Source organism: Imperialibacter sp., assembly GCF_048007035.1.
Lineage (GTDB): Bacteria > Bacteroidota > Bacteroidia > Cytophagales > Cyclobacteriaceae > Imperialibacter.
This window is the reverse complement of the sequence record NZ_CP180355.1, coordinates 2,623,430-2,681,100: the sequence shown is the minus strand read 5'-3', so window position 1 is coordinate 2,681,100 and position 57,671 is coordinate 2,623,430. Positions and strand designations below refer to the sequence as shown.

Below are 57,671 nucleotides of genomic sequence, written 5' to 3'. Positions count from 1 at the left end.
GTGGTGTTTATGGGTTCAACGCTGAAAGAGAAGGGTATATTCCTGAAAGTGCCAACCTGAACGCCAGCGACATCAACATGTACGCAGAGCTGCAGCAAAATCTGCTGCTGGCGCCCATCAATGTGGGCGCTTCGGTAAGACTCAACAATATTTTCTTCAATACCAATGAGGCTGTTTTGCAGAAAGAGTCCTTTGCAGAGCTCGACAGAATCATCAAGCTGCTCCAGGCCCACCCCAAAATGGAAATTGAAATAGCGGGGCATACCGACAACACGGGCACTGCCGACTACAACCTCAAGTTGTCGCAGGAAAGGTCGCAGGCGGTGATTGACTATTTGCAAACAAAGGGCTTGTCGGGCCGGGCGACGGCGAAAGGCTACGGCGATACCAAGCCAAAAACTGACAATGAAACCGACGAAGGCCGAAGCCTGAACAGGCGGGTGGAAATTGTGATTCGGAAAATGTAGGTTCGTTAAGGTTCTCCGTTTCCCAATTGGAGCTCACAGGAAAATGTTTCCAACCAGGTTGCCCAAAGTCCCGGCGATCATTCTTCGACAAGCTGCTCCCGCTCATCAGCAAGACTTAGGCTTGTGTGTTCTGTAAAAAGGAGGTGCAAACACAAAAGAGCCCGTACGTCAGCCGGAAAATACTGCCGACTTTCCCTATCTTGCCTTTACCCCCAAACCACATTTTCTATGAAATACTTCGGCCTTTTCCTTCTGCTGACTTGCTTTTTAAATGGCCAGGCCCAGGAGCAGGTGTATTTTAACGCCAAAATATTCACTGCCAATCCGCAGCAGCCTTACGCTAACGCCCTGGCCGTGAAAGGAAAAACCATTGTAGCGGTGGGCAACTACGAACAGGTGAAAGCAAAAGTGGGCGACCAAGCCGAGTGGATTGATCTCCAAGGCGGCTTTGTGATGCCCGGGCTGGTCGACAGCCACAACCACGGCATTGACGGGGGTATGGGGCTGACCAAGGCAAATGTGAACGACCTGTTTCTGGACGTTGACCAAATCCACCAGTTTGCCCTTGAAACGCTAAAGAAAAAAGAAGGCATGACCGGGGATGTGCTGGTGATTTATGGCCTGAACATCAGCACCTGGAAAGCGCTGGACAGGGTGATCAAGCTTTTCAATAGCGGTGAGTTCAAAACCCAGCCGGTGTTTCTGCGGGGCTCCGACTGGCATACCGCCTGGGCCAACAAAGCGATGCTGAAACGGGCGGGCGTGACCAAAGCCTTCCTGGCATCGCTAACGGGCGACGAGAAAAAATATTTCGGTGTGGCTGCCGACGGGGAAAGCAATGGGTTTGTTTCTGAAGATGGTCAGCACAAAATTGAGGCCGTGCTGGAGCCCGACACCGACTTCAGCCTGGGGGCTATCAAAGCCATGGAGTACAACAATGGGTTTGGCATTACTGCCTTTCTCGACCCCTCCGCTGCCAGGCTGCCCGGCCCTCACGACAATATGCTGGCCTGGTACCAGCGTCTGGAGCAACAGGGCCAGCTCACCGCCCATATAGCCGCTACGGTGGTGGCGGAGGTGAATGCCGACCCGATACCTCAGATGGCTGCTGTAAAGGCCCTGCAACAACAGTATAATGGCAACAACCTGCAGGTTCTGGGCTTCAAGGTTTTTGCCGATGGGGTGGTGGAGCACCCCACCCACACAGCGGCCCTGTCGCTGCCGTATACCAGCACACAATCAAAGGGGGTGATGATGATGGATCCGCAGAAATTTGCCCGGTTTGCTACCCTGGCCGACAAGGAAAACCTGCTGGTGCATGTGCATGCCATTGGCGACCTGGCGGTGACGGAAACCCTCAATGGCTTTGAGGCCATGAGGAAGGCCAACAAAAGCATGGCCTTGCCCCACACCATTACCCACCTGCAGTTTGTGCAGCCTGCTGACTTCGACCGTTTTGCTGACTTGAATGTGCTGGCCTCCTTTCAGCTACTTTGGGCCCTGGGCGACGAAACCACCATTGACATTGTGAAGCCATATGTGGATCCATCGATTTACCTATGGATGTATCCGGTGCGGTCGATGCTGCAGGCGGGGGCCACTATATGCGGTGCCAGCGATTGGCCCGTGTCTACCGCTAACCCTTTTGAAGCCATGTATTACGCAGAAACGAGAAAAGGTGCCCTTGGCGTGCTCGACGCCAGCCAACGCATGCCGAGGATGGCCATGCTTTATGCTTACACCTCCGAAGCGGCCAAAGCCCTGATGATGGAGCACCGCATTGGCTCGTTGGCAATTGGCAAATCGGCCGATTTTATCCTGCTCGACCGGGACGTGCTCACGGTGAGCCCTGACTCGCTGAAGGCCACGCAGGTGCTGTGGACGATGTTTGAGGGGAAGAAGGTGTATGAGGTGGAAAAATAAGTCGCTATTAGCAAAGGCATGAGACTCCGGCTGGGCCAGGGCATTAGCGGTGGCTTAGGGCTGTATGTATGCGCTACAAGCGCAAGTCTCACTACACCCCCGTTTCCGCATCGCTCAAACGAGGGCGATGGGGGTGGGTGGTGCATGATGGTGAAAACCTTTCTGACTATCTGCTGGAGATTGGCGCCGCTTCCAGCCGGGCTAAGCCGTGGAAATGAAAAGCCCTCACATTGCTGGAAGGGCTCTTTGTGTTTATTCCTATTGGTACGAGACTCCGTCCCCTGAGTTTGACACGATTTTGAGTTAAGTATCTGATATATAAGTAATTAAAAAATTGCTTTCGATATACAAGATTTTATAAGTATTTGATTATCTGATCCTTATGAAAAAGGTCTGGGAGGTTCTTTTCAGCCACTGCTTGTAGTAATTGCTGTGAGATTTCAGAGGTCTTGGAGCGCAGGTAGAAGTATTGATCGGCTTGTTTGACAAGGCTGACTTGCATTTTGGACAAGTGGGTTCGGATGGTTTGCTCTGTAAGTGGGGTGCCTTGTTTGGTTAGCCGAAGTTGTAAATGGTTTAGCATGCTATAGGCGATATAGCACAGACAAATGTGACCCTGGATACGCTTATTGGTCCAGTGGAACATCGGGCGGGTTTCCAGATAGCCTTTGAAGGTACGGAAGCTATGCTCTATCTGGTATAGATGGTGGTAGTGATCCAGCACCTGTTCATGGGAGAGTCCTTTGGCGTGGTAGGCGATGGCAAGGAAGCCGTCATACTTTTCGCTTCGTTTGATTTTTTCAGTATCAACCACATACTTTTCCCCTTCGGTATTTTTGAGGTAGTAGTGATGGGCCTTCTTTTTGAGTTGCGTTGGGTTTTTGAGCAACAATTCAGCCTTACGAAGCTTTTCTTCTCTTTCTTGTCGATCTTTTTCCTGAGTTTGACACGCTGAAATTGAAAAAGTGCCATTGCGCTGTGTATGGGCACTTTTTCAATTTCAGCGTGTCAAACTCAGGAGCAGCCTGGAAATCAGGACTGTTAGGCTAGAATGATAGGGAAGGACAGCAAGCTAAACTAAATACATATCTAGTTTAACGGTGTGTCTTCACACCGGCCAAAGCCATGGCAATTGATCCCTTTATTTGAATAGCTATTTTTCTTTGATGCAAAGACACAACTCCCAACCGCCACCCGCTGCAAATTCCTTCATATCAATCTATTCCTATTTTTCTTATATCCCCAAGTCGGGTGTTTCCAACTTTCCCAAATAAATCTTTTTCCCTCCTGTAACCTTCCGTACCTTTTTTGGTAACCAAACCAAATCGATCGGAAAAGCTTGCAAAATCGCCTGACCAAAACTGTGGAGATGATAACGGACGAGTGGCTGATGATTCAGGTGCAAAACGATGACCTGGACTATCTGAAGGACCTGTTTGAACGGTATCAGGTGAGGCTGTACAATTTCTTTCTCCGCATGACATTCGATCAGGATGTAAGTGACGATTTGGTGCAGAACGTGTTCATGCGGCTGATGAAGTACCGCAAGTCATTCAACCCTGAGTATAAATTCAAAACCTGGGTGTATCAAATGGCCCGCAATGTGCACCACGATCACTACCGGAAGAACAAGCAGCTCACCGACGACTTTAAGAAAGTGGAGAATGTCGCCGACCTGCATCATAGCGATGAGGAGGACGAAATAACCAGGGAGCGGGAGTCGGTACTTTTCCAGGCGCTCGACAAAATGCCGGAGGAAAAGAGGGAGCTGATTGTGCTTGGTAAACTGGAAGGAATGAAGTACGAAGAGATAGCAGAAATAAGGAATACGACGGTTGGCAACATCAAAGTGCAAATGCACAGGGCCATCCAGCAACTGAGAGAAATATATTTTGATCATGCAGAAAACTAACAAACACATCGAGGAGCTTTTGCCGGAGTACATCGGCGGAATGCTTTCAAAAAATCAGGAGGAGTCAGTGAAGCTTCACCTTGATGAGTGTGCAAGTTGTAGACAGGCCTATGAGCAGGAATTGCAGCTGGAACAAGAGTTTTCTCTGGTGAAGCCAGTTCAACCAGGCCAAAAACTCAAAAAGGATGTGTTTGCCATGATTGAGGAGGAGAAGAAAGGCTTGCATTCAAGTCCGAAAGTAAGGCAGGTCTTTTTCTTCTCCTGGCAAGCCATGTCGAGGGTGGCGGCGGCGGTAATGCTGCTGGCATTGGGCTACTGGTGGGGAAACAAAGACGATGCTCCGGTCGCCGACAACAATCAGGTCGCCGAAATGAAGGAAGAGATTAGCGAAATAAAGGAAATGCTCATGCTGGCGAACCTGAAGGCGCAATATCCAAGCGAGCGGATACAAGCCGTAAGCCAGGTGGAAAGCTACAACAAGGTTGACCCGAAACTCATCGAAGCACTGGTGACCACACTGAATACCGATGCCAGCCCCAATGTGCGGCTGGCGGCAGCCAATGCTTTGCAGAAGTTTGCGACTGTCAACAGCACCGTGAGAGCCGAGCTGGTTCGCTCCCTGGAATTTCAGACGGAGCCGATTGTTCAAATTTCACTCATCAACATGATGGTGGAACTCGAAGAAAAGAGTGCGGTGAACAAGTTGAAATCGCTGATTGACAACACAGAGACACTACCTGAAGTGAGAAAACAAGCCCAGTTGGGGATAGAAGTTTTGATATAAAGCATTCAATAATTGATAAGCATAAAACATAAAAGACAATGAAAACAATCAAATTATTTACAGCTGTGCTGGCTCTGACGATGGTTAGCCAGCTTCCGGCAAAATCTCAGGAAGTGGCGTCGAAGGCACTGGCTAGGGTTGATAGAAGAGACCTGCGCCCCTTCGGTGAAAGAGAAGGCCAAACCAAGGAATTCAAATTTAAGGTTCCAGGCTCTCCGGAGCAGTACACCCTAAAAGTGTCAAACCTTCAAACCGATATTACTTTTGAGGCTTATTCCGGTACGGAACTGGTCATTACCGCCCTTGACTACGAGGGGATTCCTGAAAAAGCGAAAGGACTGAAGCCGCTTTCAGCTACCGGGCCCGACAACACGGAGATAGGATTAAATATCAAGACAGAAGGAAATGTCATCTCGCTTTCAGGGGCGGGCAAGGCGGCCAGCGACTCTGACTACATCATCAAAATGCCAACGGCGATGGGGCTCTCCTATGAGCAAGAATCATGGCACGGAGGAGGTGACTTTGTAGTCAAAGGCCTTAGTGGCGAAATCAACGTACAGTCGAAAAACTCTGACATTATCCTGACTGATGTGTCAGGCCCTATTGTAGCAAATACGGTAAGTGGTGACATAAACGTTGTTTTCGGCAAGCTGAATGCCACCAAACCCACTTCACTGGCAGCCACGAGCGGCGATATTGATATTACCATGCCCTCCGATGCCAAAGTTAACTTTAAGCTGAGCGTGGTTTCCGGTGAAATCTATACTGACCTGGATTTGAAGTTTGCTGAAAAGGAAGGTCTCAAGTCGTGGGGAGGCATGAATGCCAACCCAACCTTCAACGGTGGCGGCGTGGAGATATCGCTCCGGGCAGTAAGTGGTGATATTTTTCTAAGGAAAAAATAATTCAGCCATGAAAGCCATAGCAATGGGTTTGGTCATGCTTCTGGGAAGCGTGACCTCCCTCCTGGCCCAATACACCACCGAGGCGAGTAGCCCAGTGAAAGCAGGCCAGAAGATATACCTGGAGTTTGATTTCTCGTCGGTGATTAAAATTAATCACTGGGATCAGCAGGAAGCAAAGGCAGTTTTAAGTGTGGAGGAAAAAGAAGACTGGCCCACTCCTGAGTTTACGATCAGCGTAGACAATACTACCTCGGCGGTGAGCATCTACATGAAGAAACAACAGTTTGAAGACTACTGGAAAAAGCAAAGAGGCGGTCGTGAAAACTGCTACTGCTCCACCCCCACTATGACAGTGGAGGTGTGGTTACCAAAAGGGGTCGATATTGGTGTGAAAAGCATCAGCGCCGACATTCAAACCACTTTTGACGGTGGTGAGCTGTCTCTTGAGACCATTTCCGGAGATGTGGACATTAAGCTGCCAGCCTCTCAAAACATTTCGTTGAAGGCGTCAACTATTTCTGGCGACATCTATAGCGACTTGACGTTCGAATACCTTGATGGTGGGAAAGGGTTGAATGAGATGGTTGGCGTAAAGCTGGACGCCAAACTGAACAACGGAGGGAAGAACCTTCAGCTCAAGTCGATCAGTGGAGACATACTCCTTCGAAGATTGTAACGCATTTACATTGATAAGCATTGATAGAGGGCCTTCACTGCCCTTTATTGGTTTATGGGGGTTTTCATCTTGTTTTCGGGAAACCTTCAATTATCTTTGTGCCTCAATTCTATACTAACCCAATAGAGAATATAGTTAATTCATTTTTCCGGCTTCAAATATGTCTGCTGATTCGGTTTCAGAAAATATAATTCCGCACAAGCACAGTATCACTCATGTTGACAGAGTAGAGCGAAATGGCTACCGACCCGTGCTGGTTTGGTTAACTGGCTTGTCGGGTTCTGGCAAGTCAACGCTGGCCAGCGAGGTAGAGAAAGCCTTATTTACCCAGGGGCTCAATACTTATATTCTCGACGGTGACAATATTCGGTCGGGTCTCAACAAAGACCTGGATTTTGGTAATGAGGCACGCAAAGAGAATATCCGCCGCATTGGTGAAGTGTCGAAGCTTTTCATCGATTCGGGCACTATTGTACTCACGGCATTTATCTCGCCGTTTATTGATGACCGGAAGCAAGCCAAAGACCTGGCTGGGGCGGATAACTTTATAGAAGTGTTTGTCGACTGCCCTCTGGAAGTGTGCGAGCAAAGAGATGTGAAAGGACTTTATAAAAAGGCCAGAGAAGGGAAAATCAAAAATTTTACCGGGATCGACTCACCTTTCGAGCAACCCAAAAATGCAGATGTAGTAGTAAAAACCAACGAAGAGTCGCTGGAAGTGTGCACAAAAAAGATTTTGGAAGTAGTTTTGAAAAAAATTAAAAGTTAATGGCGAGGTACAATCTTACTCACCTGAAGGAACTGGAAGCAGAATCCATCTTTATCATCAGAGAGGTTTTTGCTCAATTTGAAAACCCCGGGATACTTTTCTCCGGAGGGAAAGACTCCATAGTGGTTACCCATTTGGCCCGGAAGGCTTTCTGGCCGGCCAAAATCCCATTTCCCCTCGTTCACATCGACACGGGTCACAATTTCCCTGAAACGATTGACTTTAGGGACAATCTGGTAAAAGAACTGGGAGTGAATTTAGTTGTTGCATCTGTGCAGAAGTCTATAGATGCCGGTCGGGTTCGTGAAGAAACCGGAAAAAATGCGAGCCGCAACTGGCTGCAGATTACAACCCTGCTGGACTCCATCGAGGAAAATAAATTTGATGCCCTGATGGGAGGTGCCAGAAGAGACGAAGAAAAGGCACGTGCCAAGGAGCGTTTTTTCTCACATAGAGATGAATTTGGCCAGTGGGATCCAAAAAATCAGCGGCCGGAGCTTTGGAACCTCTTCAACGGCAAGAAAAACCAGGGAGAACACTTCAGGGTGTTCCCGATAAGCAACTGGACTGAGATGGACGTTTGGCAATATATTTTGTCAGAAAACATCGATATACCGTCGCTCTATATTGCCCATGAAAGAGAGGTAATCAGGCGTGACGGCACATGGCTGCCCAAGTCAGAATTCACGCAGCTTCGTGAAGGGGAAAAAATTGAAAAGAAGAAGATCAGGTTCAGAACGCTGGGCGATATCACTATCACCGGCGGCATAGAATCTGATGCTGACACGCTGGAGAAGATCGTATTTGAGGTGTCGGCGCTAAGGCAAACTGAAAGAGGCAACAGATCGGATGACAAACGATCTGAAACCGCTATGGAAGACAGAAAGAAAGAAGGCTATTTTTAATTAGAAGATAATGTCAGACGGATATTTGGACATGGAACTGCTCCGGTTTACTACAGCCGGAAGTGTGGACGACGGGAAAAGCACCTTGATAGGAAGGTTGCTTTTTGACTCAAAATCGATTTTTGAAGACCAGCTGCTTTCAGTGGAGAACTCCAGTAAGAAAAAGGGTCTTGGTCACGTGGATCTTTCGCTCTTGACCGACGGCTTGAAGGATGAACGAGAGCAGGGAATCACCATAGATGTAGCCTACAGGTACTTTGCTACACCAAAAAGGAAATTTATTATTGCCGATACGCCCGGGCATATTCAGTACACCCGTAACATGGTGACTGGCGCATCGACCGCCAACCTGGCACTTATTCTGGTAGATGCCCGAAAAGGGGTGATTGAGCAGACTTGCCGCCACAGCTTCATTGCTTCCCTCCTGCAAATCCCCCACATTATTGTGTGTGTGAACAAAATGGATCTGGTAGATTACTCTGAGGAAGCCTACGACAGGGTAGTGAAGCAGTATGAAGACTTTGCAGCCAAACTTGACGTGAAAGACATCAGGTTTATTCCCATTAGTGCGCTTCATGGCGACAACGTGGTGAACAAGTCGGAGAAAACCCCGTGGTTCCACGGTGGTACGTTACTTCATGAGCTTGAAACAATTCACATCGCCAGTGATGAAAATCACATCGACTGCCGTTTCCCGGTGCAAACGGTTATCCGACCACATTCTGACGAGTATCATGACTACAGAGGCTATGCAGGTAGGGTATCTGGTGGCATTTTCAAGCCTGGAGATTCAGTTACAGTCTTGCCTTCGGGCCTCACCTCAAAAATCAAATCTATCGATACGGCAGATGGCCCGATCGCAGAAGCGTTTCCTCCTATGTCGGTGACATTGACGCTGGAAGACGATATTGACATCAGCCGAGGGGATATGATCGTTCGGGACAACAATCAACCCAAGGCAGTGCAGGATATAGATGTAATGCTTTGCTGGATGAATAATAAAGGCCCCCTACCCAGGGCTAAGTATACTTTATTTCATACCAGTAATGAGGTGAAAGCGATCATTAAAGAGGTACAATACAAAGTGGACATCAACACACTGCACCGAATGGAGGAGGACAAAGACATCAAGTCCAATGAAATAGCCAGGGTTCAACTCAGGACGACCAAACCGCTTTTGGTGGATTCTTACAGAAGAAACAGGAATACTGGCAGTATCATTTTGGTTGACGAGGCTACCAACGAAACTGTCGCAGCGGGGATGATCATCTGATGGAGCAAACTAAAATTAACAGCCTGATAGGTAAAGCCAAACAAGCTGCCATCGAAGGGGGAAAGGCTATTCTCAAAATTTACGACACAGAAGATTTTGGCGTAGAAACCAAAGGAGATAATTCACCGCTTACGAAGGCCGACAAGGCAGCTCATGACGTGATCATGAAACACCTTGAGAACACCGGTATCCCGGTGTTGAGTGAAGAAGGCAAAGGGATAGGTTTCAGCGAAAGATCAGGCTGGGGTTATTTCTGGCTGGTTGATCCTCTCGATGGCACAAAGGAGTTCATAAAGAGAAACGGTGAATTTACAGTCAACATAGCCCTTGTTAACAAAACGGAGCTAGTGGCTGGCGTGGTGTACACACCTGTGCAGGAAAAGTTGCATTGGGGTATTATTGGCCAGGGAGCTTTTCTGGAAGAAAAAGGTGAGACGATCCAGCTTGATGGCGGAAAATCATCTGGATACTCCGGCCCCGTACGAGTGGTGGCCAGCCGTTCTCACATGAGCGACGAAACGCTTGAGTTTATCAGCCAATACGATAAGCCTGAGATAGTATCGATGGGCAGCTCGCTGAAGTTTATGGTGCTTGCGGAAGGCGGCGCCGACGTTTATCCACGTTTTGGCCCTACCATGGAATGGGACACAGCCGCAGCGCAGGCAGTGCTGGAGGCAGCAGGTGGATCGGTGATAGACAACAAAACAAATGAGCCGCTTAGGTACAATAAAGAGATATTGCTCAATAACTTTTTCATAGCAAAAGCAAAAAAAGAGGACTAACAGGTTCTCTTTTTTATTTTCACAGCACACCAACTATCCTGTCGCCTTCGTTGTCAGGGCTGTATTCCTATTTAGTAAGCTAATTAATTATCCTATCTTGCGCTTTATTTCTCGAAACCAGACTAAGCAAAAGGGTATCATGACCTTTTCGAACGCAAAATACCGTCTCTTAACCGTTTTGTTTCTGGCCATTTTTATTGGCCTATCTCCAAAGGCAAGTAGTCAGGCAATTCCTGATCTTTCGACTATCAATGTTGACAACCTCTCTGATGCTCAGATAGTCGAGCTAATGAGCAAGGGTACGTCAATGGGGTACTCGCCTGACCAGATGCTACAGTTGGCACAGAGTCAGGGACTTTCTGCTGCTGAGGTAAACAAACTCTCAGGCAGGGTCAATAAAATCAGCTCGGCTCGGGTGAGTGATGGGAAATCGTATCCAAGCAGCCAGATAAGAGGGCAGCATGATTGGGATAAAATTATGGGGCCAAAGAAGCAGGCGGAAAATGAAGAAGAGGCCCCGCTAGAAGAGCGTATTTTTGGCTATTCACTTTTTAACAATGAAAGCCTCAAGCTGACCTTCGAGCCCAGCCTGAACATGCCTACGCCACAAAATTATGTGCTAGGCCCCGGCGATGTTCTCTTCATAGATATTTACGGTGCTTCAGAGCAATACTTTGAAGCAAGGGTTAATGCAGAAGGCAAGCTCGTCATCGCCAACTTTGGACCGATCTCAGTGAGTGGCCAGACGATAGATCAGGCTAAAAAGCAGATTACCGACAAACTAGCCGTAGCCTATACAGGCCTTAAGGGAGCGATACCCAATACTTTCATCAATGTTTCTTTAGGCTTGGTGCGTACTATTAAGGTGAACATGGTGGGTGAGTTGAGGTTGCCGGGTACCTACACATTGAGCTCACTTTCCACAGTTTTCAACGCCTTATATGCGGCAGGAGGAATTACAACTAATGGAACTTTCAGGAACATAAAGGTCTTCCGCAAAAACAAGCTTATTGCCAGCGTTGATGCCTACGATTTTTTGATAGGAGGAAAAGCTGAAAATAATATCCTGCTTCAGGAGCAAGACGTGATCATTGTTGATCCATATACCTCCAGAGTGGAAGTTAAAGGGGAGGTGAAACGACCTGGCGTATTTGAGTTAAGCGGCGATGAGTCGTTTAAAGACGTGCTACACTACGCTGGAGGCTTCACCGATCAAAGCTACAAGGATCGGGTAAACGTGACCCGAAACAATGACACCGAAAAAATGGTGGCAGATGTTTTCAAAGACCAGTTTGAAATATTCACTCCGAAAAGTGGGGACGTGTACAGGGTTGGAAAAATCCTTGACCGCTATGCTAACAGGGTGCAGATAAAGGGTGCAGTTTTCAGAGCCGGCTCTTATTCTCTTTCTGACGGGCTAACCTTGACTGAGCTTATCAAAAGGGCAGACGGGCCCACCGGAGAGGCGTACACAGCCAGGGCTACAATTACCAGAACGCTGGATGATTTGTCGACGGAAACGATATCGTTCGATCTTGCGAAGGTTTTGACTGGAGAAAATGAAGACATTGTCATCCAAAGGGAGGATGTTGTCACTATTTATTCTAAGTATGACCTCAAGGAGGAATACTATGTCACAATTACTGGAGAAGTAAATCAGGCTGGTGAGTTCCCCTATTCTGAAAAAATGACTGTGGAGGATCTTATAGCCCAGGCGAACGGATTGAGGGAAGCTGCGGCTGAATCGAACATTGAGATTACCAGAAGAGTAAAAGACCTCAACTCTAAAGACATCTCTGATATCATTGTGATTCAGGTCGATAAAAGCCTTGGCATGACTTCCACAGGTACGGTGCTCGAACCATTTGACCACGTGGTTGTGAGGAGAAACCCCAACTATCGTATTGAAAGGTTTATCCAAATTGATGGTGAAGTGCTGTATCCTGGCAAGTATGCCATCAGGAATGTGAATGAGAAGATCTCCGACGTTGTCAAACGAGCAGGTGGACTTTCAGAATTTGCCTACCCTAAAGGGGCAACACTTATTCGCCGGACAGAGTTTTTCAACGAAGAACCTGAGCTTTCACGAAAAATGAAAAGCCTGGAGGGGGTGCAGGAGAATATCGAAGGGAGCCGGAAAGACCGTACAGAGTCTGAGAACCTTTTGTCCAACAAGATTGACGAAGAGCTCTACGAGAAAGCAATCGACCTTTCCTCTAATGAAGACCTTTCCAGCTTCGCTAAACGGGAGAGACTCGCCGAAATGGGACTTACCAATCCTTTTTTGGCTGGTGGTGGGCTGAAGGAAACCGAAATTATAGGGATCAACCTGGAGGAGATTCTGTCGAATCCGGGATCAAAGTATGATTTGATTTTGGAAGAGGGTGATGTGATCAGTATTCCAAAGCAACTGCAGACAGTAAGATTGCGAGGCAGAGTGCTTTACCCAACTACGGTACGATATGAACGCAGCAAGTCTGTTAAATATTTTATTGACCGGGCCGGTGGATTCGACAGCCGGGCAAGAAAAGGACGGACATATGTAGTATATGCAAACGGGGAGGTGGCAAGGACCAAAGGGTTTTTGTTTATAAGAAACTATCCAAATGTCGAGCCGGGAGCTGAGATTATAATACCGGTTAAACCGCTGAAGATACCTCTGAAGCCTGGAGATCTTATTGGTGTTGCCACCGGGTTGGCAACTATTGCCTTGGTGGTTAGTCAAATTACTTTCAAATAGATTTTATGGAACTCGAGCACAGAGCTACACATGAAGATAAAATCTCATTGAGAGAGTTAATTGATCGGACAATGGGATTGATCAATTACATCCTTCACAACTGGAAAATTGTTGGGTTGTGCGTTGTACTGGGTGGAATTATGGGTCTGCTTTACACGCTAAGGAGGCCGACATATATAGCCGAAACAACTTTCGCTTTGGAGGAGTCTAGTAAACTTGATCAACTCTCGGGTTTAGCCAGTTCGGTTGGCATTGATGTTGGGGCCTTGGGCGGTGATGAAGAGAATCTTTTCAAGGGCGAGAACATCCTAGAGCTGTATAAGTCAAAAAGAATGCTAATTGATGCAGTATTGACTGACGCTGAACATGAAGGTAAGATGGAGAAGTTAATATATCCATTTGCCAGGGAGCTCGAATGGGATGAGAAGTGGGCATCCAAACCCTACTTAGACGGGATTAGTTTTGACCTACCCCGAGAGCAGTTCACGCATAGACACGACAGTATTTTGTTGGAAGTTGTCGAAGAGTTAAAAAAGCGCTATGTGGTAGTTGAAAAACCTTCAAGAAGGCTCAATATTATTAGCGTAAAGACGATGTTCAAAGACCCCGTCTTCGCCAAAAATTTTAACAGGGAACTGGTGAGGGTAGTAAATGATTTTTATTATTTGAGCAGGACTAGAAAGGCTGCAGAAACGGTTGAAACTTTTCAACATCAAGCGGACAGCATAAAAGAGGCAATTAATGCTTCGATGGTAGGCATTGCGGCTTCACAGGAAGTTGCCCTCAATTTAAACTCTTTATATAAGACCAGAAATGTGCCTCTTCAGGAAAGGCAGATAGAGCTGCAAATCTCGCTTGCAGCATACGGTGAAATGGTCAAAAGTCTAGAGATGGCTAAGTTAAGTCTTCAGGACAGGCAGCCTCTCATCCAGATTATTGATAAACCACTCAACTATTTGGAAAACAACAAATGGAAATGGTACAAAGGCTTAATAATAGGGGCCTTTTTGGGAGGAGTACTGTGTTGTTTGTTCTTTCTGTCCAAATTTTTGTTAAGGTCAGCATTGACCGATGAGCAGAACGCCGCTTATTAAGCCCACAGCCAATGACTTATTTGCGACTGCTGAAGCGACTATCGGGTAACAAGCAGGTTCATAACTTTGGCTTTCTTTTCTCTATACAGGCATCCAACATCCTTATATCTGTCGTCACAATTCCACTTGTGGTGGGTGCCATTGGTGTAGAGCAGCTAGGCTTAGTTGATTTGTCGCTCTCTATTGTGTACACGCTAAATATTATTGTCAGCTACGGCTACAACCTAAGTGCTCCACGAGAAGTCGCTATAAATTTTGCTGACAAAGAAGAACTCTCCAAAATTTTTTCAAGAGTATTATTGAGTAAGCTGGTTCTTGCAGGTGGCGTTGGCCTTTTACTTGTTCTTGCCACACAAAACCTGGGAGAATTCAATAGAAATAGCACCATCCTTCTTTTTTCGGCTGCAGTACTTTTGGCCGAAGCACTGTTTCCCCACTGGCTTGCTCAGGGCCTGGAAAAGATGCACATATTGTCTATTGGCAACCTGGTTAGCAAGGTTACTTATCTTGGCCTTATTTTCTGGTTGGTGAAGAGCCCGGAGGAGAGTTTCCTTGTAAATTTCTTGCTGGGCATCTCAGGCGTTGGGGCCAATTCTCTATTGCTCATTTATATAGTTAAATATTGGGGCATTTCTTTTAAAAGGGTTTCTTTTCATGAGATTTGGGTGTCCTTAACGGACAACTTCTACCTCTTTTTGTCGTCGATAGTTGGATACATTTCAATTAACAGCGGCATTATTATTCTTAGCTTTTTTGTAACTGACTATATGCTTGGGGCATACAGTCTTGCGGACAGAGTGGTCAGGGTTTTGAGAATAGTACCGACAATTGTTATCCAGGCCATTTATCCCAGGGCTAGCAGGCTTTATGTTACTGATAAACAAGAATTTAACTCGTTTTTAAGAAAATCCTACATTCTGGCGCTGATTGCGTGCCTCCTCGTTTCACTCGCAGCTTTTCTATTTTCTCCGATCATCGTTGAGGTGCTGGCTAGAGAACATTTGACAGAGTCGATAAAAGTATTGAAAATTCTAGCCTTTGTTCCATTTTTTGCTTCCCTGAATATTGCCAATATGATTTTGGTGTTGGTGAGCGACAATAGGAAAGTGTTGGTAAAAGGCACCTGGGTTTCGTTTTGTGTGATGGTGGTAATATGCGTCGGGCTGTCCTATCGCTACGGGGCGCTGGGGTTGGCGTCAGGGCTCCTTCTAACAGAGCTGCTTATATTTACCGTGCAGTTTTATTTTAACTTATTGAGCATCCGAACTGATACTTTACATTTCTACTCCTTAAACAAAGTTTTTAAGCGAGGAACAGACAATGAATAGCAAGGGAGCGACAGCATGATTTTATTTTTGATCTTTTTTTTGGCTGCATGCGCTGTACTCATTATAGCCATCAATGAAATACTCTTGAAAGGGAAAGAGGAGTATTTGATAATTTTTATGTGCCTCTACCTCCCATTTTATACAACCATCCTTTCCTTAGTTTTTCAACAAACCGGCTCAGCGCTACTCGTTAGTCTTTTTCAGCTTTCGAAGGAGTTAATTGTACTTATTGCTATTATTTCATTCCTCCTGTTTAAGAGAGACTTTTTTTCGCTACGATTTCGCTTGGTTTTTATAGACTATGTTTTCCTTGCCTTTTTGGGTCTTGGGCTGCTCTATGTGTTTTTGCCAATGGGTTCAGCTGGCCTGCTTCAGAAGCTGATGTATTACAAGAACATTGCTATCCTTGGCATTATGTATTTTTTTGGACGTAATGCAAAGTTGGTGGACGTGAAGCTTGGAACCATAACCAACATCATTCTTGGCATAGCTGTCCTGGCTTTTTTACTCAACCTTTATGAGTATTTTACTTATACCCACTTTCAAAGCTTAAATGGCTTCGCAGGGTTCAATGAGGCAATAAACAAGAAAGATCCGGAAGGCAGCTATTATCTCAACTGGACTTTTGAAACACAGTCCGGATCGAAACGTTTTGCGTCTTTTTTTTCAGGGCCGCTTGAGCTTGCAGCAGCGGTTCTATTGGCATTTCCTCTTGCCCTTATTCTCTATATGAGAGAAAAGTACCCTGTTCACAAATACATTTACTTGATTATAATGGCTTGTGTAATCACAAGCCTTGTCCTTTCTTTCTCACGGGCAGCACTTGCTGCTTTGTTTATTCAACTATTTTTTCTGGCATTCGTTTTCCGGTTATATAGGTTAATTTTTGTTGGGATCGTGCTTGGTATAGGGGCAGTAGCTTACGTGGTTTTCTGGGCCTCGAAGGATTTTCAGGACTTTATTTACGACACCATCACGTTCCAAAACTCGTCAAGTATTGGCCACCTGATAGAGTGGTTTCAGGGGATAGAAAGCATGATCGCTAATCCTCAGGGGATTGGTTTGGCGATGAGTGGCAATGCGAGCTCTGTTGACGATGCTGTGAAGGTTGGAGGGGAGAATCAGTTTATCATATTTGGGGTACAGTTGGGTGTTTTTGGACTCTTCCTATATTGCTTATTGCTTTTTTTGTCGATCACCTACTCGCTTAAAGCATATCGGTTTTCCAGAAACACTGAGGATGCTATCATACCATTCGTTGCAGCTTCTGTCAAGGTAGGTCTGCTACTCCCACTATTTACTTCTAATGCGGAGATTTTCTTGTACATAGCTTTCGTGTCCTGGTGGATGGTGGGCTATAGTGTCTCAACGTTAGAGCGACGAAAAAAAATGCTATTTCAAAGAATGAACACTGTACGCATATGAAACAGGAGAAGTGTCCGATGTGTGAGAATAAGCCGGGCCAGGCTGAGTTGCAGAATGGGATGAAAATTTCAGAAAGCTTTACTATTGTCGATTGTGACGCTTGTGGTCACCGATACACCTTTTTTGGCGACGATGTTTTAGAAGAAGAAATATATCAGGATGAGCGATACAAGGTTATTGACAACAGAAAATCTGTTTTCGACCGACTGCTTTCTTTCGAGTATAAAAGGGTTGTGAAAGAAATAGTAAAAAGGTACCATTCGGATATTTCTGTGCTGGATTTTGGTTCCGGCAAAGGCAAATTCTTATCGCTGTGTAAGGCTGAGGGTTTCAGCACCAAAGGGGTAGAAACCTCGTTGCCCAGAGCTAATTTTGCAAGGAAACACTATCACCTGGAAATCGATTCAGATTACTATTCCAAAGGCACACTTGACAGGGCTCCCTTCACGGCGATCACTTCTTTCCATGTTTTGGAGCACTTGAGTAAACCAAAAGAATTGCTTGCTAACCTTGTAAGAGACAATCTTACTCCTGACGGATTGGTAGTTATCGAAGTGCCCAATATGGATAGCTGGCAGTCAATCTGGGCTGGCAAAAGCTGGCTACAGCTGGATGTGCCTCGCCATATTAACCATTTTAATAAGAGTTCTATTATTTCCGTTGTCGGTGCGGCCGGGCTGCGCCCAACAAAAATAAGCTATTTTTCCTTCCACGTTGGGTTGCTGGGCATGCTGCGCACTTGCCTGGGACTGGTTGGATATAAAGGAGACATCATTTACACGTTGAAAAATAAGAAAAGCCTTCCTCTCTACCTTTTGATAGCCCTTTTGCTACCATTATCAACTGTCTTGGAGTTGATTGCAAGCCTATTTGGCAAAGGAGGTATTATCAGGATTTATGCATCTGCAATAGCTGCTGGTGGTAATGCTTAATTGAAAGTAGGCTAAATTTTTTTGATAGCCTCAATTACCGTTTCAGGGGTAAGTTCAGACATGCATTTTGCATAGCCATACAATGGCACGTCGCATTTTGCATGAGTAAGTTGATCGCATTGGCAGGTTCCGTTGTCAACCACAGTTGAAAGGTTGGAGTAAGGCCTGTACTCGCATGAACGGGTAGGCCCAAAAATGGCGACAATTGGTGTTTGGAAACAAGAGGCGATGTGTAAAACGCCGGTATCAACACCTACGACTAGTTGAGAAATTGATGTCAAGGCTGCCAGTTCGAGAATTGACGTTTTGCCAGCTAACGAGTAAACGCTTGAAGAAAAGCTGCTTATAAGTGCTGCTGCACTTTCGGAATCGTCTTTTGCGCCTACCACATATACATGATATTTGTTATTCACCAGATATTGAATCACGTCCTTGAAATAATCAGCAGGCCATGACTTGACGTCTTTCGAGGAGTAGGGTGCTACCAGTGCCACCGGGGCACCGCTTGAAGGTTCTAAGAGCTTTTTTGCATTTTCGAGTGCCTCAACTGACAGGGGTATGTACGGTTGAGGTTTAACCTGGCCTCCCCCGAAACAACCTAAAACGTCAAATGATCTTTCAACTTCGTGCTTATCAACATCGTAAGTCGATGCGAAATCGACAAAACCATTATTGCCCGATCTCGAGTTACCGATTTTGATCCTGGCACCAACCAGCGTGCCAAATAAGAAAACGAACCGACTATCGCCCCTGGAATCAACTACAAGATCAATATTTTCTTTTCTCAACGCCCTAATGAGATGAAAGAGCTCTTTGATTTTTGCCTTGCTAAAGCCGTTGTCTTTTCTCAGAAGCCTCCAGGGCCAGTTGTACACCCAGATTTTGTCGAGATTTTCGTCATTTTTGTAAAGCTCTCTTGAAATGCTGTTAGTTAGCAGAGAAATACTGGAATTGGGGAAGCGACTTCTCAAATAAGAAAATGCCGGTGATGCCATGACGACGTCGCCAATATAGTCTAGCCGGATGATTAATATCTTCCTTGGCGTAAGTAAATCGAAGTCGGTGTGCCTACCTCTCAGCCTCCTGGGTAAACTCAGTACCAGAAGAAGGCAGTTCAGAATGAAAAAGGCTAGTTTCTTTTTCATGCCTTATTTTGTTGCTGTTTTGTTAACAAGGGGTAAAATTTTCGACAGCATCTTATCGGCGCATTTTCTCCAGGTAAACTCTTTCAATCGTAGTTTACCAGCAGCAATAAGCCTTTGGCGAAGCGCAATGTCAAAATATAAAAGCTCCATCTTCTCCAGTATGTCACCGACATTGTACGGGTCGACTAACAGTGCTGCCTCGCCGGCAATTTCTGGCATTGAGCAAACATTGGAGGTAATGATAGCTGTTTCACTAGCGAAAGCCTCGACAATCGGCAGGCCGAAACCTTCCTGCAACGACGGAAAGACAATAAAGGCAGCATCTTGGTAGACAAAAGGCAGAAGATCGTCTGGAACGTATCCACACATGACTACATCTGATTCGAGCTCCAGCTTTTTAATAAGTACCGAAATCTGCTGACTTCTGTCTGAGTGTATCCCGGTTGCTGGCTGTCCCACTATTGCCAGCCTAAGCTTATTCGTTTGTTTGGGGTGCTTTTTCTTTAATGCGCCAAATGCTTCAATCAATCGCTCTACGTTCTTCCTTGCTTCAAAGGTTCCAATGAACAGGATGTACAGGTCTTTTGAAAGACCATTTGGAAGAGCTGCGGGCTTTTTTTCTCTAAGAAAAAGCTCGTCAACCCCATTGTAGGCCACAAACACTTTTGCGCTATTCACTTTCATCAAACTAACTACCTGTTTTTTAGCAAATTCCGACACAGTGAAAATCAAGTCTGATCTTCTGATAGCCAATTCGATAAACGGGATGTAGTAGAAATAAAACCACAAGGCACTTGTATACTCCCTCTGTGCCCGCATATGGGCGTCGTGTGCAATTACCGCCCTGGGACAAGGCCTAAACATGGGTGTGTTGAACTCAGGAGAAATCAGAAAATCGGCTTTTATCAAACGACACTTGATCGGCAAGTGGAGGTGCACCCATATAAAACGCATCAAATGTCCCTTCAACTTACTAGCCACACTTTTTCCTTTGTCGATAGAATAGCCTGGCTGAAGTTCTGTCACTTCAATTCCGGGAGTCATTTTTAACTCAGCAAGCAAATTGACAGTCACCCTTTTTGTGCCGGCATTCTCTAACATCAAATGGTGAGTGTCAACTACTAATTTCATAAATCCTGGGTTGCTTCAAAACTATTATAATTTGAGCGACGAACCTCATTGTCTTTGTATCAAAACTTAGTTCGTTTTTTGGGTGCCTTTGTGATCAAAATGCGCTAGTACTGTTCATTTTGACTTTGAAGACAATTGAAAAATAGCTTTCGAGAAGCGGACTTAATTTACCCCCCATCCGCCCCTTCAAAAACTGGATAACGATCTGAAGAAGGAATATTAGCTTAATGAATGGCAATAAAAAACCCGTTGACCATTTTTGATAATAATTCAATTTACTGGCAAGAAGCATTTCAAACTTTTTGTGATTGAAGCTTTCTTTGGATAAAGCTTTTATTGCCCCCCCCTCCAAATGAATAATTTCTGCAGCAGGTACTATATATGAATCGAGCCCCTTTCTTGATAGTCGAAAAAATAGGTCGGTTTCCTCGTAGTACATGAAGAAACTTTCATCAAATCCGTAAAGGTTATTAAAGGTATCAGCATAAATAAAAATATCGGCCCCAACTATGTAGGGCACTTTCGCTGGGGCTTTCTGGTGTGTGACAGAGTTAATAGCAATTCGACTTTGATAATGTCTGCCAAGGATAAAACTAAGACCCAGGCCTATGTTGCCCAGCTCCTGAAGTACTCCGGGGAAATTGCCGTAAGAGGCTGTAGGCTCTTTTTCCGCAGTCAGAAGCTTACCACCACAAGCAACTATAGAAGGTGCTGACGTTTCAAGAAATTCGGAGAAAATTGATAGTACATCGTTGCAAATCAATGTGTCAGGGTTGAGAAAAAACAGAAATTTGCCAGTTGCGTGACTTGCTCCCAGGTTATTTGCTTTCCCGAATCCCAGGTTCTGCTCTGCCCAGATGGTTTTCACATTTTTTGCTGGGTTTTGCCCCGCCCACAAGTCAAGCACATGTTTTTCTTCAACTTTGGAGGCATTGTCGACGATAATTACTTCAAATGAAACATCTTTGCAGTGGGTTTCTAATGACCCTATTGAGGCGATAGTTAGGTTGGAGCAATTATAGTTGACGTAAATAACAGAAATAAAGGTGTGCATTTTTTCTTCAGACACAACTTATGGATAAAAGATTGGGTCATAGTCGGCAAAAGTAGAAAAATCTTTCACATCCTATTGGCTAAACGGGTAATTCAAACGAAGTCGATGCAGAACCATCCAAATAAAGCGAGACAAAAAAGCCTTATTCACACCAGTTAATGAAGATAGCAATTATAGGCTCAAGAGGCTACCCTTACGTGTACAGCGGCTACGAAACACTCGTTAAAGAGTTGTCAGAGCGCCTGGTCAACAGGGGAGTTTCGGTCACAGTGTATTGTCACAAGGCTTTGTTTTTGGAAAGGCCCACCGAAGTGAACGGCATTAAACTAGTGTATTTACCCTCGATAGAAACGAAGATCCTCAGCCAATTTGTCCACTCGTTCCTGTCTGTCATTCATGCTTGCTTTACGGACGTAGATGTAATTTTTGCGGTGAACTCCGCTAATGGGCCATTCGGAATTATCACAAAATTATTTCGGAAGAAAACGGCCATCAACGTCGATGGCATGGAGTGGTTGCGCCCCAAATGGAAAGGCCTTGGCTCCAGGTACTTCTACTTTGCCTCATGGTTAGCTACCAAATTGTATGACCAGATCGTCAACGATTCAGAGGAAATGCGAAAAACATACTTGGACCTATTTAACAAAGACTCTGTGGTGATTGCCTATGGAGCGAATATTAGGAAGTCCGAACAACCTGGCCTGATAGAGAAGTGGGGTTTGACACCAAATGGCTACTACCTAATTGTGGGACGTCTGATTCCGGACAATAACGCAGATTTGATTGTAGAAGGGTTTCACAAAACCAGCAGCAAAAGGAAACTGGTCATTGTGGGGGATGTCCCCTATAAAGATGAGTATTCTTTAAAAATAAAGGCAATGGCCGATAGAGATGCGAGGCTATTGTTTACAGGATATGTAACTAATCAAAACGAACTGGCCGAGTTGTATCACAACGCTTTCGCCTATTTCCACGGCCATGAATTTGGTGGCACCAATCCAACCATGCTCAAGGCAATGGCTTACGGCTCGTGCATTCTTGCTTTAGACACCAGGTTCAATAGAGAGATGCTCCAGGATGATAAATTCGGTTTGTTTTTTAGCAAAAACGAAGACTCCATAGCAGCGTTGATTCTTGATATTGAAAGCATGCCTGTAGAATCTCAACGTATGAAATATGCTTCGTCCAAAGGCATAACCGCAAGATATACCTGGGACCATGTCGCTGAACAATACATTGAAGTGTTCAACAAGCTAAGACCTCAGCGGAAAAAATAGGCAGCATTCACGGTGGCGTAGATATTGTTGACGTCGCGACCCTTCACAAAATAGGGATCTCCTGGCTCTTGTATTAAATACCATTGGTAGTTCCACGATGTTGTCCACCTAAAAGTGCTCGACAAAACCAACCGGTTAAATTTCCAGTCGGCAACAACACCTGCACTAAGATCTGTCCAAAAGCGTCTCCAATCCTTGGAGTCTTCGTAGGCATAATACAGAAAGTCGTTATTATGAACCAGGCGCTCCGCAAAAATGCCAATCTTTTTCATGCCCATCCACCAGCTTGTTTCAAAGTAAAAGACGTTGCTCCCTGGCCCGATTCCTGCACCAATCACCTGCCCCTGGTTAGTATAACCTTGCCGAACATATTTATCCGTGTACCAGCTGTCAGCATCTCTCACTACCTCTCTCACTACCTGGCCAAGCTGGGTAATTTCCGCATCAAACTGAACGAATCGATTTTTTTTAATTGGGTATATCTTACTTAGCCCGATGGTAAATGCCCTATGACGGTTTGCCTGAACGAGAAACTCTCTAAGGCCCCTTGTTCGACCGTTGGTGCCATATTCTATGTAAAACTCGGCATTCGATTCCGGTAGCAGCCAGCGAAGGTAGCCGGACGATTGTTGCTGGTTGTTGGTGAGCTTAGGGTTGGGCTCCACCCCTTCTTCCCTTTTTCCATTCAAAAATGGCTGAACATCCCGGAAGGACTTAATTTCCCAATAGTAAACCTGCGAGGTTCTTGAGTAACCTAAAAACAAACCAGGCACCCATTTTGGTTGCCATGCCAGGGTGACACCGGAAAGGTACCTCGATTCGTTTTTAGGAGCATAGTAAAGTTGTGTTTGCAAAAATTTGCGCTCAGGCTCAGGCGGTGTAAACCCGGAGTTTGCCAAAATTCCGGAAATGAATTGCCCCTCAAAAGAACCAATTTCTGTCTGTACAGGACCATTTGTATGGAAGGTCAAATGATAAAATCCGGGAGCATTATTGCTCATGATCAATGAGTTTCTTTTCCCAGGCCCCCACCACAGGCTTTCCGAGGACGCTCCCACAGAAAATCTACCCAAATCATATTTTAAAAATGACTGCCCGGGGTGAAACCTAAAGGAATTTTCCGTGCCAAACCTGACTGGTTCATCGATCGTATTCCACCACCTGTAGATGCGCTGCCAGATGACGTCATAATGATCATCAGTAAACTGATCGAAGGGTTTGTTTTCGGAGTAGATAAGTTCAGGGTTGAGTTGCAGGCTCCATTTATTGTGTTGAAGGAAGACGCCCGCACTGAGCCTTGTTTGCAGCCCTTTGTTGGGTGCAAAACTTCCGTCGTTCCAACCAGTTGGGTGGTGGGAGTTGAATTTGGTAACCAGCGACACGGGCAATATGTATAATGAATCGTCTTTTGTCAGAGGTATTACTTCAAAAAGCCCATCGCTTTTAAACCCTGCTGAAGAAACCTTCTCAAGATTGCTCATGACGGTAAGGGGCCTAACGCCTAAAGAAACCGACGAGTCGAACTGATTGACCAATTGGGACCGACGCAGAAAGTCCTCAGCATTGGAAAAGCCGACAGGCAACGATTGAGCCGCAAGAAGCTTGTAGATCAGGAAACAGAAGGCGAACAAGGATATTTTTTTTGCGGACATCGTTTTCGTTTCAGGATCGGTTATCAAAACAAATAAGTTACTCCCATGTAGCTATGAAGATTAAACCTGTCCACACCCCTGGCGTTTTGGCCTCCGGGGTAAACGAAACCTTGTTGCCATTGATAGTTGAGGGACCGGATAAATTGAATACGAGCATTAGCCACCAACCTGTTAAACCGCCAATGTCCGACTAGCCCGGTGCTGACATCTACCCATGGCCTTGCCGATGACCCATCCCTAAAGGCCCTGTTGAAAAAGTCCATCTGGTGCTCAAGCCTTTCGAAAATGATCCCCACCTTCCTGATATCTCTCACCCAGGCCACCTCCAGCGTTTGCGCATTATTCCCCGGCCCCACACCGTTGCCAAGTTGTTGGCCGTAGTGGCTGAAGCCATGGAGAATTGGGAGGTGGGCTCCCCAGCTTTGCCCGCCACCATCTCCGTAGTACCTGATCAAGTGATTAATAGACTGCTGAGACTGAGTGTGTTCAACCCTTATTTGAATATGATCTGCATTGCGAATCTCGAACAACTTAAAAAAGCCGAATAAAAACGCCCTTGCATGCTCTGGCGACATCATAAAATCCCGCCAGTTGAGTGCATGATCTCTCCTTCCAAATTCGAAATACACCTCCGCATGGGATTTTTGAAAGACCCACCGGAGGAAAACAGCGATTTGCTGATCCTGCTTCAAGTCATCCACAGCCAAACCAACCGTTTCTTTTTGGAAAGCCTGAAAAACAGGGAAATAGCCGCCAAAAGATGGGGTAAGATCTTCCCCATACTGTTGGAAAGTTCTTGCAGCGCCTATGAAAAGACCATTCACCCATTTCGGGTTGTAGGATAACATGATTGCAGAAAGGTACCTCCAATCCGGGTTTTTAGAAATGGTGATGCCATCTCCATATAGTGGCAGAAAATCTGGTGGCTGAAGTCGCCCCAATAAAAGTTGTCCTTCAAAATTACCAACCCAGGTTCTTACAGGTCTTGAAGTGGACAGTGTTAGGTGCTCAAAAGACCTTGAGTTGTTACTAAAAGTCAGAGAATTAAACTGACCTGGCCCCCACCATATGTTTTCATTGCCGGCACCAACCCTAACCGGCCCAAAATGTAAAGCTATAGAGCTTTGCCCTGGAAGTATTCTTGAGTAACGGGAAAGTCCAAATCTTTCAGGGGGGTCAGCTGAACGCCAATGATGTAACCGTGCGTCCTGAGTTCCTTGAGAAAATAACGACGAAAACCCTTCGAAGGATCGATTTTCAGCCAATAGCCATTCGGGACGCAATTGAATATGTAAGGGTCCGATTTTTCCATACACTCCTACGCTCATCACGTGTTGGTATCCCCGATTGGGAATCATAGCACCATCAGCCCACCCGTAAGGGTGTTTTGAGTTGAATTGAAATTGATAGGAGGGAGGTAATAAGGCAACTGTACCTTTTCGATTCAATAAGTGTATGGACGAGAAATTTTTCTTATTACTGTCCTTAAGGAAAGCCTTATCATAGGGCTGATAGATGCCGTCTTGTATTCCCATGCTGACAGGATGAATAGGCCTGACCATTAGGGAATGGGAACTGTCTGCCAGGCCCAGCAATTGTGCTCTTCTGATCGACTCCTCATAAACAGGCATACCAGCAGGGAGAGATTGTCCGCACAACTGAAAATTGCCTGTCGAGTAAAATGCGACACATATTGTAAGGCTTCTCAACAGAACACTAATGAAATCCTGCATCGACAGAAATTTGCTTTTCGGCGCCATTTAATTCAAGCTGAAGGTTTCTATTTTTCCTATTGAACAGCCCTCATTACCTGTCCGATTGCCAATGTTTGTTTGAGTTACTCTGTTTTCATGAGTAAAAGACATCTTCGAATCGGCATGTACCATGCTTTTTGAAATTTGATAAGAGTCGGTTCCATATGGCAGGTGTGCCAAGTGACATAATCTAATCAAGGAAGTGGATAAGCCAATTACTGGATTGTTGAAGGAAGGAAATTCTTCCGGAAACGATTGGTATAACAAATAAGGGCTATTGGAAAAAGTTGCCACTATCACATTTTCGGCATCTATCTTCAGATACCAAATATTCGGCCTGTCCGGTTCAGAAATGTTACCATTCCAGAAGTCATATAGGTAAAGGCCGAAACTTATTTTCGGCAACTCATTCCATGCGAGGTCGTCCAGCTTTGACGAGTATCCACTACTTTTATGATTTCTTAGAACGGAAAGAGGTCCAAATGTAAGCACTGTCTCTTTTTCAATTCCCACCAGGCCATGGACTTCAAAATCATTGTAGTAGACAGCTTTTTCCTCCTCTTCAGCCCTCAGGCATTGGAAGCCCACAAAATGGTGTGCGAGAAGAAACCCTTTATGATTTATCCGAGCAGATTTGTGCATTAGACAAAGTAAATCAGAAATACTACATGGTCATACATATTTCACCACAACTGATGCTGAGTGAGCAGGACTAATGTCAGTTTATCACCCAGCTCTGGGTAAACGCAATAAGCGGGTATGCAAACCAGTTACATAACAAGAATTAATGCCAATGGTTAACTCCCGTTGGATAATTATCTATATTTGCGACCGTTTACAATCAGTTGGCTGAGCTTCTTGTTTGAGTTTTGTGGCATTGAAGACGGTTGCCAAAAAAATGTTATCATATTTAATTGAACAAATGAACATAGGTATATCCTTTTCTCGATTGCACGGGTTGTTTAGATTACTTTCAATAATCTTTTTTTTCAGTGCCATTCTAACTTCAAATGATCTGATGTCGCAGTCCATTGGTGATTTGAGCTCAATTAAAGTTGATTTGCTTACAGACCAACAAATTGAGGATCTTTTGATAAAAGCGGAGACATTGGGCGTTTCACAAGATCGGTTGATTGCTTTGGCACGCCAAAGAGGGATGCTCCCCGCTGAGCATGCAAAATTTGAAAGAAGAGTAATACAAGTTAGCAATGTAAGACTCAGGAGAGAGAAAAGGGAAGAATCTTCAGCCGAAGCATTGCGTAAAACTCAAAGATTTGGCAGTGATAACTTGTTTGAGTCAATAACGGGTCGTGATAGCTTGGGCTACGAATTGACTGGCCTTGAGAAGAAGATCTTTGGATATTCTATCTTTCACAATAAGCCCCTCGATTTTTCTCCCAATTTGAATATGCCTACGCCCAAAAACTATATTTTGGGGCCCGGCGACGAGGTTGTAATCAACATTTACGGTGCAACAACCGATAACTTCAAAGAGATCATCACTCCCGATGGCAAAATCAACATGAAACTTATAGGGTTGATTCATATCGGTGGATTATCTGTTGAGGCCGCTATCTCAACGCTTACTGGTAAACTAGCCACCTATTACTCAGGCCTCAGAGGAAATAATCCTAACACATTTCTGTCGCTAACAGTCGGAAATGTAAGGACGATCAAAGTGAATATTGTTGGAGAGGTGAAGAGTCCTGGTACTTATTCATTGCCCTCCATGTCCACAGTTTTCAACGCCCTTTATGCAGCTGGCGGCCCGACTACCAATGGTACATTTCGCCATATTCAGGTGTACCGATCGGGCAAACTCGTAACCGAAGTCGATACGTATCCTTTTTTAACTAAAGGTGACGACAGCACCAATGTGAGGCTGGAGGATAATGACGTCATCCTGGTAAGACCCATTTCAAATAGAGTAGAAGTTATCGGGGCTACCAGAATACAGGGACTTTTTGAGGTAAGGCCTCATGAGACATTGAAAGACTTGATTTACTTCTCGGGTGGCTTTACTGAATTGGCCTTTACTGAAATGATCACTGTTACGAGAATGGGCGACAATATGAAAACAGTTGAAACCCTTGACGGGGCGCAACAGCAACAGTTTTTTCCCAGAGATGGAGATATTTTTACCATTGGCGAAATTCAGGACAGATTTTCAAACCGAGTCCAGGTGCAAGGTCCAGTCGTTCGTCCTGGACAATATGAATTAACTGACGGATTAACTGTAACAGAACTGGTAAAGAAAGCAGGGGGGCTTCAAGGGGATGCATTTTTGAGTAGGGCTACTTTATACAGGACCTCCGAAAACTTCACTCTTAAAGCTGCCTCCATAGATTTGGGTGCTATCCTTGAAGGGAAAGCTGATGACCTGCCTCTACAAAACGAAGATTTGCTGAGTATTGTAAGCATTTTTGATCTTCGTGAAGAATACTCTGTAGAAGTTAGCGGCGAGGTTAATAAAGCAGGAAACTACCCATATGCCGAAAACATGACAATCGGAGATTTGCTACTTAGGGCAGGAGGTCTAAAAGAATCAGCGGCTAACTCAATTATAGAGATTGCTAGAAGAGTTAGCAACGATAATTCTGGAAAAATAGCTTCAATTATTACTCTTCCGGTCAACAATAATTTGTCTATAGCCGATGAAGAAAGAGAGATTATTCTAAGCCCGTTTGATCATGTTTTTGTTCGAAAAAGTCCCGGTTATCAGGAACAAAAGTTGGTAACCATTGAAGGCGAGGTCAATTATCCGGGAGAATATGCCCTCGATATCGTCACAATGAGAATCTCAGACCTTGTAAAGCGAGCCGGAGGTTTGAATCAATTTGCTTATGCTAAGGGGGCAACGCTTCTGAGGAGGACAGAATATTATGAGCCCAAACCAGAAGAAGAAATTAGGTTGGAGAAATTGACGGATTTGCAGGCAAACACCCTTAGAAAGGATGCCGAAAATATCGAATCTGAAAAGAAAATGCTCGAAAGAGTGGATGCAAATGTTACCAAGGGCAAGGAAGCGCTTTTAATGAGTGAATTAAATCGATCCGACGACGAGCTTCTTGAGCAGGCCAGGACGGAGAGACTTATTCGTACAGGTGCCGTCAAGGAGAAGGAAATGAAAGCAAAAGAGGCAGAATTGGTGGGGATAAATCTTGGGGAGATTATTAGAAACCCGGGTTCTTCTTATGATTTGATACTGAAAGATGGCGATCTGTTAACTATTCCAAAAGAGTTACAGACTGTGAGACTAAGAGGTGAAGTACTTTACCCGACAACGACTCGCTATGAAACAGGAAAAGGATTAAAAGGATATATTGGAAACGCAGGCGGCTTCTCGGAGGTAGCTAGTAGAAAAAGATCTTATGTTGTTTATGCTAATGGAGAAGTAAAGCGAACAAAACGGTTTTTCGGGTTTAGATTTTACCCTCAAATTGAACCCGGAGCAGAGATTATAGTCCCACTTGCACCAGCACGTAGACCCATTTCGATCCAGGAAATTGTAGGCCTGTCTACAAGCTTCCTGACGCTTTATTTATTGGTAAATTCTCAGGTGCTTCGCAATTGATGAGCTTTTTTATGAGGAACAAAAAAATAAGTGTTAGAGAAACGTTTTCTGGGGAAGAAATTGCCCTGCTTGATATTTTCTGGCTGTTTTATAGCAGAAAAATTTACCTGGCAGTTTCAATAGTTCTTTTTCTTATAATAGGCGTGATTGTCGCAAATACCACACCTGTAGAATACGAGGCTACAGTTGAGATTTTATCGGAAGGAGGTGACGATGGATCTGCCGGTGGTCTTAGTGACCTTATCGGCCTGGCGGGTGTTAGAACAAACCGAAAATCCAGCGGCGGCGGCTCTGGTGGTTTAGACTCCGACATGTACCCGCAGATTCTCCGAAGTAGTCCCTTCCTGCTTGAATTAATGGATGAGGAGTTCCAATTTGGAAGAAAAAGGAAAATGTCTCTTTACGAATTTTTCCTTCAGCCAGAACCTAAGCACTTCTTTGCGGCAGCAGCAGACTATTTGAAGGACTTCCCCTTAAATGTCAAAATTCTTCTGGGACTTGCTAAAAAGAAAAAGCAAGTAACCCCTAAACATGTCAGAAAGAAAATGGAAGACTATCCTTCCGTGCTCATTTTGTCTGGGGAAGAAAAAAAGGTGATGTCTCAGCTTAAAAGGCGGATAAGTATCGCTAGCGATGGAAGAATTATATCGCTTACAGTTAAAATGCCCGATAGAAATGTTGCCGCACAGTTGAACACTATAGTAATTGAAAAACTCATAACTTACCTTTCCAACTACAAAACAGAAAAACTGAGGCTAGACTTGGATTTCATTAGTGAAAGAAAAGCAGAGGCTGAAATCGAATATTTAAAGGCACAAAAAGAGTTGGCAACGTTTCGGGATTCCAATCAGGGCAGGATGACCAAATTGGCTGAATCAAGAGAGCAATACCTTACTTTTGAATATAACCTGGCCTTTAATATTTACAGTACTTTGTCTAATCAACTTGAACAGGCTCAAATCCAAGTCAAAAAAGAAACCCCTCTTTTTTCAGAGTTTGAACCTGTTTCAATTCCTGGAAGCCCTTCGGAACCTAAGGCGAGCAAAATAATTATTCTTTACACAGGAGTTGGCGCTGTGGTTGGCTTTTTTATGCTAGTATTGATGTTATTTGTTTCCTACTTCAAAGAGCTGACAATCTCGAAGACAAATTGATTCATGATGCGAAAAGCTCGATATAATTGGATTGTTTTAACAATCGAGTAATTTTGTTACTCAAAAGCTCTTGTGTCATGGTCTCATATTACTTCGAAAACCAAATTTCGCCCTTTGATTAAGTTTTTCAGCAATTTCGACTCAGAAGAACATATTCAAATCTTAGCAGAAGAGTTTGGTAAGTCTGACTCTTCGGTTAGTGCAATGTCAAATCTTCCGAATGAAGCTACTGTTTCTAAAAACAAGCTCAACTACGATTCCATTGATTCTGAAAGAGGAAGCTTTTGCACTAATTTTGGACAATAAAGGAGCGGTGTAAAACGACTCTGAATTTCGGTTCCAGCTTAATATTCATGATGATAAGAAAATAGTTAGTTGATGAAAAAGGCATTAATTACAGGAATTACCGGACAGGATGGCGCCTATCTTGCTGAACTGTTGCTCAAAAAAGGGTATGAGGTTCATGGCATAAAAAGGAGAGCTTCGCTGTTCAACACGGACAGGATAGATCATCTGTATCAAGACCCCCATGTCGACCATCCAAAGCTTATTTTGCACTATGGTGATATGACAGATTCGATGAATCTGACAAGAATCATACAAGAGACGCAGCCAGATGAAATTTATAATTTGGCGGCAATGAGCCATGTGAAAGTGAGTTTTGATACACCAGAATATACTGCAAATGCAGACGGCATTGGGACGCTGAGGATTCTTGAGGCCGTAAGGCTTCTTGGTCTTGAGGGCAAAACAAGAATATATCAAGCGTCCACTTCTGAATTGTACGGATTGGTGCAACAAGTGCCTCAGTCAGAGACGACACCTTTCTACCCAAGGTCTCCGTATGCAGTTGCCAAACTTTATGCCTACTGGATAACTGTGAACTATCGGGAAGCATACAATATGTTTGCGTGCAATGGAATTCTATTCAATCATGAATCCCCCCTTCGTGGAGAAACCTTCGTAACTCGCAAGATCACAAGAGCCGTTGCAAAGATCGTTCTTGGTTTACAGCAAGACCTATTCGTTGGGAACCTTGATGCGAAAAGAGACTGGGGACATGCGAAAGACTATGTTGAAGCTATGTGGCGAATTCTTCAACAGGAAGTTGCCGAGGACTATGTGATTGCCACCGGAGTTACTACCAGTGTAAGAGATTTTATTAAAATGTCGTTTGCTCACGTTGGGCTCAATCTGCATTTTCAGGGGAATGGCTTAAATGAGGTTGGAGTTCTTGAATCAATTGATTCTGATACGATGATGAAGAAAGTTGGGAATTCAGACCTCCCTGAAGGATTAAAATTAGGGGACACTCTGGTAAAAGTAGATCCACGATATTTTAGGCCAACTGAAGTTGACCTTCTCATTGGAGACCCTGCAAAGGCTCATAGCAAGTTGGGGTGGAAGCCGAAATATCAATTGAAAGGTCTTGTGGAAGAAATGATGGATTCGGATGTTAAGCTTTTTCAAAGAGACATCCATTTGATTAGTGCAGGACACAAGGTTTTAAAACAGGCAGAGTAAGTGAAAGAGACCGAAGAAAACTGGGACTTAGTAATCAGGCCGACATCTGGCTTACTTGACTTAAAGCTAAAGCAGGTTTGGAAATATAGAGATTTGCTCTGGATGTTTGTAAAGAGGGACTTTATATCTTTCTATAAACAGACAATTCTCGGGCCAGTTTGGTTTTTTATACAGCCACTATTCACAATGGGAGTTTATATGTTTGTATTTGGCTCATTGGCTGGAATATCGACAGACGAACTTCCTCAGCCACTCTTTTATTTAGCTGGCATAACAGCTTGGACATATTTCTCCGAATGCCTTACTAAAACATCACGTGTATTTATTGATAATGTACACATATTCGGCAAGGTATATTTCCCAAGGATAGTTATGCCTTTGAGTATAATCATTTCGAGTTTAATAAAACTGTCGGTACAATTGAGTCTGCTTGTTGTGATGATGGCCTATTATTTTATTCAGGGAGCAACTTTCAGTCCTTCAATTTATATACTATTATTTCCTATTCTTTTGTTCTTAATGGCTAGCCTGGCCCTTGGTCTTGGCATGATTGTTTCCTCTCTTACAACAAAGTACAGAGATTTAGTTTTTTTGATCACTTTTGGCGTCCAACTATTGATGTATTCAACTACAGTTGTATACCCACTATCTAGCTTGTACGGGGTTTATCGACTCGCCATTCTTGCTAACCCAATGACTACTATTATAGAAGGTGTGAGACTAGGCTTTCTAGGGCAGGGCTCCTTTACATGGCTTGGCTTTTTATATACCTGCGGTATCACAGCGCTAATCTTGTTCATAGGTACATTGGTGTTCAATAAGGTTGAGAAAAATTTTGTAGATACGGTTTAATGAGCAAAGCAATTAAAGTAGAAAACATATCTAAGGCATACCAACTCGGGCAATTCAGCACAGGTACTCTTTCAAGAGATTTGGAGCGCTGGTGGGCGCTAGCAAGGGGGAAAGAGGATCCCTATTTGAAGCTTGGAGAAACCAATGTTCGATCCACGAAGGGCGTATCCAACGTCGTTTGGAGCCTCAGGGACATTTCTTTCGAAGTTGAAGAGGGAATGGCGATAGGAATAATTGGGAAAAATGGAGCTGGAAAGAGCACCTTGTTGAAACTTCTATCCCAGGTCACCACCCCTACAACCGGCCAAATTAAGGTTAGGGGACGAATCGCCAGCTTGCTGGAGGTTGGGACAGGGTTTCATCCAGACTTGACTGGTAGAGAAAATATTTTCCTTAACGGTGCCATACTTGGCATGCGCACAAAGGAAATACAAAAAAAATTCGATGAAATTGTGGATTTCTCAGGGGTTGAAAGATACATAGATACTCCAGTAAAAAGATACTCATCTGGCATGTACGTAAGGCTTGCCTTTGCTGTAGCGGCTCATTTGGAATCTGAAATTCTAATTGTTGATGAAGTTTTAGCAGTTGGAGATGCTGATTTCCAGAGAAAATGTTTAGGTAAAATGGGTGAGGTGAGCAAAGGAGAAGGCAGAACTGTTCTCTTTGTCAGCCACAATATGGAATCGGTTTCCAAGCTTTGTAGTGAAGGGATATTGTTGGAAAACGGCACTTTAAAATACCGAGGTGCCATGGGAGATATTGTTAATGAGTACCTATTGTCCGGTTTAGATGGAAAAGAGGCAATAGTGAACTTAATGCCCTATAATCGGACCGCGTCTTACAATGCTGGAACTGTTGAATTAATAGATTTAGCTTTTGAGAACTCTGTAGAATTGTCTAATGTGTTTTATTGGAACAAGCCAATTGAGATTCTGGTTAGGTTCAAAGTATTGAAAAAAGTTGAAAAACTTTTAGTTGGGTTTACTGTGGCAACGGCAACCGGCGTCAATGTTTTTACGGCAAACAATTCAGGTAACGAGTTTTCATTTGAAGCCCAAACTGAGGTGGTAGTCCGAATAAATATAGAGCACAACTTGAGGCATGGGTTATATACTTTGCATCTGGGTGCCATGGAAGGGAGTCAGGATATATGGTGGCATACAGATGTCGCAAATATTGAAATTACCAATCTGACTCCTGGTATAGTTTACCCCTCAAATAATTCAGGTGTAGTTTTGTGCGACTCCACGTGGACAATCAATTAGCCTTGGATGAGCAGTCTTAAAACTATTATATGGGGCTTTGAAGGCCAGTCTGGTTTGAGCATTGTAAAAGCGATTTCCGCTGATCCAGATTTTCAAGTAGTTCACACTGTCAATGACTTTGGAGGTTCGGAAAATATATTCGATTACCTCCGTTGTGACGAAAATTTACACACCAAAAGTTTTGATGAAAAAATTTATAAGTCCGTATATAATAGCGGCCTTAATAAATTTACCAATATGTTTTCAAGACATTACCAGGACTACTCATGGACTTACCACGATTTCGTCGATGCATTTAATATCTTTTTTAATAGACTATTTAACGTTTTATGTGAGAGGAAACCGGATTTAGTGATCTTTTCGAATATTCCTCACGAAGGTCCAGACTTTATTTTATACCTTCTTGCTAAAGAATTAGGAATTAAAACACTTTTATTTTATCAATCTTTGTTCAAAGAGAAGTTTTTCATTGTAACAAAGCTTGACGATTTTGGACAATTTAAATCCGTTAATAACGTCTCGGTTGAACAGAAGATCAAGATTAAAAAACGGCATGAGGACGAATATTTTTACATGAGTAATGTGGCTCCAATTGCTTTTAGAAGGCCTCGTTACCTTAGACTTGCTAAGCTTGTAGTATCGAAGAAATTGTTTACTGTAGGAATAGAACTAGTTAAAAATTATAGATTCAACCGATTTGTCGACGCCATAAGAAGGAACGAAAAAGATTTGAATCTGCATTTAACCAAATATGTCTATTTTCCTTTGGCAATGCAGCCCGAGTTGACAACTTCTGCTATTGGCAAGTTGTACAACGATCAACTTTTGGCAATTGAACGTCTTGTGCATATTTTGCCAGCTGATTGGAAGGTGGTCGTGAAGGAGAATCCGAAGCAGACAGATTTTCAACGGGGGCACCTATTCTTTCAAAGATTAAAGATGCTTAAGAATGTTGTACTAGCTCCAGTTTCATATAATACTCATGAGCTAACCAGACATTCGGAATTTGTTGCAGTTGTAACCGGCACAGCAGGATGGGAGGCAATAAAGGGAGGTAAGAAAGCTCTGATATTTGGGAATGCCTGGTACCAAAAGTTGCCAGGAGCCATCACATATGAAGACGGTTTGAAAATCGAGGATGTTTTGGGGTATTCTTTTGAACACAGCAGCTTAGAGAACGAATTTTCAGCGCTGATGACTAAATGTGGCATCGGATTGGTTGACGACGCATACAGCGTAGAGATTGAAACTTTTGATGTTGACAGTAATTCAACCAAAGTGCTAAATTCAATTAAGAAAGTTGTTAGTAGTGAAGATACCATTTGGGAATAATTAAAGGAAATATGTTAAACAATAAAAGTGTTTTAATTACTGGAGGTACGGGCTCACTTGGGAAAGCGCTAACAAGGGAAATTTTCGCCAAATGGCCTGAAGTTAAGAAAGTAATAGTTTTTTCTCGTGACGAGCAAAAGCAATTTCAAATGGCACAGGAGTACCCTGAAGACAAATTCCCACAAATTCGGTTCTTTATTGGCGATGTCAGAGATGAAAAAAGGCTAGTTAGGGCATTTAATGGCGTGGACTACGTGATTCATGCAGCGGCAATGAAGCACGTCCCTATTGCTGAGTACAACCCGGATGAATGTATAAAAACAAATATTGGCGGAGCTCAAAATGTCATACACGCAGCTTTTGAGGCTGGAGTAAAAAGAGTGGTAGCCCTCTCAACAGACAAGGCCTGTGCACCTATTAACCTTTATGGGGCTACTAAACTTACGTCTGATAAGTTGTTTATCGCTGCAAATAATATTAGCGGTAGCAATCCAATAAAATTTTCAGTGGTTAGATACGGCAATGTAATGGGTTCAAATGGTTCCGTTATTCCTTTTTTCCTTAGTCGAAGGACTGAGGGAGTATTGCCAATAACGGATCCAGACATGACTCGGTTCAATATATCACTAAAAGGAGGGGTTAACATGGTGATGTATGCTCTGGAGCATGCATGGGGAGGAGAATTATTTGTTCCCAAAATCCCTTCGTATCGTATCATGGACGTAGCCGAAGCGATCGGACCGGATTGTGAGAAGCCGATTATTGGAATAAGACCTGGGGAGAAGGTGCATGAAGAAATGATCACCGCATCAGACTCTTATAACACTTATGACTTGGGTAAATACTACGTTATACTTCCGAGCACTCCTAAGTGGAAAATTAGCGACTTTGTTAACCAATTTAGCGCAAAAAAGGTTAAAGCTGGGTTCAATTACAATTCGGGCGAGAATCACGATTGGGAGACAGTAGACAGCCTGAGGAAGTTGATCAGTGAACATGTAGATTCAACTTTCAAATACTAGAATGAAACAAATCCCTTACGGCCGGCAGCACATAACTGAGGAGGATATTCAGGCAGTAGTTCACACTCTTCAATCCGATTTTCTAACTCAGGGGCCGAAAATTACGGAATTTGAAGAAGCATTCGCAGCTTATGTCGGTAGTAAGTATGCGGTTGCCGTTTCAAATGGTACGGCAGCGCTTCATCTTTCAGCCCTGGCGTTGGACGTAAAAAACGGAGACAATGTAATAACAACCCCGATAACTTTTGCGGCGAGCGCCAACTGCATAAGATACTGTGGCGGAAATGTGGTTTTCTCTGACATCGATCCAGAAAGTTATCTATTGGATGTTGATAAGGTAAGGAGTTTGTTGGAGAGCTCCCCTAAAGGGACCTACAAGGGAATTGTTCCGGTTGACTTTGCAGGAAGGGCCATTAACATGCAGGAAATAGCCGATTTGGCAAAAGAACATGGACTGTGGATAATTGAGGATGCTTGTCATGCTCCGGGCGGATATTTTACTGATCAGAATGGTTCCCAACGTAAATGTGGTAGTGGACAGTTTGCTGACCTGGCCATTTTTTCATTCCATCCAGTCAAGCATATTGCTTCCGGAGAAGGTGGGATGATCACAACTAATGATTATTCTCTGTACAAAAGACTTCTCATGCTTCGTACTCATGGCATTACCAGGGAAAGTGCACTCTTTAAAAATACGAAAGCCCTTGCCTTGGGTGAGATTGAGCATATGAGCTTCGCCGTTAACAGTGATTGGCCGGGCTGGTATATGGAAATGCAGGAATTGGGATACAATTGCCGTTTGACAGACTTTCAAGCTGCTTTAGGGCTTAGCCAATTGAAACGTGCGGACGGTGGTCTCCAAAGACGGCGGGAGATTGCCGGGAGGTACTATGAATCTTTCATTGATACGGCATTTATAAAAGGGCAGTCAAGGGCAGTTGAGGGGCATGCATATCACCTTTATATCATCGAGATTGAAGATAGAATTGGGCTGTATAATCATCTACGTACTAAGAATATTCTCCCTCAGGTACATTATATTCCATGTCACCTAATGCCATATTATCAGTCACAAGGGTGGACTGTTGGAGATTTCCCAAATGCAGAAAGATACTATACTCGCTGCCTCAGCTTGCCCATGTACCCGACGCTGACAGATCAGGAACAAGATTTTGTGATCAAAGAAATTAAGAGCTACTTCTCATGAACAAGCAAGAACAAAAGTCTGCTTTCCTGTCGTACGAAGCCAATGCTTGGTTCAGTAGGAACAAATCCAAGCTTGGGAACTATAATCCAGAAGAGGATAGAATCATCACACTACTTAAAAATTACAAAATCAATCCACAAAGCGTACTTGAGATTGGTTCGAGTGCCGGATATAGATTAAATGCTATAAAAAACTATTTTGGCTCCGAGTCTGTGATTGGGGTGGAGCCCTCAAAAGACGCTATAAATTTTGGCAAAAAGGAATATCCAGAAGTGAGTTTCATTCATGGAACGATGGATAATATTGATGATGTTCCTGATTCCTCTTGTGATTTGGTAATTGTGGGATTCGTGTTTTATGTTGTCGATAGAGCCCTACTCTTGAAAAGCGTGGCGGAAATCGATAGAGTTTTGAAAAACAGTGGGATGTTAGTTATTACCGATTTTTATTCTGAAAAGGCACTAAAAAACAACTACCACCACATTAGTGAATTTAATGCGTATTCTTATAAACAAGACTATTACAAGATATTTGAGTCCACCCACATGTATCATTTGCTTGATAAATCCACCTACAATCACGCCACAATGGAATTAAATGGCCAGGATGATTTTCATGACCTTATTTCTATCACGGTTTTAAGGAAAGACGTAGATGCCTCTTATCAATAAGCTAATACTGGGAACTGTTCAAATGGGCATTCCCTATGGTGTTAATAATAAAGCAGGGCAAATTCCCGAGAGCGAAAGCCTGAATATTCTAAGACTGGCCCGAGAATCGGGAATTGACACCTTGGACTCTGCTGAAGCCTACGGGTCTGCTCATCAGATTATTGGAGGCTATAATAGAGAAAACCAAAAAAAGCCTTTCAATGTAATAACCAAAATTTCAGGCGGCATTAACAACCATACTGTGGAGGAAAAGCTCCAAACTTTTCTCAGGGAATTGCATCTTGAAAAACTTGATGGTCTTATGTTTCACTCATTTGGAGCATACCAAGAATATCTTCATCTGATGGATCGGCTAAGCTTGATCAAAGAAAAAGGGGTCTTTCGCCAATTGGGAGTGTCGGTCTACAATAATGAGGAAATTGCTACTCTCATTGATGATGATAGGGTTGACTTTGTGCAACTTCCTTTCAATTTACTTGATAACATTTCGCAACGAGGCGAAATGATTGAGCGGGCAAAAGAGAAACGTAAGGCTATCCACACAAGATCCACTTTTTTGCAAGGCTTATTTTTTATGGAAACAACCTCGAAGCATCGAATAACAGAGGCATTGGCCCCACAATTGCTCAGGATTCGGGAACTGGCATTGGAAGAGAGTGTTTCTATAAATACCCTTGCTCTTGGCTATTGTCTCGCACAGGAGAATATTGACAATGTACTAATAGGTGTTGATTCGGTAACTCAATTGAAAAAGAACCTGGAAGCGGCTAGCTTTGTCCTAAGTAAGGATACCATGAATTCTATAAATAGTTTGATAGTCAAAAATAAAGCCCTCCTAAATCCATCTTTATGGGGTTAAACACTCTCCTAATTACACAGGCAAGAACCGGCAGCACAAGGCTTCCTGGAAAAGTTTTGAAAATTATTTTAGGCAAGACGCTTTTACAAATTCATTTGGAAAGATTAAGTAAATGCAAGCTTGTTGATGCTATACTTGTCGCCACTACAAGTTCGCCTGACGATAACGTAATATACAAGAACGCCATAGAGTGGGGATATTACTCCTTCGCAGGATCAGAAGATGACGTCTTGGACAGATTTTACCAGGCTGCTTTGCCACATTCACCGACCTGGGTAGTTCGGGTAACTTCAGATTGTCCTTTGATTGATCCAGCATTGGTAGATAAAGTTGTGAGATTTTCTATTGAAAAAAATGCGGACTATTGTTCTAACACCCTTTTGGAGCACTATCCTGATGGGCAGGACATAGAAGTGTTTAAGTTTGAGGCACTGTCAAAAGCTTGGAAACTTGCAGACAAGAAATCAGAAAGAGAACACGTAACGCCCTTTATTAGAAATAACTCCAACTTTAAGGGAGGTCAGAATTTTGCCGCCGTGAATTTCCCATGCGAAAAGAACTATTCACACATAAGAATGACGGTTGATGAGCAAAAGGATTTGGATTTGATAACGAGACTTACCGAAGCCAAAGGCTTAGATAAGTCCTGGCTTGACTACACAAATTATATTATTGACCACGATCTGCTGGCCATAAATAAGGACATCACTCGGAATGAAGGTTTATTAAAATCACTATCTAAAGAAGATTGAAATGGGAAAAGGGCAGGAGTTGTACAAAAAGGCAAAGACCCTAATACCTGGGGGAACTATGCTGCTGTCGAAAAGACCTGAAATGTTTTTGCCGGAAAAATGGCCCTCCTATTTTTCCAAAGCAAAAGGGTGTAAAGTGTGGGATTTGGACGGGAAAGAATTTACTGATGTTTCAATTATGGGAATTGGAACAAATATTTTAGGGTATGGGCACGACGAAGTAGATGACGCCGTGATGGCTACAGTCAGAAATGGAAATATGTCAACTCTAAACTGCCCTGAGGAAGTATACCTTGCCGAACGCTTGATCGAGCTTCACCCGTGGGCGGACATGGTGCGATTTGCCAGAAGTGGGGGCGAGGCGAATGCCATAGCCATTAGAATTGCAAGGGCTGCTTCCGGTAGAGACAAAGTAGCCATTTGTGGCTACCATGGCTGGCATGATTGGTACCTTTCAGCCAATCTCGGGGACGATAAGAACCTGGCCGGGCACCTCCTTCCAGGTCTTGACCCGTTAGGGGTCCCTCAGAACCTAAAAAACACGGTTCTCCCTTTCAATTACAATGATATAGAGGAGCTACAGAAACTTATCAAGACAAACGAAGTTGGGGTGATAAAGATGGAAGTCTCCAGAAACAAAGGCCCAGAGGATAATTTCCTTCATAAGGTCAGGAAACTGGCAACTGATAATAATATCGTCCTTATTTTTGATGAGTGTACTTCAGGCTTTCGCCAGACATTTGGCGGCCTTCATAAGCTTTATGGAGTAGAGCCGGATATGGCAATGTTTGGAAAGGCATTGGGAAATGGGTATGCGATTACTGCAACAATTGGGAAAAAATCAGTGATGGAGGCCGCCCAAAAGTCATTTATCAGCAGTACGTTTTGGACTGAAAGAATAGGCCCAACAGCTGGATTGAAAACCCTGGAGGTTATGGAGCGTGAACGGTCTTGGGAGACGATTACCAGCACGGGAACTGAAATAAGCACTCGCTGGAAGGCCCTTGCTAGGCACCACAACCTTAAGATAGGCGTGTCTGGGCTGCCAGCACTTATTTCTTTCGCTTTTGATAGCCCCAATGCGTTGGCTTATAAAACCCTCATAACCCAGGAGATGCTCAAAAAAGGATATCTCGCTGGAACAAGCGTGTATGTCAGTACCACTCATGTGCAATCAGTTCTCAATCCCTATTTTGAAGAGCTTGACAAGATTTTTGGACTGATAAAAAAATGTGAAGAGGGCCTTCCAGTCGGCACCCTTTTGGAGGGGCCAGTTTGCCATGGAGGATTCAAAAGACTTAATTAATAATTGAAACCTCAAGTTTATATAAGAGTCGACGGGAATTCTGAAATTGGACTGGGCCATTTGATTAGGTGTATGGCCCTTGCCAGAAACATTTCTGAGGAGTTTTTGACGACATTTTGCTGCCGCTTTATTCCGGAGGCTCTGAAGCAGGAATTAGCTTCTTTTGATCTGAATCTAAAAGAAATCCAACACGAAGAACAGTTTTTCAGCGCAGTCGAAAAAGGCTGTACCGTGGTCGTTGATGGTTATAATTTTGACTCTGTTTATCAGAAAAAACTGGCAGACAAAGGAGCCCTTATCGTCGTCGTAGATGACCTTTATCAGGGTAAGTTTAATGTGGACGCAATCATTAATCATGCGCTGGGGGTTTTACCAGAAAATTACAATGCAATGCCTTTCACACAATTGTGTTTGGGTACTGAATATGCCTTGTTGAGGCCAGAATTTCTGCAATTACATGAAAGGGAATCAGAGAAAAATGTGGGCCTGTCATTGCTGATTTGCTTTGGTGGAGCAGATCCATTGAATTTGACTTTACAAGCCTTGGAGGTGGCGGGCGAATTTCCTCAAATTGAAACGATTCGAGTTGTAATAGGTGCGGCCTACCAGATGCGAGAAGATTTGTTTCAGAAAATTCCTAGGATGAGCAGAAAAATTCAATTGCTTGAAAACCTGAATCCGTCCGATATGGCAAAGGTAATGTCTCTATCCACACATGCGATCGTTCCATGCAGTGGCACACTGTTAGAGGCTCTTTCTGCTAAGTTAGTAGTGATATCAGGTTACTATGCTGACAATCAGAGGCAATTTTATACCGGCTTTCGGCACGCCAAGGCATTTGTGGACGCCGAACAGTTTGAATCAGATCAATTGCGACGTGCTTTGACGTCGGCTTTATCCCGCAGGACAACCTTGTTTAAAGGCATAGATACAAAGATACCGGGCAGATTAAAAAAGCTTTTTAGCTCTCTGGAGATGCAAAAAAGAGTTAGCCTGAGGCAAGCTGGCCAAGTCGACGATAAGTTAACCTACAGATGGGGAAATGACCGGCTAGTAAGGAAGTACTCATTTACTAAGAATCATATCCCGTTTGAAGAGCACAAGAAATGGTTTAAGGAAAAAATAACCTCCCCGGCTTGCATCTACCTGATCGCAGAATTTCAACAGGAGCCTGTTGGCTCTGTCAGATTTGATTTGAACGAAGGAAATGTCGCAGTTATTAGTTATTTAATAGATTCACACTTTCATGGTAAGGGTTTAGGACTTGCGGTATTAAGGTCTGCCATTAAGCACCTGGCGCAAAATTTTTCAGAATTGAGCGCTATTATTGGTTATGTGATGAAAGAGAACTTAGCTTCGTTGGTGATTTTTCGAAAGCTTGGTTTTAATGAAGAGATATTGAGCGACCGTATAAAATTTACGAGGAATTGGAAAAATGAAAAATAGAGAAGTGATAGACATCGGGGGCTTTCAAATAGGCAAAGAGAACAGCGTTTTTATTATTGCAGAGTTATCAGCAAATCACAACGGGTCTCTTCAAAACGCCCTCGATACAATTGATGCTGCCAAGGAAGCCGGAGCTGATGCCATAAAGCTTCAAACATATACTGCTGACACTATAACCCTCAATGCCAGGACTGACGACTTTAAATTAAAGCAGGGGACTATCTGGGACGGCAAGTACTTATACGACCTATATAGGGAAGCCTATACTCCATGGGAGTGGCACAAACAGCTGTTTGATCGGGCACGTGCCAGAGGGTTGGTTTGTTTTTCCTCTCCGTTTGATAATACTGCGGTCGATTTACTGGAGTCATTGGATGCTCCCGCTTATAAAATTGCGTCTTTCGAAATCACAGACATTCCTTTGATAGAATATGTGGCATCAAAAAATAAGCCGGTTATTATTTCTACTGGCATTGCCGAAAGAGAAGACATTGAGTTGGCAATTGAAGCATGCAAGCGAATGGGAAACAATCGCATTATCCTGCTTAAATGCACATCCAGTTATCCAGCACCAATCGAAGAAGCAAACATGAGTATGATTCCTGACCTGGCAGCCAGATACGGGGTATTGAGCGGTTTGTCAGACCACACCATGGGTATTACTGTTCCAGTTGTGGCCACCACTCTGGGAGCAAGAGTTATAGAAAAACACTTCATTTTGGATCGTGCTATTGGTGGACCGGATGCGTCATTTTCGTTGAACAAGGAAGAGTTTGCCCAAATGGTGAGGGCCGTGAGGGAAGCTGAGGTTGCAGTCGGTAGGGTGGATTATTCCCTTACAGACAAGCAAAAAAAGGGCAAGGACTTTAGCAGATCACTATACGCAATTGGCGATATTAAACCGGGAGATGTTTTTTCAGCCGAGAATATCAGGTCGGTAAGACCTGGTTTTGGCCTTCATCCAAAGTACTATAAGGAAATAATTGGAACAACTGCGAAGCGGTCAATTTTATTCGGTGAGCCGCTAAAGACTGAAGATCTTGACTGATGAAAATAACCGGAGCCGATGACAGCGCTACAAAAGTAGCTTTTTTTAGCTCGCACAATCTTTGGCCTTCTCACTACGAAACAGAGCTGGAGCTGATGCAGAAGCACCTTGATCACGGGCACGACATTGTTCAGATGTCGTGCTTTTCTGAACTGAGGGCATGCGATCAGAATTTAACCAATGCTGTTGATACTTGCTTTTTATGTTGCAAGAAAAGAAAACTTGGGGTTGACTTGCTAGACTCGAAGGTTAGGAATGTCGGCATCAAAGAATATTTGAGATGGGAAGACAAAAAAGTAGTCGAAGCTCTACAGAAAAATTTTAAAGACATCAATGATCTCAAAGCCTATTCTATTGACGAGAAATATGACATAGGTCAATCTGTGGCATCATCTCTCATTTCTCTGTTGAGAGTTTCTTCTCCCGATCTTGACAGACACAGGGAGCTTGTTGAGAATTATCTGGTTGGTTCTGCCGAGATCTATTACGCATTCAAGAGATTTTTGACCGTCGAGCAGCCAGCGTTCGTGTACTTATTTAATGGCAGATGGGCGCATACCCGAGCAGCATTTAGAGCATGCCAGAAAATTGGCATCAAGTGTCTTCTGCACGAAAGGGGTCAGGATATACATCACTACGGCCTTTTTACTAATCATTTCCCTCATTCTATAGCAAATTTCACAATAAGGGCTATGGAATTGTGGGAAAGGGCCGATACAGATGAAAAAGTGGGGATTGGAGAGTCATTTTATATCTCTAGGCGTGGAGGCTCAAATGTGGATTGGTATTCTTTCGTAGCGAAACAAGATAACAACCAATTACCAGAAGATTGGGACGAAAACAAGGAGAATATAGTTATTTTTCACTCCTCTGAAGATGAAGTAGCTGCCATTGATGAGGAATGGAAAAATCACATGTATGACAATCAGCTCGAAGGTATTAGAGCGATCTGCAAAGATCTTCTGTCCAGTAGCAACATCAAATTATATCTTAGGCTGCATCCAAATTTGGCGAACGCAGCTTCCACTGAAATAAACGCATACTCCAGCTTCTCGTTTGCTAACCTTACGGTAATAAGCCCCGAATCGAAAATTAGTAGCTACCTGCTAATAGAAAAAGCCGATAAAGTGGTCACCTTTGGTTCGACGGTTGGGATCGAAGCGACTTTCTGGAATAAACCTTCAATCTTGGCAGGTAAAGCCTTCTACGAGAAGCTGGAAAGCACCTACAATCCAAATTCGCACAGTCAGCTGATAGCCTACTGTAAGCAGAAGGACTTAGCTTCACTGGAAAAGAGAGGGGCCTTGATCTATGGCTACTACTTCAGAAGCTTTGGCTCAAAATACAAGTATGTGAAGGCGAATAGCTTTTCAAGTGTTGAATTTAAGGAAACAAACCTTGACCAGGTCGTTCAGCACGATAGCGTGAAAATCAAACGCTTTTTCAAAATCAGAACCTTTGCCAGAATCCTTAAAAGGCCTTTCCTAAAAGTCAATTTGCTAAAGTTACTCTATAAATAATTGAGCCAGCCTACACCGAAAGTCTCCGTGGTCATACCTGCATTTAACGCAGAGGCGTACATACGTGCAACTATACAAAGTGTTCTGAACCAAACTTTTGATGATTTTGAGATTGTTGTCGTTGATGATTGCTCTACGGATAATACTGCAAATGTGATTAGCTCCTTTGACGATAAGAGGATACGGCTTCACACAAACGAAAAAAATAAAGGAATAGCGTATACTAGGAACAGGTTAATTAGCCTCGCCAGAGCAAAGTACCTAGCGATTCTGGATGCAGATGACTTGGCATATCCTTCCAGGCTCCAGGTACAGTATGACTTTTTGAGTGAAAATCCAGACTTTGCCTTTGCAGGTTCAGACATAGAGCTTATCGACACCGCTGGCAAAACTATTGGTTATAATCAATACACGTATCCTCCTGAGAACTATCCCTCGCTGTTATTCTTTCACAATATCATAGCTCAATCAAGTGTAATGATTAATAGGGACTACATTGAAAGTTTGCCCCAAATTTACAGCCTCGATTTCCCTCCTGCGGAAGACTATCATTTGTGGGTGAGGCTTGCCTTAATGGGCAAGACTTACAATCTTCCGCAGGTTCTCGTCAAATATAGAATACATAGCCAAAGCGTGTCCATAGCCAAAGCCTCACTAATGGAGCAAATGGTAGAAAAAATTATCCTTTGGCAGGCCCAAAGGTTGGGTTTGGCACCGACGAGAGATGAATTAAATATTCAAAAGGCATTGGCTCATAGTGACTATTCAAGATTAGGCGAAATTTCCCATCTTGATATAGACCGCTGGTTAGGAAAAGTGTTTGCCGCAAATGTAGAAAAACAGATATATTCGCAGCAATCTTTTGGTGAAGTCATTAAGGACAAGTGGATTGATTTGGTTCACTCTCGAATCTTGGAGCATAGTCCAAGAGTATTTTTTGAACTAAGCAAGGGCTTTGGCTTTAGTAAACTTACCTTTGCGGCCAGGGTACGGTTTTTTCTGAAATGTTTTTTGTTTTACAAGTCGTCGTGACCCCAGAGAATGCATGAGTGAGATTGTTGACTTTCCTCTGATAAGCATCATTGTGCCTTGCTACAATCAGGGAGAATATTTAAATGAGTCTCTGAGCTCGATTGAATCCCAGACTTACGAAAACTGGGAGTGTTTGATAATTAATGACGGATCAACTGACAACTCAGCCAATATCGCTGAGGCCTGGTGTAAAAAGGATCAAAGATTTATTTGCTGTGAAAAGAAAAACGGCGGCTTAAGCTCTGCAAGAAACGTGGGTCTGGACAGGGCAAGGGGAAAATATATCCAGTTTCTGGATGCAGACGACATCATAGAAAGAGGCAAGCTCGAATTGTCGGTTCAAGAGTTAGCTAAGGACGATAACCTGAGAGTTGTGATATCTAACTTCGAAGGAGCACTAAAAGTAATGTCGCAGAGAATACCCCCCTACTGCGATTTGTCAGTCGTGAAGTTCTCACTTAGAACAATTGTGCTCAATTGGGATAGAGGCTTTACTATTCCCATTCATTGCGGTGTATTTCGTTTCGACTTCTTTAAGTCATTTAGGTTCAACGAAACTCTTATGGCCCTGGAAGATTGGGACTTTTGGATACGTCTTTTTAAGGAGTCTCAGAGTTATGCTTTTATTGATATGCCATTGGCCATCTATCGGCAGCATAATGCTGGAATGAGTAAAAATGCTGGAAAAATGTACAGGGCGAAGCGTGCCTTTTTGCAGCACATAAGGTCTCAAAAGGTGATTGAAGGTGATTTACTTTCTGAATTTGAAGCAACAATGAAAAACTATTGGCTGCCAAGTCTGAGAATAAAGCACCTTGAAGAAAGGTATCCAAAAATCAAGCATTATTTTGAGCTAAAAAAAAGTATTCGCCGTATGTTTAATCTATATCGGAAGGAGAGCTAATGAAGTGCAGGATTTGCAGAGAAAGCCAACTTAAACCCTACCATGTGAGGGAAATGATGTTCGGTTTAAAGGATTCGTTTGAATACCTGGAATGCACAAATTGTGGATGCCTTCAGATAAAGGAATATCCAAAAAACATTGGTAAGTACTATCCGGAGAATTACTACTCATTTAACGAAGTCAGCCTGCGTGAAGTTAGCAAGTACCAGAGGTTTAAGAACCAGGTGAAGTTTGTACTAAACCCCATTTTGCGGCTAACTAATATATCGAAACTTAACCTTGATGGCGACTTAGCACGGCTGAAGAAAATTGGACTAAGTCTCAGTTCGGCTATTCACGATGTTGGCTGTGGATCTGGGCATTATCTCCGGAGGCTACATAATTATGGTTTTAGCAGCTTGTCAGGGTCCGACTTGTTCATCGAGAAGGACTCTTCAATATTTGGAAAGGTGCCAATATTTAAAAGTGGCTTACGGGAATTGAACGGTACCTATGATTTGATTATGCTGCATCACGTGTTTGAGCATATGCCAGATCAGAAAGAGACGCTGGAAATACTGAAGACAAAACTCAACCCAGCGGGTGTTCTTATGATGCGTATCCCTGTACTCAGCTACGCATGGGAAAAGTATGGAACCAACTGGGTGCAGCTTGACGCACCAAGACACTATTATCTGCACACGCTGAAAAGTGCTGAGATTTTAGCAAAGAGCGTTGGGCTCCAACTATTTAAAGTGGAGTGGGATTCTTACGCATTACAGTTTTGGGGAAGTGAACAATACTTGCAGGACATACCGCTAAGGGCAGCTAACTCATATGCAGAGTCGATCCAAAACAGCCCGTTTAGTAAGGAGCAAATTGAACTGTGGGAAAGGGAGTCCCAAAAGTTGAATGAGGAGGGAAGAGGCGATCAGGTAGTACTTTATCTGAGAGCTGAGTAAACCCCTTGTATATGGCATCATTGATCGGAATCATTATTCTTAACTACTTTTCTGGTAAGGAGACGCTCAAGCTGTATCAGAAAATTGAATCCTTTCAGGATGAATCTCTCAGAATACTTGTTGTTGACAATTCCGCTGAGGCAACCGAGAACGAACTGCTTCGGAGGTCAATACCATCCGAAGATTTGGTACTAGCGGGGAAAAACCTAGGATACGCCGGTGGAAATAATCTAGGTATTAGACTTCTTGTTACCGATTCGGAGATAAGAACAATCGTTTTAATTAATCCGGACGTCGAGCTGAAAGAGAATATATTCCATGCTTTAGGGCAAAAGCTCTTTCAAAATAATGACTTGGCAGCAATCGGCCCTCGACTTTGTTTGAAAGGAGAAAGAAATAAAATCTTTTCAGACGGGGGACTGCTTCATTTCAAAAGATTCTTTTACCCTGGGCATTTACATGCCAAAATGAACCCTTCTCAAGTGGTTTCCAAAAATTTGAATAGAGACATTGGCTATGTAAATGGCTCGTTTTTTATGATCCGTGTTTCGGCTCTGGAAGCAGTTGGACTACTGAATGAGAAGTTCTTTCTTTATTTTGAGGAAACAGAATGGTGCCACAGGGCTAAGACATTGGGTTGGCAGGTGGCTTCCGACACAACAGTTACTGCATATCAGGATATCAGTAATAATGGTGTTGTATATGAATACTATATGACTAGAAATCATTTCCTTTTTCACTATCTATACTATAAAAAAGGGTTGCCCCGGCTTGCGTTGCACTATCTTAAGCATATTTTAATATACGTTTTCAACCAAGAGATCAATTCAAGTAAAAAGTGGCCATTTCTATTGGCAAGGATAAAGGGAATTGTAAAAGGCCTAATGAATAGTTGAGGCTGTTCAACCCCGAGAAAAGCAGTATGCAATCAAGACCACTTGTACACGTAAATCTAAAGTTTGGACATCACGGGCATAACTCCGGTTATGATGTTCTTTCTTCTTTTTTCCCTTATGCAAAAGTATTAAGCTTGAACAGGGGCCGAGAGAGGATCAAGCACCTCGAAAGATTCAAGGATGAAAAACCTGGCATGTACTTATACAATTACTCCTTCAAAATGCTACGCTTGCTTTTTAATTTCCAAGTAAGAAGGAGCCTCCAGGAAAATAGTATTGTTCATTATTTGTACCCTGAGAATACACTGGCCTTCACGCCCTTCAATTTCCCAAGAACAACATCTATCGTATCAACCTTTCATCAACCTGAAGAATGGTTTGACGGGCTCTCCAAAACAGGCTCAGGCAGAAAAATGATGGATAATTTTAGAAAATCTCAGGTTGCAATAGGTTTGGGGTCAAACCAAATTCCAGTGTTGACAAAAATATTTTCTTCCGAGAACGTGGAGTTCATTCCTCACGGTGTGGACACTGAATATTTCAGCCCATCTTTTGTTGAAAAAGAAGCAAGGAATATTCTCATCTTGGGCAGTTGGTTGAGAGATTTTGATATGGCAGCCAAGGTCGTCGCTGCGTTCAAATCGATAGATGACAAGGTTAAATTCACTGTGATCTCGTCGCCCGAAAACGAAAGATACTTCCGAAATTGCGACAATGTACTTTTTAAAAAAAACATCTCTGATTTTGAATTGTTGGCAGAAATTCAAAAATCAGATCTGCTTTTCCTACCCCTAAACGGAGCAATTGCCAACAATGCGTTATTGGAATGTATGTCATGTGGATTGCCAACAGTAATTACGAAACTAGACTCAATTAGAGACTACGTTACAGAAAAGGAGGCTATTTTTGTAAACAAAAATGTTGATGATAGTATAAATGCTTTGGAGTTTTTGTTGAAGAATGAAACTATAAGAAAGGAAAAAAGTACCGCTGCCAGAGCAAAAGCATTGAGCTTTGATTGGCATGTTATAGCCGAAAAGACTAAGAATGTTTACCAAAAGTTAGACTAATGTCCGTGACAAGGAATGTTTTATGGATTGCCCCCTACCCCGCCGACCCTAAGGCCCACGCTGCACCTTGGATAACATCTTTGGCCAAGGCATTGTCTTTGTCAGGCCAGATCAAACTTACTATCCTGTCAACGAGCTCATCAATCAGTTCATCTACTTTAGAGTTTGAAAAGGATGGATACCGGGTTATTCTTCTAAAGATGCTTCCGCCTAAGTGGGAGATAGTGACACTTTATCTGTTCCGTATACTCGCTTTAAGGAGGTGGCTGAAAAACAATCAGATGTCTTATGACCTGGTTCACGTTCATGGAACAGAGCATCAATTTGAGCTTGCTTCGGTTGGTCTTAAAAGACCAACGGTTGTAAGTATTCAAGGAATTCTTTTCAGATATCTTAAGGCCTTGCCAGAAACATTCTCAAGCAAAAAACTAATATGGTTGCTTGGGTCGGTCTATGAAAGGTGGGGTATCCGCAAACATAAGCACTTTGTTTGCAGGACTCATTGGGATTCTGCTGCCATAAGATCGCTTAATCCAACTGCTAGAATATTTGTCGGATGGGAAATGATACGTACCGACTTTTTTGTTGAGGAAGGGAACAATTTTGAGGAAAAAAGTAATGTCCTCTTTTTAGGAGGGCTTAATTCAATAAAAGGGATAGCTGAAGCGTTGTACGTTTTCGATGCAGTGGTTCAGAATGACGATCTCACATTAGTAATATTTGGAGATGGCAGTGTTAAAGATCTAAATGCGTTGATTCAAAGAAAACAGCTCGCCAACCTTAACGTTGGCGTGAATGTCTTTCACAAAGGCAGAGCCTCCGCTGATCAGATAGTGAAAGAGATGTTGAATAGTAAGATGTTGCTGCACCCATCGTACGTTGACAATAGTCCAAATAGTATTTGCGAGGCACAAGTGGTTGGGTTACCAGTGGTAGCCTCAGATGTAGGGGGTGTTTCCTCACTTATTGAGCATTCCGAAACCGGTATCCTGGTATCTTTGGAGGTTGAGAGTATTATTCGGGGGATACGAATGTTATTGGAAGACAAACTTCTTTCGAGAAGTATCTCTGTTCAAAGCAGAAAAATGGCAAGGGAACGACATGATACCCAAAAAGTTCTGGGAGAGTACCTCAATATATATAATAACCTAATCGAAGATGCTGAGACTTCTTTTTAGATCGATACTTTTCCTCTACCGGGTGATCGTTTATGTGATTGCGGCCAAAATTTGGAATCGGTTTACCCTGGCGGCCAACGGTGTAAAGATTGGAGATCATTGGACAATCAATGGGTTCATTTCTATAGAATGTTTACCTGGATCCAGCATTGTGATTTCGCAAGGATTTAGAGCCAATAGTGGATCTTTTTTTAATAATATTGGCAGGCAGCAGAAAACATCGCTCATATGCAGAGAGGGAGGCCGTCTTTCAATCGGCGACAATGTCGGGATAAGTGCCTCAACAATCGTTTGCCATGAAAGAATAACCATTGGTAGCAACGTCAGGTTTGGAGGCAATTGTGTTGTCTATGATACAGATTTCCATTCACTTAAGGCTGTGGAGCGAACAGCTATTCCAGAGGTAAAAACCAACATTGGCAAATCGGAGGTGATCATAGGGGATAATGTTTTCATAGGAGGGCATTGCACAATTCTGAAGGGAAGCGTCATCGGAGATAACTCTATCATTGGCGCAGGAGCTGTTGTTAGGGGAAGTAAAATTCCAGCCAATCAAATTTGGGGAGGGAACCCTGCGGTGTTTATTAAAGAGGTCAGAAACGAATGAGTTCGCAAAAAGTAAGTGTAATAACAGTAGTTTTTAATGCAGCCCAACTTCTAAAGGAAACGATAGAGAGTATTAGGAGTCAGTCCTACCAAAACATTGAGTATTTTGTGATAGACGGAGGTTCAACTGATGGAACCTTACAGGTAATAGAAGCCAATAGTGATATCATATCATCGTACGTCAGTGAAAAAGACGCAGGCATATACGATGCTATGAATAAAGGTATAGCATATGCGACGGGGGACTGGACAATTTTTCTGAACGCCGGTGACAAGTTTGTCGATGAGGAGACGCTTTCAAAAGTAATGTGCAATGTCGCCAACGACCCCAAGCTAGTTTATGGTTCAGTGCTTTTAAGCGGCAATGGAAATACCAATAGGCTTGAGCCAAAGAGGCTTACTTTTTTTAGCCTTCTATTTTGGGGCACCCGAACTCTCTGCCATCAATCGCTTTTAGTTCACCGTGATATTTTAATCAACTACAATTCTAACTACATTTTAAAAGGAGAGTTGGACTGGTACTTTAGGCTAATAGGTCACGAAAATTATACATATGCTCAGCAACTCGATTTCCCGGTTGCGGAATATTTATTGGGAGGTGTAGGTCAGAAAAAATTTGTCAGGAATTTAGTTGAAACGATTATTGTCCTAACCAGGCATGGCGGCCCGCTTGCAATCATATCGCTCCCCGTTCTTATTTATCGACTTTTAAAATACTAAAAATCCTATTAATGATAAGCTTTATAATGCCTGCAAAGAACGCAGCCTCCTATATAAGAGAATCCATTCTTTCCCTGCAAAAGGAGAAAACTGTTAAATGGGAGCTTATTGTGGTAAATGATAGTTCGGAGGATGATACGTATAAAATTGTGCATGGAGTTTCCTTAGAGGATCCAAGGGTTAAGATTTATAACAACACAGGTACGGGCAAAGTACAGGGCCTCAATTACGGTTTCAGTCTTTCTGAGGGACAGATAATCAAATGCATAGATGCCGATGATGTTTTGCTCCCAGCTTTTTTTGCAAAGTATGATGATTTGAAAAATTTTGACGCCCATTGCCATGACAGCTTCGTGGTTGATAAAAAGCTAAAGACAATAGGCAATTACTACGTTAACAAATCTATCATTTCGGCAACCTATGAAGATGTTCTGAAATACATGATCAGCATTCCGAGGTGGGCTTGGTCAATGAAAAGAGAAATAGCAGAACAGGTATTCCCGATGCCAGAAGACCTGCCTTTTGAGGATGTTTGGTTCTCGTTCATGATAAAGAGGCGTGCAAAAGACATACTACACATCAAAGAAAAGCTTTACCTATACCGACAGCATACTAATCAGACCTTTGGAGGAATACTGAATTATGGCAAGGCAAAAGTAAACTTTAGAGCTCGCAGGATGCTTCAACTTGTTGATTGTCTTCTGAAAAATAGGGAGAGATTAGATATGCATCAATCGGATATTTTTGATTATTCAGTGGAATACAACTCGCTACTTACGGGAGACTTTAAAACTGGAAATATATTACGATCCAAGCTAAAGACTCTTCACAAAGGTAAACTCCTGCTAATTTGTTTTTTTCCATCCGCAGCGTCAATCGTAACCCGAATCAAGTGGAAGTTTGATGATTTAAAACATTAGTTTTACCTAACTTTACAAGTTAACGTTTTTGAATCTCAAGATGAAGTTTACCTATCGATGATATTTACGATTAACATCCTTCAGAGGGAGATCAAAATTGAGCCGGCATATGTTTTTCTATGTCTAGCAATAATTTCATTGCCAATTAATAAGGAGTTAGCTGGTCCTTTCAGGTTCACAGACATTTTTTTGGTTTTATCACTTTTGTCTGTGGTCGGAAAAATAAAAATATCACAGTCGCTGTTTCAGATAATATTGGCTTTGCTAATTATTATATCAATCAGTAGTGCGATTGGGTTCTGGGCTTTTGGAGTAAAGAACATTCAAAACATTGGATTTATCTATAAGTTTCTAGTCCCCATTTTTCCAATTTTCATACTTAATTCAATTAGGCTTAGTCCTGGCCGGCTGAAAACGCTTAACAAATTACTTTTATGGACGTTCTTCTTCCTTAGTGCCTGGGTGTACATCTACTTGTTTCTCAGGATAACTGGCAAAATTCACGGAGTTTTTAGGCCAAGTTTTCCCTTCTCTGGTAACTTATATCAATCTGACGCTCACCTTTATTCTTGTTACTTGGCAATGGGCCTTGTCATGTACAATTTTCACTGGAAAATAATCTTTAGGCACAATGTTTTTTTGGTAGTATTTATCAATTTAGCGTCGGTGCCAGCCATGGTTTTGACAGGTTCAAAGACAGGCATAGCGGTATTGCTGTTCTCTCAATTGTTGCACGTCCTTATTAGCTTCAGAAGTTTTCGCACTGTTAGAAAGCAAACGGTTTACCTGGCCGCTATCATTTTGATTGGAGGCATTTACCTTATTTCAAAGATCGATTTCGACAGAGGTTTGATAGCGCTTGCGGAAAGAGCGGTGGATTTCAACAGTGGGGATGATAGCTCAATGAGTCGCATAAGAAAGCTTTTTTTGTCTTTTGAACAGACGTCGGCCACGTTTTTCTTGTTTGGTGTCGGGCTTATTTCTAATTACGTAACATGGTATGATGGCCTTATTGGCTCAACCAATGGATTTCTTGGGGTTTTCGGACTGGTTCTAATGGTTTTTATTATTGTTGGGCTAGTTAGAAGTAACTTTTTTCTGGCAAAGAAGAATAATCGAATTATGTACTTTGCTCCTTTCTTGATAGTACTTTGCACATATATTTTGGCTAATTTAATCACCGAATATTATCTGGTGACGAGAGGTGTGCTTCCTACTTCGGTGTTTTTGATGTTGCTCCATCTGCAAATTTCTGAGCCGGATAAAAATGCCGTAATTCCATTGAGCAAAAGCAGCACATTATGAAAATCAGCATAATAACGGTTGTTTATAACAACTCACAGTTTATTGAGGGTTGTATCCTCTCTGTGCTGAACCAATCCTACGAAGATATCGAATATATTATCATAGATGGCTGCTCAACTGACGGTACTCTTGAAAAGATAAACAGGTATTCGGATAGAATTTCAAAGATCGTTAGCGAACGTGATCAAGGAATATACGATGCAATGAATAAGGGAATCGGGCTGGCGACGGGCGAAATAGTTGGTATTTTGAACGCCGATGATTTTTATGTTGATGGTGATGTAATTACAAAGATAGCAGCGGTATTTGAAGACGAGTCAGTTGACGTGTCTTATGCAGACGTAAAATATGTTAAAAGAGATAATGTCGGTGAAGTCGTGAGGTCGTGGCGCAGCGGCGCATTTGATAAGGACAGGTTTTACTACGGGTGGTCACCTCCCCACCCAACTTTCTTTGTTCGAAGGACTATTTACCAAAAGCACGGCCTATACGATCCAACCCTTAATATTTCGGCAGACTACGAGATGATGTTGAGACTCCTATTTGTACAAGAGATTAAATGTATCTACCTGCCTCAGGTTATCATAAAAATGAGGGATGGAGGAGTAAGCAACAGATCTATTAAAAATAGAGTTCAAGCGAATAGGGAAGACAGAAAAGCGTGGGAAATAAATAAAATAAAACCAAAGCTCTATACCCTTAGTCTAAAGCCTTTGAGAAAACTTGGTCAGTTTTTTTAGAGGATTCATTATTAGAGATTACAAGAATAAAGGTCGACTTGGACGTACAACACAACTCAATAGATTTGAAGGTGTTCATTTTGCACTATTTTATTTCATCAAAAAAATGAATTCAAAAGAAGTAACAGAGCCCAAAAAAAGGAGCTCATTTCTCATGTTTTTTACCAGTGCGCTATTCTCAATGCTCCTTTCAGGATGTATTCCAAATGGGAAATTGATTTATTTTCAAGGGACTCGCTCAGCGGAAAACCACGGACCATTTTCACCTTCCTCGACAGGAGGTTATAGGCTGGAGCACGGTGATATAATCAGTGTTGAAATAAGGTCAATTGATCCCGCTGTCACCGAAATATTTGAGTCAAAAAGTAATTCAATTAGGACTACGCAACTTGATGCCGCAGCAAATGCGAACTACTTTTCTGGTTACGAAGTAAAAGAGAGTGGTGAAGTGGAGATTCCACTTATCGGAAATATATATGTTAAGGGAAAAACATTGCAAGAGTCTAAAACCCTAATCGAAGAAGCTCTTCGACTTTATATGATAGATCCATTCGTTTTAGTTAGAATGGGTGGAGTAACTTATACTGCATTTGGTGAATTTAATAAACCGGGCAGATACAATGTTTTGAAAGATCGGGTAACAATCTTTGAAGCTATTGCTAATGCCGGGGATTTAACCAATGAAGGAAACCGACAGAAAGTGACTTTTATTAGACAGACCACAGACGGCCAAGTTGTTCAATTCGTAGACCTTACTGAGATCGAGATAATTGATAGCCCATTTTACTATATAAAACAGGGAGATCAAATATATGTTGAACCACTAAAAATAAAGGAGTTTAAATCTGTTATCGGCTCTTTAAAGGACATAGCCATTATTGTCGGGGCTGTTTCTTCGATTGCGCTATTTTTTATTTTGGTAAACAACTAATTGGTATGTCAACTCTAAGCAAGAAAAACTATCTTAAGTACCTTGGCAGGAGTACAAATAAAGATACAATTGATATACATTCCTATTTATTGCGTTTGTGGGACTATAAAGTTTGGTTTTTCCTGTCTCTAATTTCATTTTTCTTTTTAGCTCTTGTTATAAATGAGTATTCTTCGCCTCGATATTTAGTTAAGGCTAGTTTGGATATTGTCGATCAGAAGAAGAGTGCATCCCAAACATTTATGAAGGAACTTGAGTTCTTTAGTCCAACTACCAATATCGAAAATGAAATAGAAGTCCTTAGCTCCTATGACTTAATCAAAAAGGTTACAGAATCTCTAAACCTCAATATTGATTTAGAAGAAGTAAGCCCTATGTCTGAGGCCTATGAAGATGTGGACTTTTTTACTTGCAGACTTATTGAAACAAATGGCGATGGGCACCGCAAAACATTCCTATTTAAGATAGTGGATGAAAATGGAGGGTACATTTCTTCGCAAGGGAACGGGAGCTTGGGCGTTGATAGCGTAAGAATTGTCTTAGGTGTGCCAATTCAGTTTCACGGATTCATTATTCAAATTGAGAAAAAAGAAGACATAGAATTATCGCATTTGGGAAGGACATTCAGAATTAACTATTCTCATCCTGGTCAGTATGCATTAGTTTTAAAAGAGAGGATTCAAATTAAACCAATCAGTAATAAGACGAGCATTGTTGAATTGAGCCTTAGTTCCACTGAGCCCGAACTGGATATCGAAATTTTGGATGAGCTAATGTCTTCTTACTTGAGCAGGGAATTAGAGTTGAAAAACAAATCGGCCAATGAAGCAATAGATTTCATTGACAATCAATTAAAAAGCGTTAAAGAGAATCTTTTGATTGCGGAGGCAAAACTGGAGGATTTTAGGTCAGAGAACAAAATCATAAATATCAACCAAGAGGGAATCACAACATTGAACAAACTG

Annotated in this window: 52 protein-coding genes (2 of these 52 running past the window's edge); 45 read left to right on the top strand and 7 right to left on the bottom strand. The window is 43.0% G+C overall.

All coding sequences use genetic code 11. The annotated features are described in order from the left end of the window. The 3 genes from ACMVP2_RS11520 to ACMVP2_RS11510 form a co-directional block, all read left to right on the top strand. On the top strand, window positions 1–467 hold the 3' end of the coding sequence (locus tag ACMVP2_RS11520) for an OmpA family protein (protein WP_416867793.1). 1,639 nt of this gene lie to the left of the window's left edge; 467 of the gene's 2,106 nt are visible here — the last part of the coding sequence; the start codon falls outside the window, past its left edge; the stop codon is at window positions 465–467. A gap of 228 nt (window positions 468–695) precedes the next feature. Further along, the gene (locus ACMVP2_RS11515; RefSeq protein WP_416867792.1) at window positions 696–2,390 is read left to right on the top strand and encodes an amidohydrolase; all 1,695 of its coding nucleotides are present in this window, start codon (window positions 696–698) and stop codon (window positions 2,388–2,390) included. A gap of 68 nt (window positions 2,391–2,458) precedes the next feature. Then, window positions 2,459–2,608, top strand: a complete 150-nt coding sequence (locus ACMVP2_RS11510; RefSeq protein WP_416867791.1) for a hypothetical protein — start codon at window positions 2,459–2,461, stop codon at window positions 2,606–2,608. A 137-nt stretch (window positions 2,609–2,745) separates the two neighbouring features. Here the strand turns inward: ACMVP2_RS11510 and ACMVP2_RS11505 are convergent, their stop codons facing one another. Further along, on the bottom strand, window positions 2,746–3,282 hold the full coding sequence (locus tag ACMVP2_RS11505) for a hypothetical protein (RefSeq protein WP_416867790.1): 537 nt from the start codon (window positions 3,280–3,282) through the stop codon (window positions 2,746–2,748). 477 nt (window positions 3,283–3,759) lie between these two features. Here ACMVP2_RS11505 and ACMVP2_RS11500 point away from each other — a divergent pair, with 477 nt between their 5' ends. The 13 genes from ACMVP2_RS11500 to ACMVP2_RS11440 all read left to right on the top strand — a co-directional run bounded on the left by ACMVP2_RS11500 (window position 3,760) and on the right by ACMVP2_RS11440 (window position 17,915). After that, on the top strand, window positions 3,760–4,302 hold the full coding sequence (locus tag ACMVP2_RS11500; RefSeq protein ID WP_317489052.1) for a sigma-70 family RNA polymerase sigma factor: 543 nt from the start codon (window positions 3,760–3,762) through the stop codon (window positions 4,300–4,302). Next, the gene (locus ACMVP2_RS11495; protein WP_416867789.1) at window positions 4,289–5,086 is read left to right on the top strand and encodes a zf-HC2 domain-containing protein; all 798 of its coding nucleotides are present in this window, start codon (window positions 4,289–4,291) and stop codon (window positions 5,084–5,086) included. Before ACMVP2_RS11500 ends, ACMVP2_RS11495 begins: the two co-directional genes overlap by 14 nt. A 38-nt stretch (window positions 5,087–5,124) precedes the next feature. Next, the gene (locus ACMVP2_RS11490; RefSeq protein ID WP_416867788.1) at window positions 5,125–5,991 is read left to right on the top strand and encodes a DUF4097 family beta strand repeat-containing protein; all 867 of its coding nucleotides are present in this window, start codon (window positions 5,125–5,127) and stop codon (window positions 5,989–5,991) included. A gap of 7 nt (window positions 5,992–5,998) precedes the next feature. Next, a complete protein-coding gene (locus ACMVP2_RS11485) occupies window positions 5,999–6,667 on the top strand; it encodes a DUF4097 family beta strand repeat-containing protein (protein ID WP_416867787.1) in 669 nt (222 codons plus the stop codon). A 160-nt stretch (window positions 6,668–6,827) separates the two neighbouring features. Then, a complete protein-coding gene (gene cysC / locus ACMVP2_RS11480; RefSeq protein WP_416867786.1) occupies window positions 6,828–7,436 on the top strand; it encodes an adenylyl-sulfate kinase in 609 nt (202 codons plus the stop codon). Continuing rightward, window positions 7,436–8,341: a sulfate adenylyltransferase subunit CysD gene (gene cysD, locus ACMVP2_RS11475; RefSeq protein WP_152001311.1), complete on the top strand. Its 906-nt coding sequence runs from the start codon at window positions 7,436–7,438 to the stop codon at window positions 8,339–8,341. Before cysC ends, cysD begins: the two co-directional genes overlap by 1 nt. Window positions 8,342–8,351: 10 nt before the next feature. Further along, window positions 8,352–9,614 (top strand): sulfate adenylyltransferase subunit CysN, encoded by a 1,263-nt coding sequence (cysN, locus tag ACMVP2_RS11470; RefSeq protein WP_416867785.1) that lies wholly within the window; start codon window positions 8,352–8,354, stop codon window positions 9,612–9,614. Next, window positions 9,614–10,396 carry a 3'(2'),5'-bisphosphate nucleotidase CysQ gene (gene cysQ, locus ACMVP2_RS11465; protein WP_416867784.1) on the top strand — a complete coding sequence of 261 codons (783 nt, stop codon included), beginning with the start codon at window positions 9,614–9,616 and terminating at the stop codon, window positions 10,394–10,396. Before cysN ends, cysQ begins: the two co-directional genes overlap by 1 nt. Before the next feature lie 139 nt (window positions 10,397–10,535). Further along, window positions 10,536–13,136 (top strand): SLBB domain-containing protein, encoded by a 2,601-nt coding sequence (locus tag ACMVP2_RS11460; RefSeq protein ID WP_416867783.1) that lies wholly within the window; start codon window positions 10,536–10,538, stop codon window positions 13,134–13,136. A gap of 5 nt (window positions 13,137–13,141) precedes the next feature. Beyond that, window positions 13,142–14,230: an exopolysaccharide biosynthesis protein gene (locus ACMVP2_RS11455; RefSeq protein WP_416867782.1), complete on the top strand. Its 1,089-nt coding sequence runs from the start codon at window positions 13,142–13,144 to the stop codon at window positions 14,228–14,230. Between the two features lie 11 nt (window positions 14,231–14,241). Continuing rightward, complete coding sequence (locus tag ACMVP2_RS11450) at window positions 14,242–15,558, top strand: oligosaccharide flippase family protein (RefSeq protein ID WP_416867781.1); 1,317 nt, start codon at window positions 14,242–14,244, stop codon at window positions 15,556–15,558. Between the two features lie 15 nt (window positions 15,559–15,573). Then, window positions 15,574–16,983, top strand: a complete 1,410-nt coding sequence (locus tag ACMVP2_RS11445; protein WP_416867780.1) for an O-antigen ligase domain-containing protein — start codon at window positions 15,574–15,576, stop codon at window positions 16,981–16,983. Continuing rightward, window positions 16,980–17,915 (top strand): class I SAM-dependent methyltransferase, encoded by a 936-nt coding sequence (locus ACMVP2_RS11440; RefSeq protein WP_416867779.1) that lies wholly within the window; start codon window positions 16,980–16,982, stop codon window positions 17,913–17,915. Before ACMVP2_RS11445 ends, ACMVP2_RS11440 begins: the two co-directional genes overlap by 4 nt. A gap of 11 nt (window positions 17,916–17,926) precedes the next feature. Here ACMVP2_RS11440 and ACMVP2_RS11435 read toward each other — a convergent pair whose 3' ends face one another. From ACMVP2_RS11435 to ACMVP2_RS11425, 3 genes are all read right to left on the bottom strand, one after another. Continuing rightward, the gene (locus tag ACMVP2_RS11435; RefSeq protein WP_416867778.1) at window positions 17,927–19,060 is read right to left on the bottom strand and encodes a glycosyltransferase family 9 protein; all 1,134 of its coding nucleotides are present in this window, start codon (window positions 19,058–19,060) and stop codon (window positions 17,927–17,929) included. Window positions 19,061–19,063: 3 nt separating this feature from the next. Next, complete coding sequence (locus ACMVP2_RS11430) at window positions 19,064–20,191, bottom strand: glycosyltransferase family 1 protein (RefSeq protein ID WP_339784486.1); 1,128 nt, start codon at window positions 20,189–20,191, stop codon at window positions 19,064–19,066. Window positions 20,192–20,285: 94 nt separating this feature from the next. Continuing rightward, complete coding sequence (locus ACMVP2_RS11425; protein WP_339784484.1) at window positions 20,286–21,245, bottom strand: glycosyltransferase family 2 protein; 960 nt, start codon at window positions 21,243–21,245, stop codon at window positions 20,286–20,288. 158 nt (window positions 21,246–21,403) lie between these two features. Between ACMVP2_RS11425 and ACMVP2_RS11420 the strand changes: the two genes are divergently transcribed. Further along, complete coding sequence (locus tag ACMVP2_RS11420; protein ID WP_339784482.1) at window positions 21,404–22,522, top strand: glycosyltransferase; 1,119 nt, start codon at window positions 21,404–21,406, stop codon at window positions 22,520–22,522. Here ACMVP2_RS11420 and ACMVP2_RS11415 read toward each other — a convergent pair. From ACMVP2_RS11415 to ACMVP2_RS11405, 3 genes are read right to left on the bottom strand one after another with little or no spacing between them, the layout of a single operon-like run. Further along, on the bottom strand, window positions 22,507–24,174 hold the full coding sequence (locus ACMVP2_RS11415; protein ID WP_416867777.1) for a capsule assembly Wzi family protein: 1,668 nt from the start codon (window positions 24,172–24,174) through the stop codon (window positions 22,507–22,509). The genes ACMVP2_RS11420 and ACMVP2_RS11415 overlap by 16 nt on opposite strands. 23 nt (window positions 24,175–24,197) lie before the next feature. Continuing rightward, window positions 24,198–25,934: a capsule assembly Wzi family protein gene (locus ACMVP2_RS11410; RefSeq protein ID WP_416867776.1), complete on the bottom strand. Its 1,737-nt coding sequence runs from the start codon at window positions 25,932–25,934 to the stop codon at window positions 24,198–24,200. Then, window positions 25,935–26,570, bottom strand: a complete 636-nt coding sequence (locus ACMVP2_RS11405) for a hypothetical protein (RefSeq protein WP_339784476.1) — start codon at window positions 26,568–26,570, stop codon at window positions 25,935–25,937. Window positions 26,571–26,946: 376 nt separating this feature from the next. On the opposite strand from ACMVP2_RS11405, the gene ACMVP2_RS11400 reads away from it, so the two are divergent. The 28 genes from ACMVP2_RS11400 to ACMVP2_RS11265 all read left to right on the top strand — a co-directional run. Beyond that, window positions 26,947–29,502 carry an SLBB domain-containing protein gene (locus ACMVP2_RS11400; protein WP_339784474.1) on the top strand — a complete coding sequence of 852 codons (2,556 nt, stop codon included), beginning with the start codon at window positions 26,947–26,949 and terminating at the stop codon, window positions 29,500–29,502. Window positions 29,503–29,513: 11 nt separating this feature from the next. Then, the gene (locus ACMVP2_RS11395) at window positions 29,514–30,656 is read left to right on the top strand and encodes a hypothetical protein (RefSeq protein WP_339784472.1); all 1,143 of its coding nucleotides are present in this window, start codon (window positions 29,514–29,516) and stop codon (window positions 30,654–30,656) included. Between the two features lie 378 nt (window positions 30,657–31,034). After that, window positions 31,035–32,180 (top strand): GDP-mannose 4,6-dehydratase, encoded by a 1,146-nt coding sequence (gmd, locus tag ACMVP2_RS11390; RefSeq protein ID WP_339784470.1) that lies wholly within the window; start codon window positions 31,035–31,037, stop codon window positions 32,178–32,180. Beyond that, window positions 32,181–33,032: an ABC transporter permease gene (locus ACMVP2_RS11385; RefSeq protein ID WP_339784468.1), complete on the top strand. Its 852-nt coding sequence runs from the start codon at window positions 32,181–32,183 to the stop codon at window positions 33,030–33,032. Further along, window positions 33,032–34,300: an ABC transporter ATP-binding protein gene (locus ACMVP2_RS11380; RefSeq protein WP_152001331.1), complete on the top strand. Its 1,269-nt coding sequence runs from the start codon at window positions 33,032–33,034 to the stop codon at window positions 34,298–34,300. The genes ACMVP2_RS11385 and ACMVP2_RS11380 overlap by 1 nt, the downstream gene beginning before the upstream one ends. A 6-nt stretch (window positions 34,301–34,306) precedes the next feature. Next, window positions 34,307–35,632 (top strand): hypothetical protein, encoded by a 1,326-nt coding sequence (locus ACMVP2_RS11375; protein WP_339784466.1) that lies wholly within the window; start codon window positions 34,307–34,309, stop codon window positions 35,630–35,632. Window positions 35,633–35,643: 11 nt separating this feature from the next. Then, on the top strand, window positions 35,644–36,654 hold the full coding sequence (gene pseB, locus ACMVP2_RS11370) for a UDP-N-acetylglucosamine 4,6-dehydratase (inverting) (protein ID WP_339784464.1): 1,011 nt from the start codon (window positions 35,644–35,646) through the stop codon (window positions 36,652–36,654). 1 nt (window position 36,655) lies between these two features. Continuing rightward, a complete protein-coding gene (gene pseC / locus ACMVP2_RS11365) occupies window positions 36,656–37,861 on the top strand; it encodes a UDP-4-amino-4,6-dideoxy-N-acetyl-beta-L-altrosamine transaminase (protein WP_416867775.1) in 1,206 nt (401 codons plus the stop codon). Then, window positions 37,858–38,532, top strand: a complete 675-nt coding sequence (locus ACMVP2_RS11360; RefSeq protein WP_152001335.1) for a class I SAM-dependent methyltransferase — start codon at window positions 37,858–37,860, stop codon at window positions 38,530–38,532. Before pseC ends, ACMVP2_RS11360 begins: the two co-directional genes overlap by 4 nt. After that, window positions 38,516–39,391: an aldo/keto reductase gene (locus ACMVP2_RS11355; RefSeq protein WP_416867774.1), complete on the top strand. Its 876-nt coding sequence runs from the start codon at window positions 38,516–38,518 to the stop codon at window positions 39,389–39,391. The genes ACMVP2_RS11360 and ACMVP2_RS11355 overlap by 17 nt, the downstream gene beginning before the upstream one ends. Continuing rightward, on the top strand, window positions 39,382–40,143 hold the full coding sequence (locus tag ACMVP2_RS11350) for a glycosyltransferase family protein (RefSeq protein WP_339784456.1): 762 nt from the start codon (window positions 39,382–39,384) through the stop codon (window positions 40,141–40,143). The genes ACMVP2_RS11355 and ACMVP2_RS11350 overlap by 10 nt, the downstream gene beginning before the upstream one ends. A gap of 1 nt (window position 40,144) precedes the next feature. Continuing rightward, entirely contained in the window at window positions 40,145–41,449 is a 1,305-nt protein-coding gene (locus ACMVP2_RS11345) for an aminotransferase class III-fold pyridoxal phosphate-dependent enzyme (RefSeq protein ID WP_339784454.1), read from the top strand. Between the two features lie 3 nt (window positions 41,450–41,452). After that, complete coding sequence (pseG, locus tag ACMVP2_RS11340; protein WP_339784452.1) at window positions 41,453–42,895, top strand: UDP-2,4-diacetamido-2,4,6-trideoxy-beta-L-altropyranose hydrolase; 1,443 nt, start codon at window positions 41,453–41,455, stop codon at window positions 42,893–42,895. Continuing rightward, window positions 42,885–43,943, top strand: coding sequence for a pseudaminic acid synthase (gene pseI / locus ACMVP2_RS11335; RefSeq protein ID WP_339784450.1), 1,059 nt, complete (start codon window positions 42,885–42,887; stop codon window positions 43,941–43,943). Before pseG ends, pseI begins: the two co-directional genes overlap by 11 nt. Continuing rightward, window positions 43,943–45,463, top strand: a complete 1,521-nt coding sequence (locus ACMVP2_RS11330; protein ID WP_416867773.1) for a hypothetical protein — start codon at window positions 43,943–43,945, stop codon at window positions 45,461–45,463. The genes pseI and ACMVP2_RS11330 overlap by 1 nt, the downstream gene beginning before the upstream one ends. Beyond that, a complete protein-coding gene (locus ACMVP2_RS11325) occupies window positions 45,464–46,495 on the top strand; it encodes a glycosyltransferase family 2 protein (RefSeq protein WP_152001340.1) in 1,032 nt (343 codons plus the stop codon). It begins immediately after the preceding gene. A gap of 13 nt (window positions 46,496–46,508) precedes the next feature. Then, a complete protein-coding gene (locus ACMVP2_RS11320; RefSeq protein ID WP_416867772.1) occupies window positions 46,509–47,399 on the top strand; it encodes a glycosyltransferase family 2 protein in 891 nt (296 codons plus the stop codon). A 53-nt stretch (window positions 47,400–47,452) separates the two neighbouring features. Then, window positions 47,453–48,340, top strand: coding sequence for a class I SAM-dependent methyltransferase (locus ACMVP2_RS11315; RefSeq protein WP_416867771.1), 888 nt, complete (start codon window positions 47,453–47,455; stop codon window positions 48,338–48,340). A gap of 11 nt (window positions 48,341–48,351) precedes the next feature. After that, the gene (locus ACMVP2_RS11310; RefSeq protein WP_416867770.1) at window positions 48,352–49,236 is read left to right on the top strand and encodes a hypothetical protein; all 885 of its coding nucleotides are present in this window, start codon (window positions 48,352–48,354) and stop codon (window positions 49,234–49,236) included. A gap of 26 nt (window positions 49,237–49,262) precedes the next feature. Then, on the top strand, window positions 49,263–50,306 hold the full coding sequence (locus ACMVP2_RS11305) for a glycosyltransferase family 4 protein (protein WP_416867769.1): 1,044 nt from the start codon (window positions 49,263–49,265) through the stop codon (window positions 50,304–50,306). Next, window positions 50,306–51,484 (top strand): glycosyltransferase family 4 protein, encoded by a 1,179-nt coding sequence (locus tag ACMVP2_RS11300; protein WP_416867768.1) that lies wholly within the window; start codon window positions 50,306–50,308, stop codon window positions 51,482–51,484. The genes ACMVP2_RS11305 and ACMVP2_RS11300 overlap by 1 nt, the downstream gene beginning before the upstream one ends. Further along, window positions 51,465–52,091, top strand: coding sequence for an acyltransferase (locus ACMVP2_RS11295; protein WP_416867767.1), 627 nt, complete (start codon window positions 51,465–51,467; stop codon window positions 52,089–52,091). The genes ACMVP2_RS11300 and ACMVP2_RS11295 overlap by 20 nt, the downstream gene beginning before the upstream one ends. Then, complete coding sequence (locus ACMVP2_RS11290) at window positions 52,088–52,810, top strand: glycosyltransferase family 2 protein (protein ID WP_339784433.1); 723 nt, start codon at window positions 52,088–52,090, stop codon at window positions 52,808–52,810. Before ACMVP2_RS11295 ends, ACMVP2_RS11290 begins: the two co-directional genes overlap by 4 nt. Before the next feature lie 11 nt (window positions 52,811–52,821). After that, on the top strand, window positions 52,822–53,730 hold the full coding sequence (locus ACMVP2_RS11285; protein ID WP_339784431.1) for a glycosyltransferase family 2 protein: 909 nt from the start codon (window positions 52,822–52,824) through the stop codon (window positions 53,728–53,730). 594 nt (window positions 53,731–54,324) lie between these two features. Beyond that, window positions 54,325–55,035 carry a hypothetical protein gene (locus ACMVP2_RS11280; protein WP_339784429.1) on the top strand — a complete coding sequence of 237 codons (711 nt, stop codon included), beginning with the start codon at window positions 54,325–54,327 and terminating at the stop codon, window positions 55,033–55,035. After that, complete coding sequence (locus ACMVP2_RS11275; protein ID WP_339784427.1) at window positions 55,032–55,775, top strand: glycosyltransferase family 2 protein; 744 nt, start codon at window positions 55,032–55,034, stop codon at window positions 55,773–55,775. The genes ACMVP2_RS11280 and ACMVP2_RS11275 overlap by 4 nt, the downstream gene beginning before the upstream one ends. Window positions 55,776–55,881: 106 nt before the next feature. After that, window positions 55,882–56,706, top strand: coding sequence for a polysaccharide biosynthesis/export family protein (locus ACMVP2_RS11270; protein ID WP_416867766.1), 825 nt, complete (start codon window positions 55,882–55,884; stop codon window positions 56,704–56,706). Window positions 56,707–56,711: 5 nt separating this feature from the next. Next, on the top strand, window positions 56,712–57,671 hold the start of the coding sequence (locus tag ACMVP2_RS11265; RefSeq protein WP_416867765.1) for a GumC family protein. The gene runs 1,311 nt beyond the window's last position; 960 of the gene's 2,271 nt are visible here — the first part of the coding sequence; it begins with the start codon at window positions 56,712–56,714; its stop codon lies off the right edge, out of view.

Bases quoted from the DNA above. Each gene is read 5' to 3' on its own strand.
- ACMVP2_RS11420 (WP_339784482.1), top strand. From the start codon at position 21,404: ATGAAGATAGCAATTATAGGCTCAAGAGGCTACCCTTACGTGTACAGC.
- cysN (WP_416867785.1), top strand. From the start codon at position 8,352: ATGTCAGACGGATATTTGGACATGGAACTGCTCCGGTTTACTACAGCC.
- ACMVP2_RS11275 (WP_339784427.1), top strand. From the start codon at position 55,032: ATGAAAATCAGCATAATAACGGTTGTTTATAACAACTCACAGTTTATT.
- ACMVP2_RS11485 (WP_416867787.1), top strand. From the start codon at position 5,999: ATGAAAGCCATAGCAATGGGTTTGGTCATGCTTCTGGGAAGCGTGACC.
- ACMVP2_RS11355 (WP_416867774.1), top strand. From the start codon at position 38,516: ATGCCTCTTATCAATAAGCTAATACTGGGAACTGTTCAAATGGGCATT.
- ACMVP2_RS11450 (WP_416867781.1), top strand. From the start codon at position 14,242: ATGACTTATTTGCGACTGCTGAAGCGACTATCGGGTAACAAGCAGGTT.
- ACMVP2_RS11425 (WP_339784484.1), bottom strand. From the start codon at position 21,245: ATGCACACCTTTATTTCTGTTATTTACGTCAACTATAATTGCTCCAAC.
- ACMVP2_RS11405 (WP_339784476.1), bottom strand. From the start codon at position 26,570: ATGCACAAATCTGCTCGGATAAATCATAAAGGGTTTCTTCTCGCACAC.
- ACMVP2_RS11360 (WP_152001335.1), top strand. From the start codon at position 37,858: ATGAACAAGCAAGAACAAAAGTCTGCTTTCCTGTCGTACGAAGCCAAT.
- ACMVP2_RS11350 (WP_339784456.1), top strand. From the start codon at position 39,382: ATGGGGTTAAACACTCTCCTAATTACACAGGCAAGAACCGGCAGCACA.
- ACMVP2_RS11285 (WP_339784431.1), top strand. From the start codon at position 52,822: ATGATAAGCTTTATAATGCCTGCAAAGAACGCAGCCTCCTATATAAGA.
- ACMVP2_RS11280 (WP_339784429.1), top strand. From the start codon at position 54,325: ATGTACAATTTTCACTGGAAAATAATCTTTAGGCACAATGTTTTTTTG.
- gmd (WP_339784470.1), top strand. From the start codon at position 31,035: ATGAAAAAGGCATTAATTACAGGAATTACCGGACAGGATGGCGCCTAT.
- ACMVP2_RS11440 (WP_416867779.1), top strand. From the start codon at position 16,980: ATGAAACAGGAGAAGTGTCCGATGTGTGAGAATAAGCCGGGCCAGGCT.
- ACMVP2_RS11380 (WP_152001331.1), top strand. From the start codon at position 33,032: ATGAGCAAAGCAATTAAAGTAGAAAACATATCTAAGGCATACCAACTC.
- ACMVP2_RS11395 (WP_339784472.1), top strand. From the start codon at position 29,514: ATGAGGAACAAAAAAATAAGTGTTAGAGAAACGTTTTCTGGGGAAGAA.
- ACMVP2_RS11375 (WP_339784466.1), top strand. From the start codon at position 34,307: ATGAGCAGTCTTAAAACTATTATATGGGGCTTTGAAGGCCAGTCTGGT.
- ACMVP2_RS11305 (WP_416867769.1), top strand. From the start codon at position 49,263: ATGCAATCAAGACCACTTGTACACGTAAATCTAAAGTTTGGACATCAC.
- ACMVP2_RS11490 (WP_416867788.1), top strand. From the start codon at position 5,125: ATGAAAACAATCAAATTATTTACAGCTGTGCTGGCTCTGACGATGGTT.
- ACMVP2_RS11290 (WP_339784433.1), top strand. From the start codon at position 52,088: ATGAGTTCGCAAAAAGTAAGTGTAATAACAGTAGTTTTTAATGCAGCC.
- ACMVP2_RS11430 (WP_339784486.1), bottom strand. From the start codon at position 20,191: ATGAAATTAGTAGTTGACACTCACCATTTGATGTTAGAGAATGCCGGC.
- ACMVP2_RS11510 (WP_416867791.1), top strand. From the start codon at position 2,459: ATGCGCTACAAGCGCAAGTCTCACTACACCCCCGTTTCCGCATCGCTC.
- ACMVP2_RS11320 (WP_416867772.1), top strand. From the start codon at position 46,509: ATGAGTGAGATTGTTGACTTTCCTCTGATAAGCATCATTGTGCCTTGC.
- ACMVP2_RS11435 (WP_416867778.1), bottom strand. From the start codon at position 19,060: ATGAAAAAGAAACTAGCCTTTTTCATTCTGAACTGCCTTCTTCTGGTA.
- ACMVP2_RS11460 (WP_416867783.1), top strand. From the start codon at position 10,536: ATGACCTTTTCGAACGCAAAATACCGTCTCTTAACCGTTTTGTTTCTG.
- ACMVP2_RS11500 (WP_317489052.1), top strand. From the start codon at position 3,760: ATGATAACGGACGAGTGGCTGATGATTCAGGTGCAAAACGATGACCTG.
- ACMVP2_RS11495 (WP_416867789.1), top strand. From the start codon at position 4,289: ATGCAGAAAACTAACAAACACATCGAGGAGCTTTTGCCGGAGTACATC.
- ACMVP2_RS11410 (WP_416867776.1), bottom strand. From the start codon at position 25,934: ATGGCGCCGAAAAGCAAATTTCTGTCGATGCAGGATTTCATTAGTGTT.
- ACMVP2_RS11445 (WP_416867780.1), top strand. From the start codon at position 15,574: ATGATTTTATTTTTGATCTTTTTTTTGGCTGCATGCGCTGTACTCATT.
- cysC (WP_416867786.1), top strand. From the start codon at position 6,828: ATGTCTGCTGATTCGGTTTCAGAAAATATAATTCCGCACAAGCACAGT.
- pseB (WP_339784464.1), top strand. From the start codon at position 35,644: ATGTTAAACAATAAAAGTGTTTTAATTACTGGAGGTACGGGCTCACTT.
- pseC (WP_416867775.1), top strand. From the start codon at position 36,656: ATGAAACAAATCCCTTACGGCCGGCAGCACATAACTGAGGAGGATATT.
- ACMVP2_RS11300 (WP_416867768.1), top strand. From the start codon at position 50,306: ATGTCCGTGACAAGGAATGTTTTATGGATTGCCCCCTACCCCGCCGAC.
- cysQ (WP_416867784.1), top strand. From the start codon at position 9,614: ATGGAGCAAACTAAAATTAACAGCCTGATAGGTAAAGCCAAACAAGCT.
- pseI (WP_339784450.1), top strand. From the start codon at position 42,885: ATGAAAAATAGAGAAGTGATAGACATCGGGGGCTTTCAAATAGGCAAA.
- ACMVP2_RS11270 (WP_416867766.1), top strand. From the start codon at position 55,882: ATGAATTCAAAAGAAGTAACAGAGCCCAAAAAAAGGAGCTCATTTCTC.
- ACMVP2_RS11400 (WP_339784474.1), top strand. From the start codon at position 26,947: ATGTCGCAGTCCATTGGTGATTTGAGCTCAATTAAAGTTGATTTGCTT.
- cysD (WP_152001311.1), top strand. From the start codon at position 7,436: ATGGCGAGGTACAATCTTACTCACCTGAAGGAACTGGAAGCAGAATCC.
- ACMVP2_RS11310 (WP_416867770.1), top strand. From the start codon at position 48,352: ATGGCATCATTGATCGGAATCATTATTCTTAACTACTTTTCTGGTAAG.
- ACMVP2_RS11330 (WP_416867773.1), top strand. From the start codon at position 43,943: ATGAAAATAACCGGAGCCGATGACAGCGCTACAAAAGTAGCTTTTTTT.
- ACMVP2_RS11295 (WP_416867767.1), top strand. From the start codon at position 51,465: ATGCTGAGACTTCTTTTTAGATCGATACTTTTCCTCTACCGGGTGATC.
- ACMVP2_RS11415 (WP_416867777.1), bottom strand. From the start codon at position 24,174: ATGTCCGCAAAAAAAATATCCTTGTTCGCCTTCTGTTTCCTGATCTAC.
- ACMVP2_RS11345 (WP_339784454.1), top strand. From the start codon at position 40,145: ATGGGAAAAGGGCAGGAGTTGTACAAAAAGGCAAAGACCCTAATACCT.
- ACMVP2_RS11455 (WP_416867782.1), top strand. From the start codon at position 13,142: ATGGAACTCGAGCACAGAGCTACACATGAAGATAAAATCTCATTGAGA.
- ACMVP2_RS11315 (WP_416867771.1), top strand. From the start codon at position 47,453: ATGATGTTCGGTTTAAAGGATTCGTTTGAATACCTGGAATGCACAAAT.
- ACMVP2_RS11515 (WP_416867792.1), top strand. From the start codon at position 696: ATGAAATACTTCGGCCTTTTCCTTCTGCTGACTTGCTTTTTAAATGGC.